Source organism: Streptomyces sp. NPDC002004 (assembly GCF_053593975.1).
This window is the reverse complement of sequence record NZ_JBSFDP010000005.1, coordinates 109,847-167,517: the sequence shown is the minus strand read 5'-3', so window position 1 is coordinate 167,517 and position 57,671 is coordinate 109,847. Positions and strand designations below refer to the sequence as shown.

Annotated in this window: 51 protein-coding genes and 1 pseudogene (1 of these 52 cut by a window edge); 47 read left to right on the top strand and 5 right to left on the bottom strand. The window is 71.1% G+C overall.

Annotated elements, in window-relative coordinates; all coding sequences use genetic code 11:
• Window positions 1-371, top strand: partial view of an HIT family protein gene (locus tag ACWCP6_RS11050; protein ID WP_450932087.1) — the 3' portion only. 193 nt of this gene lie to the left of the window's left edge; only the last 371 of its 564 coding nucleotides appear in the window; the start codon falls outside the window, past its left edge; its stop codon occupies window positions 369-371.
• 61 nt (window positions 372-432) lie between these two features.
• Here ACWCP6_RS11050 and ACWCP6_RS11045 read toward each other — a convergent pair whose 3' ends face one another.
• Window positions 433-2,100, bottom strand: a complete 1,668-nt coding sequence (locus tag ACWCP6_RS11045; protein ID WP_450932086.1) for a hypothetical protein — start codon at window positions 2,098-2,100, stop codon at window positions 433-435.
• 179 nt (window positions 2,101-2,279) lie between these two features.
• A complete protein-coding gene (locus ACWCP6_RS11040) occupies window positions 2,280-4,478 on the bottom strand; it encodes an elongation factor G-like protein EF-G2 (protein ID WP_450932085.1) in 2,199 nt (732 codons plus the stop codon).
• 221 nt (window positions 4,479-4,699) lie between these two features.
• On the opposite strand from ACWCP6_RS11040, the pseudogene pgsA reads away from it, so the two are divergent.
• From pgsA to ACWCP6_RS10965, 15 genes and pseudogenes are all read left to right on the top strand, one after another.
• A pseudogene (gene pgsA, locus ACWCP6_RS11035) lies at window positions 4,700-5,445 on the top strand (phosphatidylinositol phosphate synthase).
• Entirely contained in the window at window positions 5,442-6,368 is a 927-nt protein-coding gene (locus ACWCP6_RS11030; RefSeq protein ID WP_450932084.1) for a phosphatidylinositol mannoside acyltransferase, read from the top strand. Before pgsA ends, ACWCP6_RS11030 begins: the two are co-directional and overlap by 4 nt.
• Window positions 6,365-7,525 (top strand): glycosyltransferase family 4 protein, encoded by a 1,161-nt coding sequence (locus tag ACWCP6_RS11025; RefSeq protein ID WP_450932083.1) that lies wholly within the window; start codon window positions 6,365-6,367, stop codon window positions 7,523-7,525. Before ACWCP6_RS11030 ends, ACWCP6_RS11025 begins: the two co-directional genes overlap by 4 nt.
• Window positions 7,526-7,663: 138 nt before the next feature.
• A complete protein-coding gene (locus tag ACWCP6_RS11020; protein ID WP_450932082.1) occupies window positions 7,664-8,209 on the top strand; it encodes a hypothetical protein in 546 nt (181 codons plus the stop codon).
• Window positions 8,210-8,438: 229 nt separating this feature from the next.
• A complete protein-coding gene (gene pdxS / locus ACWCP6_RS11015) occupies window positions 8,439-9,359 on the top strand; it encodes a pyridoxal 5'-phosphate synthase lyase subunit PdxS (protein WP_450932081.1) in 921 nt (306 codons plus the stop codon).
• 14 nt (window positions 9,360-9,373) lie between these two features.
• A complete protein-coding gene (gene pdxT / locus ACWCP6_RS11010) occupies window positions 9,374-9,967 on the top strand; it encodes a pyridoxal 5'-phosphate synthase glutaminase subunit PdxT (protein WP_450932080.1) in 594 nt (197 codons plus the stop codon).
• Window positions 9,968-10,025: 58 nt separating this feature from the next.
• The gene (locus ACWCP6_RS11005; RefSeq protein ID WP_450932079.1) at window positions 10,026-10,778 is read left to right on the top strand and encodes a YebC/PmpR family DNA-binding transcriptional regulator; all 753 of its coding nucleotides are present in this window, start codon (window positions 10,026-10,028) and stop codon (window positions 10,776-10,778) included.
• A gap of 145 nt (window positions 10,779-10,923) precedes the next feature.
• Window positions 10,924-11,469, top strand: a complete 546-nt coding sequence (ruvC, locus tag ACWCP6_RS11000; RefSeq protein ID WP_450932078.1) for a crossover junction endodeoxyribonuclease RuvC — start codon at window positions 10,924-10,926, stop codon at window positions 11,467-11,469.
• Window positions 11,466-12,074: a Holliday junction branch migration protein RuvA gene (gene ruvA / locus ACWCP6_RS10995; RefSeq protein WP_450932077.1), complete on the top strand. Its 609-nt coding sequence runs from the start codon at window positions 11,466-11,468 to the stop codon at window positions 12,072-12,074. The genes ruvC and ruvA overlap by 4 nt, the downstream gene beginning before the upstream one ends.
• 102 nt (window positions 12,075-12,176) lie before the next feature.
• The gene (gene ruvB / locus ACWCP6_RS10990) at window positions 12,177-13,268 is read left to right on the top strand and encodes a Holliday junction branch migration DNA helicase RuvB (RefSeq protein ID WP_450932076.1); all 1,092 of its coding nucleotides are present in this window, start codon (window positions 12,177-12,179) and stop codon (window positions 13,266-13,268) included.
• Window positions 13,269-13,457: 189 nt separating this feature from the next.
• Complete coding sequence (gene yajC / locus ACWCP6_RS10985; protein WP_450932075.1) at window positions 13,458-13,976, top strand: preprotein translocase subunit YajC; 519 nt, start codon at window positions 13,458-13,460, stop codon at window positions 13,974-13,976.
• A 138-nt stretch (window positions 13,977-14,114) separates the two neighbouring features.
• Window positions 14,115-15,875: a protein translocase subunit SecD gene (gene secD, locus ACWCP6_RS10980; RefSeq protein ID WP_450932074.1), complete on the top strand. Its 1,761-nt coding sequence runs from the start codon at window positions 14,115-14,117 to the stop codon at window positions 15,873-15,875.
• 1 nt (window position 15,876) lies between these two features.
• Complete coding sequence (gene secF / locus ACWCP6_RS10975; RefSeq protein WP_450932073.1) at window positions 15,877-16,995, top strand: protein translocase subunit SecF; 1,119 nt, start codon at window positions 15,877-15,879, stop codon at window positions 16,993-16,995.
• The gene (locus ACWCP6_RS10970) at window positions 16,992-17,537 is read left to right on the top strand and encodes an adenine phosphoribosyltransferase (protein WP_450932072.1); all 546 of its coding nucleotides are present in this window, start codon (window positions 16,992-16,994) and stop codon (window positions 17,535-17,537) included. Before secF ends, ACWCP6_RS10970 begins: the two co-directional genes overlap by 4 nt.
• Window positions 17,538-17,697: 160 nt before the next feature.
• The gene (locus ACWCP6_RS10965) at window positions 17,698-20,217 is read left to right on the top strand and encodes a RelA/SpoT family protein (protein WP_450932071.1); all 2,520 of its coding nucleotides are present in this window, start codon (window positions 17,698-17,700) and stop codon (window positions 20,215-20,217) included.
• 244 nt (window positions 20,218-20,461) lie between these two features.
• On the opposite strand, the gene ACWCP6_RS10960 is transcribed toward ACWCP6_RS10965, so the two are convergent.
• Entirely contained in the window at window positions 20,462-21,691 is a 1,230-nt protein-coding gene (locus ACWCP6_RS10960; protein ID WP_450932070.1) for a DUF349 domain-containing protein, read from the bottom strand.
• 135 nt (window positions 21,692-21,826) lie between these two features.
• Complete coding sequence (locus ACWCP6_RS10955; RefSeq protein WP_450932069.1) at window positions 21,827-22,660, bottom strand: peptidylprolyl isomerase; 834 nt, start codon at window positions 22,658-22,660, stop codon at window positions 21,827-21,829.
• Between the two features lie 243 nt (window positions 22,661-22,903).
• On the opposite strand from ACWCP6_RS10955, the gene ACWCP6_RS10950 reads away from it, so the two are divergent.
• The 18 genes from ACWCP6_RS10950 (at window position 22,904) to nusB (ending at window position 41,733) form a co-directional block, all read left to right on the top strand.
• On the top strand, window positions 22,904-23,617 hold the full coding sequence (locus ACWCP6_RS10950) for an MBL fold metallo-hydrolase (protein ID WP_450932068.1): 714 nt from the start codon (window positions 22,904-22,906) through the stop codon (window positions 23,615-23,617).
• 13 nt (window positions 23,618-23,630) lie between these two features.
• On the top strand, window positions 23,631-24,893 hold the full coding sequence (gene hisS / locus ACWCP6_RS10945) for a histidine--tRNA ligase (RefSeq protein ID WP_450932067.1): 1,263 nt from the start codon (window positions 23,631-23,633) through the stop codon (window positions 24,891-24,893).
• 404 nt (window positions 24,894-25,297) lie between these two features.
• On the top strand, window positions 25,298-25,948 hold the full coding sequence (locus ACWCP6_RS10940) for a vitamin K epoxide reductase family protein (protein ID WP_450932066.1): 651 nt from the start codon (window positions 25,298-25,300) through the stop codon (window positions 25,946-25,948).
• Between the two features lie 44 nt (window positions 25,949-25,992).
• The gene (locus ACWCP6_RS10935; protein ID WP_450932065.1) at window positions 25,993-27,384 is read left to right on the top strand and encodes a replication-associated recombination protein A; all 1,392 of its coding nucleotides are present in this window, start codon (window positions 25,993-25,995) and stop codon (window positions 27,382-27,384) included.
• A gap of 332 nt (window positions 27,385-27,716) precedes the next feature.
• Window positions 27,717-28,331, top strand: coding sequence for a 30S ribosomal protein S4 (gene rpsD, locus ACWCP6_RS10930; RefSeq protein WP_450932064.1), 615 nt, complete (start codon window positions 27,717-27,719; stop codon window positions 28,329-28,331).
• 247 nt (window positions 28,332-28,578) lie between these two features.
• Entirely contained in the window at window positions 28,579-29,022 is a 444-nt protein-coding gene (locus ACWCP6_RS10925; RefSeq protein ID WP_450932063.1) for a DUF948 domain-containing protein, read from the top strand.
• Window positions 29,023-29,029: 7 nt separating this feature from the next.
• On the top strand, window positions 29,030-29,413 hold the full coding sequence (locus ACWCP6_RS10920) for a DUF6167 family protein (protein ID WP_450932062.1): 384 nt from the start codon (window positions 29,030-29,032) through the stop codon (window positions 29,411-29,413).
• The gene (gene alaS, locus ACWCP6_RS10915; protein WP_450932061.1) at window positions 29,413-32,085 is read left to right on the top strand and encodes an alanine--tRNA ligase; all 2,673 of its coding nucleotides are present in this window, start codon (window positions 29,413-29,415) and stop codon (window positions 32,083-32,085) included. Before ACWCP6_RS10920 ends, alaS begins: the two co-directional genes overlap by 1 nt.
• 16 nt (window positions 32,086-32,101) lie before the next feature.
• Window positions 32,102-32,566, top strand: a complete 465-nt coding sequence (ruvX, locus tag ACWCP6_RS10910; RefSeq protein WP_450932060.1) for a Holliday junction resolvase RuvX — start codon at window positions 32,102-32,104, stop codon at window positions 32,564-32,566.
• 128 nt (window positions 32,567-32,694) lie between these two features.
• Window positions 32,695-34,359: an endolytic transglycosylase MltG gene (gene mltG / locus ACWCP6_RS10905; RefSeq protein ID WP_450932059.1), complete on the top strand. Its 1,665-nt coding sequence runs from the start codon at window positions 32,695-32,697 to the stop codon at window positions 34,357-34,359.
• The gene (locus tag ACWCP6_RS10900) at window positions 34,356-35,210 is read left to right on the top strand and encodes a shikimate dehydrogenase (protein WP_450932058.1); all 855 of its coding nucleotides are present in this window, start codon (window positions 34,356-34,358) and stop codon (window positions 35,208-35,210) included. The genes mltG and ACWCP6_RS10900 overlap by 4 nt, the downstream gene beginning before the upstream one ends.
• Window positions 35,211-35,378: 168 nt before the next feature.
• Window positions 35,379-36,563: a chorismate synthase gene (gene aroC / locus ACWCP6_RS10895; RefSeq protein WP_450932057.1), complete on the top strand. Its 1,185-nt coding sequence runs from the start codon at window positions 35,379-35,381 to the stop codon at window positions 36,561-36,563.
• A 29-nt stretch (window positions 36,564-36,592) separates the two neighbouring features.
• Entirely contained in the window at window positions 36,593-37,114 is a 522-nt protein-coding gene (locus ACWCP6_RS10890) for a shikimate kinase (RefSeq protein ID WP_450932286.1), read from the top strand.
• On the top strand, window positions 37,111-38,205 hold the full coding sequence (gene aroB / locus ACWCP6_RS10885) for a 3-dehydroquinate synthase (RefSeq protein WP_450932056.1): 1,095 nt from the start codon (window positions 37,111-37,113) through the stop codon (window positions 38,203-38,205). Before ACWCP6_RS10890 ends, aroB begins: the two co-directional genes overlap by 4 nt.
• Window positions 38,206-38,462: 257 nt before the next feature.
• On the top strand, window positions 38,463-39,434 hold the full coding sequence (locus tag ACWCP6_RS10880; protein WP_450932055.1) for an AAA family ATPase: 972 nt from the start codon (window positions 38,463-38,465) through the stop codon (window positions 39,432-39,434).
• 129 nt (window positions 39,435-39,563) lie between these two features.
• Window positions 39,564-40,670 (top strand): aminopeptidase P family protein, encoded by a 1,107-nt coding sequence (locus ACWCP6_RS10875; RefSeq protein WP_450932054.1) that lies wholly within the window; start codon window positions 39,564-39,566, stop codon window positions 40,668-40,670.
• A 59-nt stretch (window positions 40,671-40,729) separates the two neighbouring features.
• Window positions 40,730-41,296 carry an elongation factor P gene (gene efp, locus ACWCP6_RS10870; protein ID WP_450932053.1) on the top strand — a complete coding sequence of 189 codons (567 nt, stop codon included), beginning with the start codon at window positions 40,730-40,732 and terminating at the stop codon, window positions 41,294-41,296.
• Window positions 41,297-41,298: 2 nt separating this feature from the next.
• The gene (nusB, locus tag ACWCP6_RS10865) at window positions 41,299-41,733 is read left to right on the top strand and encodes a transcription antitermination factor NusB (RefSeq protein WP_450932052.1); all 435 of its coding nucleotides are present in this window, start codon (window positions 41,299-41,301) and stop codon (window positions 41,731-41,733) included.
• Window positions 41,734-42,330: 597 nt separating this feature from the next.
• Here the strand turns inward: nusB and bldD are convergent.
• Window positions 42,331-42,831, bottom strand: coding sequence for a transcriptional regulator BldD (bldD, locus tag ACWCP6_RS10860; RefSeq protein WP_064068023.1), 501 nt, complete (start codon window positions 42,829-42,831; stop codon window positions 42,331-42,333).
• Window positions 42,832-43,073: 242 nt separating this feature from the next.
• Between bldD and pyrR the strand changes: the two genes are divergently transcribed.
• The 13 genes from pyrR (at window position 43,074) to metK (ending at window position 57,572) form a co-directional block, all read left to right on the top strand.
• The gene (gene pyrR, locus ACWCP6_RS10855) at window positions 43,074-43,664 is read left to right on the top strand and encodes a bifunctional pyr operon transcriptional regulator/uracil phosphoribosyltransferase PyrR (RefSeq protein WP_450932051.1); all 591 of its coding nucleotides are present in this window, start codon (window positions 43,074-43,076) and stop codon (window positions 43,662-43,664) included.
• 159 nt (window positions 43,665-43,823) lie between these two features.
• A complete protein-coding gene (locus tag ACWCP6_RS10850) occupies window positions 43,824-44,801 on the top strand; it encodes an aspartate carbamoyltransferase catalytic subunit (RefSeq protein ID WP_450932050.1) in 978 nt (325 codons plus the stop codon).
• A gap of 5 nt (window positions 44,802-44,806) precedes the next feature.
• Window positions 44,807-46,093 (top strand): dihydroorotase, encoded by a 1,287-nt coding sequence (locus ACWCP6_RS10845; protein ID WP_450932049.1) that lies wholly within the window; start codon window positions 44,807-44,809, stop codon window positions 46,091-46,093.
• Between the two features lie 14 nt (window positions 46,094-46,107).
• On the top strand, window positions 46,108-46,686 hold the full coding sequence (locus ACWCP6_RS10840) for a PH-like domain-containing protein (RefSeq protein WP_450932285.1): 579 nt from the start codon (window positions 46,108-46,110) through the stop codon (window positions 46,684-46,686).
• On the top strand, window positions 46,683-47,825 hold the full coding sequence (gene carA / locus ACWCP6_RS10835; RefSeq protein ID WP_450932048.1) for a glutamine-hydrolyzing carbamoyl-phosphate synthase small subunit: 1,143 nt from the start codon (window positions 46,683-46,685) through the stop codon (window positions 47,823-47,825). The genes ACWCP6_RS10840 and carA overlap by 4 nt, the downstream gene beginning before the upstream one ends.
• Window positions 47,818-51,126 (top strand): carbamoyl-phosphate synthase large subunit, encoded by a 3,309-nt coding sequence (carB, locus tag ACWCP6_RS10830; protein ID WP_450932047.1) that lies wholly within the window; start codon window positions 47,818-47,820, stop codon window positions 51,124-51,126. Before carA ends, carB begins: the two co-directional genes overlap by 8 nt.
• 63 nt (window positions 51,127-51,189) lie before the next feature.
• Window positions 51,190-52,296 carry a quinone-dependent dihydroorotate dehydrogenase gene (locus tag ACWCP6_RS10825; protein ID WP_450932046.1) on the top strand — a complete coding sequence of 369 codons (1,107 nt, stop codon included), beginning with the start codon at window positions 51,190-51,192 and terminating at the stop codon, window positions 52,294-52,296.
• The gene (pyrF, locus tag ACWCP6_RS10820; RefSeq protein WP_450932045.1) at window positions 52,293-53,135 is read left to right on the top strand and encodes an orotidine-5'-phosphate decarboxylase; all 843 of its coding nucleotides are present in this window, start codon (window positions 52,293-52,295) and stop codon (window positions 53,133-53,135) included. The genes ACWCP6_RS10825 and pyrF overlap by 4 nt, the downstream gene beginning before the upstream one ends.
• Window positions 53,136-53,457: 322 nt before the next feature.
• Window positions 53,458-53,781 carry an integration host factor gene (locus ACWCP6_RS10815; RefSeq protein WP_026246651.1) on the top strand — a complete coding sequence of 108 codons (324 nt, stop codon included), beginning with the start codon at window positions 53,458-53,460 and terminating at the stop codon, window positions 53,779-53,781.
• Between the two features lie 84 nt (window positions 53,782-53,865).
• The gene (gene gmk, locus ACWCP6_RS10810) at window positions 53,866-54,459 is read left to right on the top strand and encodes a guanylate kinase (protein ID WP_450932044.1); all 594 of its coding nucleotides are present in this window, start codon (window positions 53,866-53,868) and stop codon (window positions 54,457-54,459) included.
• 48 nt (window positions 54,460-54,507) lie between these two features.
• On the top strand, window positions 54,508-54,780 hold the full coding sequence (gene rpoZ / locus ACWCP6_RS10805; protein WP_450932043.1) for a DNA-directed RNA polymerase subunit omega: 273 nt from the start codon (window positions 54,508-54,510) through the stop codon (window positions 54,778-54,780).
• A 107-nt stretch (window positions 54,781-54,887) separates the two neighbouring features.
• Window positions 54,888-56,123, top strand: a complete 1,236-nt coding sequence (coaBC, locus tag ACWCP6_RS10800) for a bifunctional phosphopantothenoylcysteine decarboxylase/phosphopantothenate--cysteine ligase CoaBC (protein WP_450932042.1) — start codon at window positions 54,888-54,890, stop codon at window positions 56,121-56,123.
• 240 nt (window positions 56,124-56,363) lie between these two features.
• On the top strand, window positions 56,364-57,572 hold the full coding sequence (metK, locus tag ACWCP6_RS10795) for a methionine adenosyltransferase (RefSeq protein WP_450932041.1): 1,209 nt from the start codon (window positions 56,364-56,366) through the stop codon (window positions 57,570-57,572).
• Window positions 57,573-57,671 lie beyond the last annotated feature (99 nt).

Here is a 57,671-nt window from a genome sequence, read left to right as displayed (position 1 = left end):
AGCGTGGCGAGCAGGTGTACGCGGTGCTCAACCTGTACCCGTACAACGGCGGCCATCTGATGGTGGTGCCCTACCGCCATGTCGCCGACTACACCGAGCTGACCCTGCCCGAGACGGCGGAGCTGGCCGAGCTGACCAAGCAGGCGATGGCGGCCCTGCGCACCGCTTCGGGCGCCCACGGTTTCAACATCGGTATGAACCAGGGCGGTGTCGCGGGCGCGGGCATCGCCGCGCATCTGCACCAGCACGTCGTGCCCCGCTGGGGCGGCGACACGAACTTCATGCCGGTCGTCGGCCACACCAAGGTGCTGCCGCAGCTGCTGGCCGACACCCGCAAGATGCTGGCCGACGCCTGGCCGACGGTGCAGTGAAAGGGGCCGGGGGCGCGGCCCCCGGCATCCCCCCGGCTGCGTGCGGCCGGGCCCCGGAGCCCTACGCGTCGTAGGTGTCGGCCTTCCTGGGCGTCGGGTCCTGCACCAGACCGCTGAGCACCATCGAGCGTGCGCCGAACTTCTCCGTGTCGACGCCGTTCTCCTCCAGCACCTTGAGCGCCGCCGCGTGCACCACGCGCAGTACCGGCGTGGCGGCGCGCAGCGCGTCGTCGGCCATGAACCGGTGCCGCCACGGCTGGTCCGCCCAGGCGTGCCGCAGCCCGAACGGCTCGGGCAGGGCGATCTTGCCGCCGAGGAAGTCGAGGAGCGGCGGGTACCAGGTGAAGGGGGCGCGCACGGCGAGCCGGACCACCTCGTCGGTGTCGACGAGCGGCAGCGTCACCTCGCGCGTCTCCCAGAACCTGACCGTCTTGGCGACCTCCCTGGTCTTCGGCGCCGGCTTCGTCGTGAACAGCGAGTGCACGGGGCCCAGGGCATGCCCGGTCACCTCGATGCGCAGCGTCTCGTGCAGCACGGTCACGGTGATCAGCATCGTGATGACCAGCTGACCGTCCCAGAGGGTGAACTGCACGCCCAGGTAGTGACGGTCGCCGCTGCCGAACTGCTGCTCGTTGCAGATCCGCTGTATCTCGTGCTGCTTGACCTGGTACGCCTCCACGTCCGTGCCCTCCGGACGGGCCACCTCCTTGGCGCCCTCACCGATCGGCGTGACGATCCAGTGCTGTATCGAGGACTTCGGGAAGCCACCGGTGTGCAGTGGACCGCGCTCCAGCATCCGCAGCTGGTCGTGGACCGAACGGATCACGTCCCAGCTGCGGAACGGATGGATCTCGGAACCCGGCTCGCGCGGCACCAGGTCCTCGGCGAGCTGCCAGCTGCCCCAGCGGGTGCCCATGCCGAGAATGCCCTTGGGGCCTGCGTAGAAGACCGAGTTGGAGCGTTGCTCGGCGCTGAGCCGGGCGAGCCCCTGGCGCAGCCGCTCGGCCGCGGTCTCGTTCGGATGGGTGGGCACCGCCTCCGGGACCTTCGCGCCGAGGCCGCCGCCGGCCAGCAGACTGTCCCAGCGCTCCCGCAGGTCCTTGGCGGTGCGCTCGCAGATCCGCTTGGCCCACACCCAGCCGATGACGGGCGCGACCACCGCGCCGCGCGTGTACCAGGCCCAGAAGCCTGAGAACGGAATCCTGATCAGGAAGATCACGGCCAGCACGCCGACGCCGACCAGGAGGGCGGTGGCCAGCGCCGATGTGCGCTTGTCCTCGGTCTTGCCGATCATCCGCCGGATCTGGAAGACGAGCAGCCAGCCGATCAGGCCCGGCAGGAAGATCAGGCCGCACAGCACCATCACCGCGGTGAGCCAGCTGTCGCGCTCCTTGCGGATGCGGTTCGCGGCGAGGCAGTGCTCGACGACGACCTGCGGCTCCGTGCCGAACGACTGGATCAGCGGCTTGCGCGCGCCGCCGAGCATCCGCAGCTGTACCGCCCGCGCGAAGGCCTCGCCCAGATTGGGCTTGAACAGCGACAGCTTGCCCGGCTTGACGACCGACTCGTGCCATTCGTTGTTGGTCTTGAGTATCTCCTCGACGTCACCGTCCCGGTACGCCGCCGAAGCGAGCGCGTTCGTGGCCGCCGTCTGACCCGCGGAACCCGTGAGCGGCACCTGCGCCCCGGGCCTGAAATCGAATGCGTCGTCCGCCACTGCCGCCCCCATCGCCGCCGCGCTCCTCGCTGCTGCGGCATTCCCGACTTCCCTGCCCCGCACACCTGTTGATCAGGTCGAAGACGTGATCGCTCATCAGCGTATCGGCGCGCGCCGACATCCGGCAGGGGACCTGGCAAGGCCGCCCGCCGGAACCGGTCCCGGCGGGCGGCCTGTGCGGCGCCTTCCAACTAGTGGTTGTCCTGGGCCTGTTCGCGCAGTCGCTCGGCGATCTGCGCCGGCATGGGCTCGTGCCGTGCGTAGGACCGGCTGAATCGTGCCGTCCCGTGCGACAGCGACCGCAGGTCCACGGCGTACCGGCCGATCTCGATCTCCGGCACCTCCGCCCGTACGAGTGTCCGCCCGCCCGGCGCCTGTTCGGTTCCCACGACGCGGCCGCGGCGGCTCGACAGGTCGCTCATCACGGCGCCCACGTAGTCGTCGCCGACGAGGACCTGCACCTCGGCCACCGGCTCCAGCAGATGGATCTTCACCTCGACCGCCGCCTCCCGGAGCGCGAGCGCACCCGCCGTCTGGAACGCGGCGTCCGAGGAGTCCACCGAGTGCGCCTTGCCGTCGAGCAGCGTGATCCGCACGTCGATCAGCGGATAGCCCGCCGCGACGCCCTTCGCCGCCTGGGCGCGCACGCCCTTCTCGACGGACGGGATGAACTGCCGCGGCACCGCGCCGCCCACGACCTTGTCCACGAACTCGATGCCGGACCCGCCGGGCAGCGGCTCGACCTCGATCTCGCAGATGGCGTACTGGCCGTGACCGCCCGACTGCTTCACATGCCGGCCGCGCCCGGCGGCCCGGCTCGCGAAGGTCTCCCGCAGCGAGACCTTGTGCGGTACCACGTCGACCTGGACGCCGTAGCGGCTGCGCAGCCGCTCCAGCGCCACATCCGCGTGGGCCTCGCCGAGGCACCACAGGACGACCTGGTGGGTGTCCTGATTCTGTTCGAGCCGCATCGTCGGGTCCTCGGCGACCAGCCGGGACAGGCCCTGCGAGAGCTTGTCCTCGTCGGCCTTGCTGTGCGCCTGGATGGCGAGCGGCAGCAGCGGGTCCGGCATGTCCCACGGCTCCATCAGGAGCGGATCGCCCTTCGCCGACAGGGTGTCGCCGGTCTCCGCCCGGTTCAGCTTGGCCACACAGGCGAGGTCGCCGGCGATGGCCTGGGGCAGGCTGCGCTGCTGTTTGCCGAACGGCGCCGACAGCGCCCCGATGCGCTCGTCGACGTCGTGGTCCTCGTGACCCCGGTCCTCCAGACCGTGCCCCGAGACGTGCACGGTCTCATCGGGGCGCAGCGTGCCGGAGAACACCCGTACGAGCGAGATGCGGCCCACGTACGGATCGGAGGCCGTTTTCACGACCTCCGCGGCCAGCGGCCCCTCCGGGTCGCAGGCGAGGGCCGGGCGGGACGCGCCCTGCGGCGTCGTGACCGCCGGAACCTCACGTTCCAGCGGGGACGGGAAGCCGCGCGTGATCAGCTCGAGGAGCTCGACCGTGCCCAGCCCCTGGCGGGCGCCCTCGGCGGCGGGAGCGGCGGCCAGCACGGGGTGGAAGGCGCCCCGGGCCACGGCCCGCTCCAGGTCCTGCACCAGGGTCTTGAAGTCGACCTGCTCACCGCCGAGGTAGCGGTCCATGAGGGTCTCGTCCTCGCTCTCCGCGATGATCCCCTCGATCAGGCGGTTGCGGGCGTCCTCGATCAGCGGCAGCTGGTCCGGCGCGGGCTCCGCCTCCTTGCGCTCCCCGGAGGCGTAGTCGAACAGCTTCTGGGACAGCAGTCCGATCAGCCCGGTCACCGGCGCGTGCCCGTCCGGGCCGGCCGCGCCGTGCAGCGGCAGGTACAGCGGCAGAACGGCGTCGGGGTCGTCCCCGCCGAAGGCCTCCGCGCAGATTCCGGTCATCTCGTCGAAGTCGGCACGCGCCGCCTCCAAATGGGTGACCACGATGGCGCGCGGCATGCCCACGGCCGCGCACTCCTCCCACAGCATCCGCGTCGTGCCGTCCACGCCGTCCGCCGCCGAGACGACGAAAAGGGCCGCGTCCGCGGCGCGCAGACCGGCCCTGAGCTCCCCGACGAAGTCGGCGTATCCGGGTGTGTCCAGAAGGTTGATCTTGAAGCCGTCCCACTCGACGGGCACCAGTGACAGCTGTACGGAACGCTGCTGTCGGTGCTCGATCTCGTCGTAGTCCGAGACGGTGGCGCCGTCCTCGACACGGCCTGCCCTGTTCACCGCCCCCGCGGTCAGTGCGAGGGCCTCCACGAGAGTCGTCTTGCCCGATCCGCTGTGGCCGACCAGCACCACATTCCGTACGGACGCGGGGTGGTCGGCCGTCGGCGCCCTGCCGGCGGCTCCGGGGTGTTCCTTCGTCCTGTCGCCCATGACTTGCCTCCCGATCGCTTCCACGGTGAGGTCCCTGAAGGGCATCGCCTGCACGGTGTGGTCCCTGGAGGGGCGCGGACACGCAAGACCGCGTGCCGGGCGGCTCCGGCGACGCCCGCGGTGCCTTCGAGCTTTGCACTCCGTCCATGGTGCGTCCATACGTCGTACGCGGCGCGGGGGTGCGGGTGCCCGGGGGTCGCGCCCGCGTGGGCGTGGCTACGATGGGCCAGCCGGTGGTCAGCAGGGGCCGCGCGGCGCACCGACCCTCGGGAAGGCCATGCTGAACAAGTACGCGCGTGCGTTTTTCACGCGTGTTCTCACACCGTTCGCCGCGTTTCTCATCCGCCGTGGGGTCAGCCCCGACATGGTCACGCTGATCGGCACGGCCGGTGTGGTGGCGGGAGCGCTGGTCTTCTACCCCCGGGGCGAGTTCTTCTGGGGCACGGTCGTGATCACACTGTTCGTGTTCTCGGACCTCGTCGACGGCAACATGGCTCGCCAGCTGGGCCGCTCCAGCCGCTGGGGCGCCTTCTTGGACTCCACCCTCGACCGGGTCGCCGACGGAGCCATCTTCGGCGGCTTCGCCCTGTGGTACGCGGGCAACGGCGACGACAATGTGCTGTGTGCCGTCTCCATCTTCTGCCTGGCCAGCGGCCAGGTGGTCTCCTACACCAAGGCCCGCGGCGAGTCGATCGGGCTGCCCGTCGCCGTCAACGGACTGGTGGAGCGCGCGGAGCGGCTGGTGATCTCGCTGGTCGCCGCGGGTCTCGCGGGCCTGCACGGGTTCGGCGTCCCGGGCGTCCAGTGGCTGCTGCCCGTCGCGCTGTGGATCGTGGCCGTGGGCAGCCTCGTCACGCTGATCCAGCGGGTCGTGACCGTCCGCAGGGAGTCCGCCGAGGCCGATGCCGCGACAGCCGCCGGCGGCGGCCCCCAGGGCTCGGCACGCAGCACGGGAGCCACCTCGTGAGCAGGGCACAGGAACGCGCCGCGGACGCGCTGTACGGGCTCGCCTGGAGCACCGTCAAGAGGCTCCCCGAGCCGGCCGCGGTACGCCTCGGCCGGACCATCGCCGATTCCGCCTGGAAGAAGCGCGGCAAGGGCGTGCGGCAGCTGGAGGCGAATCTCGCGCGCGTGCTGCCCGAGGCCGGCCCCGAGCGGCTCGCCGAGCTCTCCCGCGCGGGCATGCACTCGTACATGCGCTACTGGATGGAGTCCTTCCGGCTGCCGGCCTGGAGCGAGGACCGCATCAAGAACGGCTTCGACCCCAAGGGCCTCCACCACCTGACCGACGGGCTCGCCTCCGGGCGGGGCGTCGTCCTCGCCCTGCCGCACATGGCCAACTGGGACCTCGCCGGCGCCTGGGTGACCACCGGGCTGGGCGTGCCCTTCACCACCGTCATGCAGCGCCTCAAGCCGGAGTCGCTGTACGACCGGTTCGTCGCCTACCGCGCCGGCCTCGGCATGGAGGTGCTGCCGCACACCGGTGGCTCCGCCTTCGGGACGCTCGCGCGGCGGCTGCGCGCAGGCGGCCTGGTCTGCCTCGTCGCCGACCGGGACCTGTCCGCCACCGGTGTCGAGGTGAGCTTCTTCGGAGAGACCACCCGCATGCCCGCCGGGCCCGCGACGCTCGCCCAGCAGACCGGTGCCCTGCTGCTGCCCGTCACCCTCTGGTACGACGAGTCACCCGTCCTCAAGGGCCACATCCACGCTCCCATAGAGGTCCCCGAGACCGGCGACCGCACGGAGCGGACGGCCGTCATGACCCAGGCGATGGCGGACGCCTTCGCGGCCGGGATCGCCGAGCACCCGGAGGACTGGCACATGCTCCAGCGCCTGTGGCTCGCCGACCTGGAGCCCCGTCCGGAGCCGGATGGGGAGCCGCCGGCATGAGGATCGGCATCGTCTGCCCGTACTCCTGGGACGTGCCGGGCGGCGTCCAGTTCCACATCCGCGACCTCGCGGAGCATCTGATCCGCCTCGGACACGCGGTCTCCGTGCTCGCGCCCGCGGACGACGAGACCCCGCTGCCGCCGTACGTCGTCTCCGCGGGCCGGGCCGTCCCCGTCCCGTACAACGGCTCCGTCGCCCGCCTGAACTTCGGCTTCCTGTCCGCCGCGCGTGTCCGGCGCTGGCTGCACGACGGCACGTTCGACGTGATCCACATCCACGAGCCGACCTCGCCGTCGCTGGGCCTGCTGAGCTGCTGGGCCGCGCAGGGCCCCATCGTGGCGACCTTCCACACCTCGAACCCACGGTCCCGGGCGATGATCGCCGCGTATCCGATCCTCCAGCCCGCGCTGGAGAAGATCAGCGCGCGGATCGCGGTCAGCGAGTACGCACGCCGCACCCTGGTGGAGCACCTGGGCGGGGACGCCGTGGTCATCCCCAACGGCGTCGACGTCGACTTCTTCGCCGACGCCGAACCGCGCCCCGAGTGGCAGGGCGGGACGATCGGCTTCATCGGCCGCATCGACGAGCCCCGCAAGGGCCTGCCCGTACTGATGCGCGCGCTGCCGAAGATCTTCGCCGAGTACCCCCGGGCGAGGCTGCTGGTCGCCGGGCGGGGCGACGAGGAGGAAGCGGTCGCGACCCTCCCCGAGGAGATGCGCTCCCGCGTCGAGTTCCTCGGCATGGTCAGTGACGAGGACAAGGCGCGGCTGCTGCGCAGCGTCGACCTGTACGTGGCGCCCAACACCGGCGGCGAGAGCTTCGGCATCATCCTCGTCGAGGCGATGTCCGCGGGGGCTCCGGTGCTCGCCTCCGACCTCGACGCCTTCGCCCAGGTCCTCGACCAGGGCGCGGCGGGCGAGCTCTTCACCAACGAGGACGCCGACGACCTCGCCGCCGCGGCGGTACGGCTGCTCGGGGACCCCGAGCGCCGGGAGGAGCTGCGGCTGCGCGGCAGCAAGCACGTGCGCCGATTCGACTGGTCCACCGTCGGTGCGGACATCCTGTCGGTGTACGAGACGGTCACGGACGGCGCGGCCGCCGTGGCCGAGGACGACCGCACGGGGCTGCGCGCACGGTTCGGACTGGCCCGGGAGTAGACCGGGAGTGGACACCGCCACCACGGAGTCCACCCGTCCGGTGCCGAGCCCGGCGGTCGGGGCGCGGTGGGGCGGGCCGGGGGAGGGCCCGCCGCGGGCGCCCCGTACCGGGCCGTCGTGCCGGTAGCCTGTGCGCCCGTGACCTCCACCTTCATCTGGATCGCGGTAGCGCTTGTCGTGATCGGCCTGTACCTGAGCTGGACCGCGGGCCGCCTGGACAGGCTCCACGCGAGGATCGACGCCGCGAGGGCCGCCCTGGACGCCCAGCTCCTGCGCCGCGCGTCGGTCGCCCAGGAGCTCGCCACCGCCGGCGTCCTCGATCCGGCCGCCTCGATCGTGCTCTACGAGGCCGCGCACGCCGCGCGCCAGGCGGAGGAGGAACAGCGGGAGGTGGCCGAGAGCGAGCTGAGCCAGGCGCTGCGCGCGGTCTTCGCGGAGACCCCGCAGGTCGACGCGGTGCGCGAGGCGCCGGGCGGCGAGGAGGCCGCGGGGGAGCTCGCCCAGGCCGTGCGCCGCGTCCCCATGGCGCGTCGCTTCCACAACGACGCCGTGCGCGCCGCCCGGGCACTGCGCCGGCACCGCAAGGTCCGCTGGTTCCGCCTCGCCGGACACGCGCCCTTCCCGATGGCCTTCGAGATGGACGACGAGCCGCCCGCGGCCCTCGCCGACCGCGCGACGGGCTGACGCCGGCGCGTGCGCCGCCCCCCGGCGGCCGCCCGGGGCGAAGCCCGACGGCTCCCTCCTGCCGGTCCCCGCATGCCCCGAAAATCGCCTGCCCGGCCTTCGAAACGCAGGGGCACGCGCGCGTGGCCGATGAAAACGAGCCACCGGCTGTTCATTGGCCCTTGTTGCGGTCCACACCCGCCGGGTTTCCTCGGTGCAGCAAACTCGTCTTCACCCTGTGAGGTCACCCGTGTCCAGCACGCTCTCCAGCAACACCCCGGCCGACGCACCCGCCACCGGCACCGCGCGCGTGAAGCGCGGCATGGCCGAGCAGCTCAAGGGCGGCGTCATCATGGACGTCGTCACGCCGGAGCAGGCGAAGATCGCCGAGGACGCGGGCGCCGTGGCCGTCATGGCCCTGGAGCGGGTGCCCGCCGACATCCGCAAGGACGGCGGCGTGGCGCGCATGTCGGACCCCGACATGATCGAGGGCATCATCAGCGCCGTCTCCATCCCGGTGATGGCCAAGTCCCGCATCGGCCACTTCGTCGAGGCCCAGGTCCTGCAGTCCCTCGGCGTCGACTACATCGACGAGTCCGAGGTGCTGACCCCGGCCGACGAGGTCAACCACTCCGACAAGTGGGCCTTCACCACCCCCTTCGTGTGCGGTGCCACCAACCTGGGTGAGGCCCTGCGCCGTATCGCCGAGGGCGCGGCCATGATCCGCTCCAAGGGCGAGGCCGGCACCGGCAACGTCGTCGAGGCCGTCCGCCACCTGCGCCAGATCAAGAACGAGATCGCCCGCCTGCGCGGCTTCGACAACCACGAGCTGTACGCCGCCGCCAAGGAGCTGCGCGCCCCGTACGAGCTCGTCAAGGAGGTCGCCGAGCTCGGCAAGCTGCCGGTCGTGCTGTTCTCCGCCGGTGGTGTCGCCACCCCGGCCGACGCCGCCCTGATGCGTCAGCTCGGCGCCGAGGGCGTCTTCGTCGGCTCCGGCATCTTCAAGTCGGGCGACCCGGCCAAGCGCGCCGCCGCCATCGTGAAGGCCACCACCTTCTACGACGACCCGAAGATCATCGCGGACGCGTCCCGCAACCTCGGCGAGGCCATGGTCGGCATCAACTGCGACACCCTGCCCGAGACCGAGCGCTACGCCAACCGCGGCTGGTAAGCGGGTACGTCCTGATGAGCACACCCGTCATCGGTGTCCTGGCCCTCCAGGGCGACGTACGGGAGCACCTGATCGCCCTGGCCGCGGCGGACGCCGTGGCCAGGCCGGTGAGGCGCCCCGAGGAGCTCGCCGAGGTCGATGGACTGGTCATCCCCGGTGGTGAGTCCACCACCATCTCCAAGCTGGCCGTCCTGTTCGGCCTCATGGAGCCCCTCCGCGCGCGCGTGCGCGACGGCATGCCGGTCTACGGCACCTGCGCGGGCATGATCATGCTCGCCGACAAGATCCTCGACCCGCGCTCGGGCCAGGAGACCATCGGCGGCATCGACATGATCGTGCGCCGTAACGCCTTCGGGCGGCAGAACGAGTCCTTCGAGGCCGCGGTCCAGGTCGCGGGCGTCGAGGGCGCCCCCGTCGAGGGCGTCTTCATCCGTGCCCCCTGGGTCGAGTCCGTGGGCGCGGCGGCCGAGGTGCTCGCCGAGCACGAGGGCCATATCGTCGCCGTCCGCCAGGGCCACGCCCTCGCCACGTCGTTCCACCCTGAACTGACCGGCGATCACCGGCTGCACGCACTCTTCGTCGACATGGTGCGCGAAGTCCGGGGGTGAGATCCCGGTAGGATCGAGGAGTTCGTACAGAGATTGGTTACGCGAAGGAGACAGGCAGATGTCCGGCCACTCTAAATGGGCCACGACTAAGCACAAGAAGGCCGTGATCGACGCCAAGCGCGGCAAGCTCTTCGCGAAGCTGATCAAGAACATCGAGGTCGCTGCGCGCATGGGCGGCGTCGACCTCGACGGCAACCCGACGCTCTACGACGCCGTCCAGAAGGCCAAGAAGCAGTCGGTCCCGAACAAGAACATCGACTCCGCGATCAAGCGGGGCGGCGGTCTCGAGGCCGGCGGCGCCGACTACGAGACGATCATGTACGAGGGCTACGGACCGAACGGCGTCGCGGTGCTCATCGAGTGCCTCACCGACAACCGCAACCGCGCCGCGTCCGACGTCCGCGTCGCCATGACCCGCAACGGCGGCTCCATGGCCGACCCGGGCTCCGTCTCGTACCTCTTCAACCGCAAGGGCGTCGTGATCGTCCCCAAGGGCGAGCTGGCCGAGGACGACGTCCTGGGCGCGGTCCTCGAGGCCGGCGCCGAGGAGGTCAACGACCTGGGCGAGTCCTTCGAGGTGCTCAGCGAGGCCACCGACCTCGTCGCGGTCCGCACCGCGCTCCAGGAAGCCGGGATCGACTACGACTCGGCCGAGGCCAACTTCGTCCCGACCATGCAGGTCGAGCTGGACGAGGAGGGCGCGAAGAAGATCTTCAAGCTCATCGACGCGCTCGAGGACAGCGACGACGTGCAGAACGTCTTCGCCAACTTCGACGTCTCCGACGACATCATGGAGAAGGTCGACGCCTGAGCCGCGCACCAGGGCATCGCACGACGGGCCGACGGGACACACCCCGTCGGCCCGTCGCGTTGTCGGTGCCACCCGATAGCCTGCACAGGCAGCTGAACACACGGCCGAAAACACCGTCGGCCGATGTCAGGGGAGGGGGTGCGCGGTGCGCGTACTCGGCGTGGACCCGGGACTGACCCGGTGCGGTATCGGCGTCGTCGAAGGCGTCGCCGGACGGCCGCTCACCATGCTCGGCGTCGGCGTGGTCCGCACCCCGCCGGACGCCGACATCGGTCACCGCCTGGTCGCCATCGAGCAGGGCATCGAGCAGTGGCTCGACGAGCACCGGCCGGAGTACGTGGCCGTGGAGCGCGTCTTCAGCCAGCACAACGTCCGCACGGTCATGGGCACCGCCCAGGCCAGCGCCGTCGCCATGCTCTGCGCGACCCGCCGCGGCCTCCCCGTGGCCCTGCACACCCCCAGCGAGGTCAAGGCCGCGGTCACCGGAAACGGCCGCGCAGACAAGGCCCAGGTCGGCGCCATGGTGACACGGCTGCTGCGACTCGCCGCCCCGCCGAAGCCCGCCGACGCCGCCGACGCCCTGGCCCTCGCCATCTGCCACATCTGGCGCGCCCCCGCGGTCAACCGCCTCCAGCAGGCACACGCAGCCGCGCGTGCCGCCGCCCGCAACTCCCGAGAGGTCACCCGATGATCGCCTTCGTCAGCGGCCCCGTCGCCGCGCTCGCCCCGGACGCCGCCGTGGTCGAGGTCGGCGGCATCGGCTTCGCCGTCCAGTGCTCTCCCCACACGCTCTCCGGACTCCGGGCGGGGCAGCAGGCCAAGCTCGCCACCTCACTCGTCGTGCGCGAGGACTCGCTGACCCTGTACGGCTTCCTGGAGGACGACGAGAAGCAGGTCTTCGAACTGCTCCAGACCGCGAGCGGCGTGGGACCGCGCCTCGCCCAGGCGATGCTCGCCGTGCACCGCCCCGACGACCTGCGCCGGGCGGTCGCCACCGGCGACGAGAAGGCCCTCACCGCCGTCCCGGGCATCGGCAAGAAGGGCGCCCAGAAGCTGCTCCTCGAACTGAAGGACCGCCTCGGCGAGCCCCTCGGCACCGGCCCCGCCGTCGGCACCCCGGTCACCCCCGGCTGGCGCGACCAGCTCCACGCCGCCCTCATCGGCCTCGGCTACGCCACCCGGGAGGCCGACGAGGCGGTCACCGCGGTCACCCCCCGGGCGGAGGCCACCGAGGGCACGCCCCAGGTCGGACAGCTGCTGAAGGCGGCCCTGCAGACGCTGAACCGCACCCGGTGAGCCGCGCCCCGCGGCCCACCGCAGGCACCGGCCCGCCGGGGCGCGCGGCCGCGGCCCCGGCGTGACACCGACCGACATCCACGACCCGCGAGGCACCCACCCGTGAACCCGTACGACCCCGAACCCGCCGCCGACGACATCCCGGGCCCCCGGCTCGTCGGCGCCGCAGCCGACGGCGACGACCAGGCCGTCGAAGCGGCGCTGCGCCCGAAGTCGCTGGACGAATTCGTCGGCCAGGAACGGGTCCGCGAGCAGCTCGACCTCGTCCTCAGGGCGGCCCGCCAGCGCGGTGCCACGGCCGACCACGTCCTGCTCTCCGGCGCCCCCGGCCTCGGCAAGACCACCCTTTCGATGATCATCGCCGCGGAGATGGGCGCCCCCATCCGCATCACCAGCGGCCCGGCCATCCAGCACGCCGGCGACCTGGCCGCGATCCTCTCCTCGCTCCAGGAGGGCGAGGTCCTCTTCCTCGACGAGATCCACCGCATGTCCCGTCCCGCCGAAGAGATGCTCTACATGGCGATGGAGGACTTCCGCGTCGACGTGATCGTCGGCAAGGGGCCCGGCGCCACCGCCATCCCGCTCGACCTGCCGCCCTTCACCCTGGTCGGCGCCACGACACGGGCGGGCCTGCTGCCCCCGCCCCTGCGTGACCGTTTCGGGTTCACCGCGCACATGGAGTTCTACGAGCCCGCCGAGCTGGAGCGCGTCGTCCACCGCTCCGCACATCTCCTGGACGTCACCATCGATGCCGACGGCGCCGCCGAGATCGCCGGTCGTTCCCGCGGCACGCCGCGTATCGCCAACCGTCTGTTGCGCCGCGTACGCGACTATGCGCAGGTCAAGGCCGACGGAGTGATCACCCGCGAGATCGCGGCGGCGGCCCTGGGCGTCTACGAGGTCGACGCCCGCGGCCTGGACCGCCTCGACCGGGCCGTCCTGCAGGCCCTGCTCAAGCTCTTCGGCGGGGGCCCCGTCGGGCTGTCGACCCTCTCGGTCGCGGTGGGGGAGGAGCGCGAGACCGTCGAGGAGGTGGCGGAGCCCTTCCTGGTCAGGGAGGGACTGCTGGCCCGCACCCCGCGGGGCCGTGTGGCCACCCCGGCGGCCTGGGAGCACCTGGGCCTGACACCGCCGCGCCAGGCCCCCGGGGGTCCCGCCGCGGCCAGGGGACAGGGCGACCTGTTCGGGGCGTGACGGCGCGGGCAGTCGCGGGGGCAGGAACTGCGGTGCCATGCTGAGCGTTGTTCCATCAGTGCGGACTCGCTTAGACTCCGCCGATGCCGCCTTTGCAGGCGGCGAGCCCCCGCCGCCCCCGGGCGGCGCGTCCACCCCCATCGACAGGCCGCTCCCCGTGGCGGTCGCCTTTGAAGGAAGTTCCCACCCGTGAGTCTCGTGACCCTCCTCCCGTTCATCGTGCTCATCGGGGCCATGTTCCTGATGACCCGGTCTGCCAAGAAGAAGCAGCAGCAGGCCGTGGCGATGCGGGACCATCTGCAGCCCGGCACCGGCGTCCGTACGATCGGAGGCTTGTACGCCACGGTCAAGGAGGTCAACGACGAGACGGTGCTGCTCGACGCCGCGCCCGGCGTCCACCTGATCTTCGCCAAGAACGCGATCGGTGCGGTGCTCGACGACGCCGAGTACAACCGCATCGTCCACGGCATCGAGGGTGACCTGGACACCGACACCCCGGTCGTCCCCGACGACGTCTCCTCCCTCACCGGGGCCGACGAGCCCGCCGAGGCCACCGACGACTCGCGCATCGACCTCGGCAAGAAGGACGCCGCGGCCGAGAAGACCGAGGCCGAAGGCACCGAGGCCGCCGACGACACCAAGGCGGCCGACGCCGAGACCGAGGCAGCCGAGCCGAAGAAGACCGACGGCGAGTCCGACGCGAAGTAGTCACGACCAGGGACCGCGGCGAGCCCACCGGCAGGCCGCGGTCCCCGGAGCGTGCGGCTTTCGCATGGAATCCCCACACCATGTCATGGCCGCCCGAGCACACCCGACCACGGGCGGTTGGAGAGGGAGATCGAGAAGGTGGCAGCACCGAAGAAGGGCCGGAGTCGAGGCGCCCAGGGACATCCTGGCCGCACCTTGGCCCTGATGCTGATCGTCATGGCAGCGCTGACCGGGGGCATGTTCCTGTCAGGTCACCCCACGCCGCGACTCGGCATCGACCTCGCCGGCGGCACCAGCATCACGCTCGAGGCGAAGAGCGAGCCCGGCCAGGAATCCGCGATCAACAAGACCAACATGGACACCGCGGTCGACATCATGAACCGCCGTGTCAATGGCCTGGGCGTCTCCGAGGCGGAGGTGCAGACCCAGGGCGGTCGCAACATCATCGTCAACATCCCCAAGGGCACCAATTCCGAGCAGGCCCGGCAGCAGGTCGGCACCACCGCCAAGCTGTACTTCCGTCCGGTGCTCGTGGTCGCCCCCGGCACGCCCACGCCCGAGCCCTCCGGCACCCCGTCGGCCAGCCCCTCCCCGGCCGGCGACAAGAACAAGGGCCAGTCCGGTGAGAAGGCGACCTCCTCCACGCCGACCGCGACCCCCACACCCAGCGCCACCCCGCAGGGCCGCGCCGTCACCGACGGGCTGAAGGCCGCCGCCGCGGCGTCGCCGTCGCCCAGCGCGAGCACCTCGGCCAAGCCCTCGGCCACCCCCTCGCCCCAGCCGTCCGCCAACGCCATCGCGAAGCTCCAGGAGCAGTTCAAGACGCTGAACTGCAAGGACCGCGCGGCCCGCGTCAAGGCCACGCAGGGCGTGAAGCCGTCCGACCCGCTGGTCGCGTGCGGCAAGAACTCCCAGAACCAGTGGGAGAAGTACATCCTCGACAAGGCCGAGGTCGACGGGACCGACATCTCCAAGTCGCGCGCCATGCTGGACCCGCAGCGCGGCATCTGGAAGGTCACGATGGACTTCACGAGCAAGGGCTCGAAGAAGTTCGCGGCGACCACCAGCAAGCTTTCGCAGCAGCAGCCCCCGATGAACCAGTTCGCCATCGTGCTCGACGGCGACGTGGTGTCCGCCCCCAGCGTCGGCGAGACCCTGAGCGGCAGCGCCGAGATCACCGGCAGCTTCACCCAGGAGTCCGCCCAGAGCCTCGCCAACATGCTGTCGTACGGTGCGCTGCCGCTGTCCTTCCGTGAGGCGAGCGTCACCACCGTCACCGCCGCGCTCGGCGGCGAGCAGCTGCACGCCGGTCTGATCGCCGGTGCCATCGGCCTCGCGCTGGTCGTGATCTACCTGGTGGTCTACTACCGGGGCCTGTCCCTGATCGCCGTCGCCTCGCTGCTCACGTCCGCGATCCTCACGTACGTGATCATGTCGCTGCTCGGCCCGACCATCCATTTCGCGCTGAACCTGCCCGCGGTCTGCGGTGCGATCGTGGCCATCGGTATCACCGCCGACTCGTTCATCGTGTTCTTCGAGCGCATCCGTGACGAGGTCCGTGAGGGCCGTACGCTGCGGCCCGCCGTCGAACGGGCCTGGCCGCGCGCCCGGCGCACCATCCTGGTCTCCGACTTCGTGTCGTTCCTGGCCGCTGCCGTGCTCTTCATCGTCACGGTCGGCAAGGTCCAGGGCTTCGCGTTCACGCTGGGTCTGACCACCCTGCTCGACGTGGTCGTCGTCTTCTTCTTCACCAAGCCGCTGATGACGATCCTCGCCCGCAGGAAGTTCTTCGCGGAGGGCCACCCGTGGTCCGGCCTCGATCCCAAGCGTCTCGGTGCCAAGCCTCCGCTGCGTCGCACCCGCCGTCCGTCCGCCCCCGTCGACCCGAAGGAGGCGTGAGATGTCGAAGCTCGGCAGCCTCGGCGCCCGGCTCTACCGCGGCGAGGTCGGATACGACTTCGTCGGCAAGCGCAAGATCTGGTACGGCGTCTCCATCCTGATCACCATCACGGCCATCGTCGGCCTGGCGGTGCGGGGCCTGAACATGGGCATCGAGTTCCAGGGCGGCGCCGTCTTCACGACCCCGAGGACCAGCATCTCCGCCGCCGAGGCCGAGAAGTCCGCGGAAACGGTCGCGGGCCACGACGCGATCGTGCAGAAGCTCGGCACCGGTGGCCTGCGCATCCAGATCGCCGGTGTGGACACCAACAAGTCCGACCCGATCAAGGCGGCCCTGGCCAAGGACCTGAACGTCAACCCGGAGAAGATCAACGCGGACCTGGTCGGTCCCAGCTGGGGTGAGCAGATCGCCAACAAGGCCTGGGAGGGCCTGGCGATCTTCATGGTGCTCGTCGTGATCTACCTGGCGATCGCCTTCGAATGGCGCATGGCACTCGCCGCGCTCGTCGCCCTGATCCACGACATCACCATCACCACCGGGATCTACGCCCTCGTCGGCTTCGAGGTCACCCCGGGCACCGTGATCGGTCTGCTGACCATCCTCGGTTACTCGCTCTACGACACGGTCGTCGTCTTCGACTCGCTCAAGGAGCAGACGAAGGACATCACCAAGCAGACCCGCTTCACCTACAGCGATATCGCCAACCGCTCGATCAACGGCACACTGGTGCGTTCGATCAACACCACGGTCGTGGCGCTGCTGCCGGTCGCCGGCCTGCTCTTCATCGGCGGCGGCGTCCTGGGCGCGGGCATGCTCAACGACATCTCGCTGTCGCTGTTCGTCGGCCTCGCGGCCGGTGCGTACTCCTCGATCTTCATCGCCACGCCGCTCGTCGCCGACCTCAAGGAGCGCGAGCCGCAGATGAAGAACCTCAGGAAGCGCGTGCTCGCCAAGCGCGCCGCCGCCGGCGCCCAGGGCGACTCGGCCGAGGGCCAGGCGGCCGGCGGTGAGGGCCCGGAGGACGCGGAGCACGACGGCGCCGCCCCGGCAGTGGTCGGCCCGCGCAGCCAGCCCGCCCGCAACCGCGGCCGCGGCCGCCCCTCGGGGAAGCGCCGATGACCGAGTCGCCCATCTCCGCGCTGCTGCTCAGCCGCATCAGGGACGTTCCGGACTACCCGGAGCCGGGCGTGATGTTCAAGGACATCACCCCCCTCCTCGCGGACCCGCCGGCGTTCACCGCGCTGACCGAGGCCCTCGCCGACGTGTGTGCCCGCCACGGAGCGACGAAGATCGTCGGCCTGGAGGCGCGCGGGTTCATCCTGGGCGCGCCGGTCGCCGTCCGCGCGGGTCTGGGCTTCATCCCCGTGCGCAAGGCGGGCAAGCTCCCCGGGGCGACGCTCAGCCAGGCGTACGACCTGGAGTACGGCTCCGCCGAGATCGAGGTGCACGCCGAGGACCTGCTCCCGGGCGACCGGGTCATGGTCATCGACGACGTCCTCGCCACCGGCGGCACCGCCGGGGCCACGCTGGAGCTGATCCGGCGGGCGGGCGCCGAGGTCGCGGGCATCGCGGTCCTGATGGAGCTGGGCTTCCTCGGAGGCCGCGGCCGTCTGGAGCCGGCCCTGGCGGGCGCCCCGCTGGAGGCGCTGCTCACGGTCTGAGCCGTCGTACGACGTCGAGGCGGGCCCGGGAGGAATCCCGGGCCCGCCTCGCACGTTTCAGGAGCAGAGAATCGGCCCGGGACGAACCCGAGGCCGAGGATCGATACCATGGGCTTCCGGGGCCTGACCGGGGGACCCGGATCGCACGAGGAGCGTGCTCTTGCCAGACGAGGCCCAGCCACTCGCCGCCAAGCCCGATCAGCAGGCCGCGGCACCCACCGCCGCCCCCGTGAAGCGCGCGGACAACGCGAAGAGCGGGTCCGCGCAGCGCGCCCAGGGGGCGCCCCGGGAGTCGGCGGCCGATCAGACGCGCCCGAAGCCGCCCGTGGACCGCCCGGCCGGCGCCGCGCCCGTCCGGCCCGTGGCGGGCCCGCCCGCGCGTTCGGCCTCGTCCAACCGTGTACGCGCCCGTCTCGCGCGCCTCGGCGTCCAGCGCTCCAACCCGTACAACCCGGTCCTGGAGCCCCTGCTGCGGATAGTGCGCAGCAACGACCCCAAGATCGAGAACTCCACGCTCCGCCAGATCGAGCGGGCCTACCAGGTCGCCGAGCGCTGGCACCGCGGCCAGAAGCGCAAGAGCGGCGACCCGTACATCACGCACCCGCTCGCCGTGACGACCATCCTCGCCGAGCTCGGCATGGACCCGGCCACGCTGATGGCGGGCCTGCTGCACGACACCGTCGAGGACACCGAGTACGGCCTGGAGCAGCTGCGCCGCGACTTCGGCGACACCGTCGCCCTTCTCGTCGACGGCGTCACCAAGCTGGACAAGGTCAAGTTCGGCGAGGCCGCTCAGGCCGAGACCGTGCGCAAGATGGTCGTTGCCATGGCCAAGGACCCGCGCGTCCTGGTCATCAAGCTCGCCGACCGCCTGCACAACATGCGCACCATGCGCTACCTCAAGCGGGAGAAGCAGGAGAAGAAGGCCCGCGAGACCCTGGAGATCTACGCCCCGCTGGCGCACCGGCTGGGCATGAACACGATCAAGTGGGAGCTGGAGGACCTCGCCTTCGCGATCCTCTATCCCAAGATGTACGACGAAATCGTGCGTCTGGTCGCGGAGCGCGCCCCCAAGCGGGACGAGTACCTGGCCATAGTGACCGACGAGGTCCAGGCCGACCTGCGCGCCGCCCGTATCAAGGCCACCGTCACCGGCCGGCCGAAGCACTACTACAGCGTCTACCAGAAGATGATCGTCCGCGGCCGTGACTTCGCGGAGATCTACGACCTGGTGGGCATCCGCGTCCTCGTCGACACGGTCCGCGACTGCTACGCGGCACTGGGCACCGTCCACGCGCGCTGGAACCCGGTTCCGGGGCGCTTCAAGGACTACATCGCGATGCCCAAGTTCAACATGTACCAGTCGTTGCACACGACGGTCATCGGGCCCAACGGCAAGCCGGTCGAGCTGCAGATCCGCACGTTCGACATGCACCGCCGCGCCGAGTACGGCATCGCCGCGCACTGGAAGTACAAGCAGGAGGCCGTCGCGGGCGCCTCCAAGGTGCGCACGGACGCGCCGAGGAGCGCGGGCAAGGACAAGGACGCCGTCAACGACATGGCGTGGCTGCGCCAGTTGCTCGACTGGCAGAAGGAGACCGAGGACCCCTCGGAGTTCCTGGAGTCCCTGCGCTTCGACCTGTCCCGCAACGAGGTGTTCGTCTTCACGCCGAAGGGCGACGTCATAGCGCTGCCGGCCGGCGCGACACCGGTGGACTTCGCGTACGCGGTCCACACCGAGGTCGGCCACCGCACCATAGGGGCGCGGGTCAACGGACGTCTCGTCCCCCTCGAATCGACCCTGGACAACGGCGACTTGGTGGAGGTCTTCACCTCCAAGGCACCCGGCGCGGGGCCGTCCCGCGACTGGCTCGGATTCGTCAAGTCGCCGCGTGCCCGCAACAAGATCCGTGCCTGGTTCTCCAAGGAGCGCCGCGACGAGGCGATCGAGCAGGGCAAGGACGCCATCGCGCGGGCGATGCGCAAGCAGAACCTGCCGATCCAGCGGATCCTCACCGGCGACTCCCTCGTCACGCTCGCGCACGAGATGCGCTACCCCGACATCTCGTCCCTGTACGCGGCGATCGGCGAGGGCCATGTGGCCGCGCAGAACGTCGTGCAGAAGCTGGTGCACGCGCTCGGCGGCGAGGAGGCCGCGAGCGAGGACATCGCCGAGAGCGCGCCGCCCGCGCGCGGACGCCGCAAGCGCCGTTCCAGCGCCGACCCGGGTGTCGTCGTCAAGGGCGTCGACGACGTGTGGGTCAAACTGGCCCGCTGCTGCACGCCCGTGCCCGGCGACCCCATCATCGGCTTCGTCACCCGTGGCAGCGGAGTCTCCGTGCACCGCAGCGACTGCGTCAACATCGAGTCGCTGTCCAGGGAGCCCGAGCGCATCCTCGACGTCGAATGGGCGCCGACCCAGTCGTCGGTCTTCCTGGTCGCCATCCAGGTCGAGGCGCTGGACCGCTCGCGTCTTCTGTCGGACGTCACCAGGGTCCTGTCCGACCAGCACGTCAACATCCTGTCGGCGGCGGTCCAGACCTCGCGCGACCGCGTCGCCACGTCCCGCTTCACCTTCGAGATGGGCGACCCCAAGCACCTCGGGCACGTCCTGAAGGCGGTCAGGGGCGTGGAAGGCGTCTACGACGTGTACCGCGTGACATCGGCACGCAGGCAGTAGCCGGTACGAGCGTGAGGCGACGGCCGGCGCGGCCGTGACGCGGAGGCTCGTACGACCTCGGCTGTGACGCGTCGGCCCGAGCGGCCCGCACGGCCCAGGCGGTCGGCGCGGCCGTGACGCGGAGGCCGACACCGCTCCGACGTGCGCGCACCCGCCATGCCGCCGACGCGCGGACGGCGACCGACATGACGAAGGGGCTCCCGTACGCACCGTACGGGAGCCCCCTTCGCGCAGCCGGGGTATGTCAGCCGCCGAACTCCTCCAGGCCCTTCAGCGCCTGGTCGAGCAGCGCCTGACGGCCGTCGAGCTCCTTCTGGAGCTTGTCGGCCTTCGCGGTGTTGCCCGCAGCGCGCGCCGCCTCGATCTGCTCACGCAGCTTGTCGACGGCCGCCTGCAGCTGGCCGGTCAGGCCCTCCGCACGCGCACGCGCCTCCGGGTTGGTACGCCGCCACTCGGCCTCCTCGGAGTCCTGGAGAGCCCGCTCGACGGCGTGCATCCGGCCCTCGACCTTCGGCCGGGCGTCCCGCGGCACATGGCCGATGGCCTCCCAGCGCTCGTTGATCGAGCGGAACGCGGCGCGCGCCGTCTTGAGGTCCGCGATCGGCAGGAGCTTCTCGGCCTCCTCGGCCAGCTCCTCCTTCAGCTTGAGGTTCTCGGCCTGCTCGGCGTCGCGCTCCGCGAAGACCGAACTGCGCGCCGCGAAGAACACGTCCTGGGCGCCGCGGAAGCGGTTCCACAGGTCGTCCTCGTGCTCGCGCTGCGCCCTGCCCGCGGCCTTCCAGTCGGCCATCAGCTCGCGGTAGCGGGCCGCGGTCGGACCCCAGTCCGTCGAGTCGGACAGCGCCTCGGCCTCGGCGACCAGCCTCTCCTTGGCCTTGCGGGCCTCCTCGCGCTGCGCGTCCAGCGAGGCGAAGTGCGCCTTGCGGCGCTTGGAGAACGCCGACCGGGCGTGCGAGAAGCGGTGCCACAGCTCGTCGTCCGACTTGCGGTCGAGTCGCGGCAGCCCCTTCCACGTGTCCACCAGCGCCCGCAGCCGCTCACCGGCCGCCCGCCACTGCTCGCTCTGCGCCAGCTCCTCCGCCTCGACGACCAGCGCCTCCTTGGCGTGCCGCGCTTCGTCGGACTGCTTGGCCTTCTGGGCCTTGCGCTCCTCGCGGCGGGCCTCGACCGCCTCCACGAGCTTGTCCAGGCGGGCGCGGAGCGCGTCCAGGTCACCCACGGCGTGGTGCGAGACCACCTGCTCGCGCAGGTGCTCGATCGCCGTCATGGCGTCCTTGGCGGACAGGTCGGTGGTCTTCACCCGGCGCTCGAGGAGGCCGATCTCCACGACAAGGCCCTCGTACTTGCGCTCGAAGTAGGCCAGGGCCTCATCGGGAGAACCGGCCTGCCAGGAACCGACGACCTGCTCTCCGTCGGCCGTACGCACGTACACGGTCCCCGTCTCGTCGACGCGGCCCCACGGGTCGCTGCTCACAGCGCCTCCTCCACATGATGCCCGCGGTGGCCTGCTGGGCCCCCGGGCATCGTCCACAGTTTCGTCACCGCCAACATAGGCGAACGGCGGGCGGCCTGTCCGCATCCAGCGCGACCGAAATTTCGCAGTTGGGGATCAGGATTTCGTCACGATGGCCTGGTTGATGACGACGGTGGCGTTGGGGGCGCCGTCGCCCTGCCCGGTGCTCTCACCCGCGTCCGCGATCTTCTTCAGAACCTTCAGCCCCGATTCGGAAATGGTCCCGAACGGTGTGTAGTCGGGCGGGAGCTGACTGTCCTGGTAGACGAGGAAGAACTGACTGCCGCCGGTGTTCCGGCCCTTCTTCGTCTGGGGGTTGTACTGGTTGGCCATCGCCACCGTCCCCGCCGGATACACATTCCCCTTCAGGCGCGTGTCCTTGAGGTTCTCGTCGGGAAGCGTGTAGCCGGGCCCGCCCATGCCGTTGCCCTTGGGGTCGCCGCACTGCAGCACGTAGATACCCCTGGTGGTCAACCGGTGGCACTTCGTGTGGTCCAGATACCCCTTGCCGGCCAGGAAGTCGAACGAGTTCACCGTGTGCGGCGCCTTGGCGGCATCCAGACTCAGCGGAATGTCACCGCACGTCGTGCTCAGCTTCATCGTGTACGAAGCCGACTTGTCGATCGTGAGCGCCGGCTCCTTCTTGAAGGTCAGGTCCTTGACCTTGCCCGGCGCGGGCTTGGCGCACGGGTCCGGCGCCTTGCTGGTGGGCGCGCTGCTGGGCTCGCTGCCCGCGGTGTTCTTCTTGCCGTCGCCGCTGAACGCGCCGGCCGCGTAGGCCACCGCGCCGCCGGCGACGACGACGGCGAGCGTCGACACGATCACCGTGTTGCGGATCCGCGCACGACGGTACGCGGTCTGCCGCCGCTCCTGCTGTCGCGCGAACTTCTCCCGGGCGAGCTGCCGCCGCCGCTGATCCTGGCTGACCACCGGGTTCTCTCCTCGTACGTCTCGAGTGCTCGTGCAGTGCGACTTGTGGTGTTCACGGGGCGCATGGGTCGTGTGAGCCGAGCGTCCGCTGTGCCCCGTACCGTATATGGGTTCGCTGTGGAATCGGCAGCGCCGGTAGGCTCGGACCTGCCACATTCGCGGAACGACGTCCCGGACGACGCCGACCGAGTCGATCAGGACGGCGCCGATCCGCCGGAGACACCGAGAGGACGTAGGACGATCGTGCTGATTGCCGGATTCCCCGCGGGGGCCTGGGGCACCAACTGCTACCTGGTCGCTCCCGCCGCGGGTGAGGAGTGCGTGATCATCGACCCGGGCCACCAGGCCGCCGAGGGAGTCGAGGACGCGCTCAAGAAGCATCGGCTCAAGCCCGTCGCGGTCGTTCTCACCCACGGTCACATCGACCATGTCGCCTCGGTGGTCCCGGTCTGCGGGGCGCACGACGTCCCGGCGTGGATCCACCCCGACGACCGGTTCATGATGAGCGACCCGGAGAAGGCGCTCGGGCGGTCCATCGGTATGCCGCTCATGGGTGAACTGACCGTGGGGGAGCCCGACGATCTGCGGGAGCTGGCGGACGGCGCCCAGCTGAAGCTGGCGGGCCTCGACCTCACCGTCGCGCACGCGCCCGGCCATACCAAGGGGTCGGTGACCTTCCGGATGCCCGAGACCCAGGAGATCCCCTCGGTCTTCTTCTCGGGCGATCTGCTCTTCGCCGGCTCCATCGGACGCACCGATCTGCCCGGCGGCTCCATGGACGAGATGCTCGGCTCGCTGGCCCGCGTGTGCCTGCCGCTCGACGACTCGACCGTGGTGCTGTCCGGCCACGGCCCCCAGACGACCATCGGCCAGGAGCGCGCCACCAACCCGTATCTGCGGCAGGTGGCCGCCGGCCTGGGAGCGGAGACGACCTCCGCGCCCCGACGAGGAATGTGACGAGAGACTTTCCGTGAGCACCTTCAAGGCCCCCAAGGGCACGTACGACCTGATCCCGCCGCGTTCGGCGAAGTTCCTTGCCGTGCGCGAGGCCATCACCACTCCGCTGCGCAACTCCGGCTACGGCTACATCGAGACGCCCGGCTTCGAGACCGTCGAGCTGTTCGCGCGCGGCGTCGGTGAGTCCACCGACATCGTGACCAAGGAGATGTACGCCTTCGAGACCAAGGGCGGCGACCGGCTGGCCCTGCGCCCCGAGGGCACCGCCTCCGTGCTGAGGGCCGCGCTGGAGGCCAACCTGCACAAGGCCGGCAACCTCCCGGTCAAGCTCTGGTACTCGGGCTCCTACTACCGCTACGAGCGCCCGCAGGCGGGTCGTTACCGCCACTTCTCGCAGGTCGGTGCCGAGGCGATCGGTGCCGAGGACCCGGCGCTCGACGCCGAGCTGATCGTCCTCGCCGACCAGGCGTACCGCTCGCTGGGGCTGCGCAACTTCCGCATCCTGCTGAACTCGCTCGGCGACAAGGAGTGCCGCCCCGTGTACCGGGCCGCGCTCCAGGACTTCCTGCGCGGGCTCGACCTCGACGAGGACACCCGCCGCCGCGTCGACATCAACCCGCTGCGCGTCCTCGACGACAAGCGCGAGTCGGTGCAGCAGCAGCTCGGAGGCGCCCCCCTGCTGCGCGACTTCCTGTGCGACGCCTGCAAGGCGTACCACGAGCAGGTGCGCGAGCTGATCACGGCCGCCGGTGTCGCCTACGAGGACGACCCGAAGCTGGTGCGCGGCCTCGACTACTACACCCGCACCACCTTCGAGTTCGTGCACGACGGGCTCGGTTCGCAGTCCGCGGTGGGCGGCGGCGGGCGCTACGACGGCCTGTCCGAAATGATCGGCGGCCCGTCGCTGCCGTCCGTCGGATGGGCGCTCGGCGTCGACCGCACGGTGCTGGCCCTGGAGGCCGAGGGCATCGAACTTGCCCTGCCCGCCGCCACCAGCGTGTTCGCGGTGCCGCTCGGCGACGAGGCACGCCGTGTCCTCTTCGACGTGGTCACCCGGCTGCGACGGGCCGGGATCGCCGCCGACTTCGCGTACGGCGGCAAGGGGCTCAAGGGCGCAATGAAGAACGCCAACCGCAGTGGTGCGCGGTACGCCGTCGTCGCCGGTGAGCGCGACCTTGCCGACGGTGTCGTCCAGCTCAAGGACATGGAGTCCGGGGAGCAGGTCGCGGTTCCCGTGGACACGGTGATCGCGGAGCTCCAGCAGCGCCTGGGCTGACCGGGACCGCCGGTCCCCGAACGCCGGACGGGCTGACCTTTCAGCCCGTCCGGCGACCGAGGGCGAGGAGCCGTCCGGCCGAGGACGGCAGCCCCCAGGGGCGGGACGGGTGCGGCGAAAGGCGCCGTACGGCTCCGCGTCCCGTCAACTCGGCGGGAGCCGCGTCAACTTGACGGGTCGGCATTCGTCCCGTCGGACGATCCCGGCGCGCGGGGCGCCGTCCGCGCCGAGGGCCTGGGCGTTCCGCGCCGAGCCGGTGATCCGGCACCGCCGCATCGAACGCCCCGCACCCCCCGCGCGTATCTCCTTATGTCCATCGAACGGTGGACGACCGCGCGGGTACGGCACAATGAGCCTGCCCGCAGGCCCCTGCGGGTCCACGACTCGACTGACGGATCGGCGTGATGAGCAAGACGACGACAGCCATGGAAAGCGTCTCCGCACCGGGCCCGGCCCAGGTTCCGCGCAGCGTCGGCGGCAGCCGCGCCTTCGCGCTGCTCCTGGTGATCACGGGAGCGGCGGGGCTGCTGGCGGCCTGGGTCATCACGCTCGACAAGTTCAAGATCCTCGAGGCCAAGGCCGCGGGGAAGTCCTTCACGCCGTCGTGCAGCCTCAACCCCGTCGTCTCCTGCGGCAGCGTCATGGAGAGCAAGCAGGCCGCGGCCTTCGGCTTCCCGAACCCCATGCTGGGCCTGGTCGCCTACGGCATCGTGATCTGCGTCGCCATGAGCCTGCTGGCCGGCGCCCGCTTCCCGCGCTGGTACTGGCTGACCTTCAACGCCGGCACGCTGTTCGGCGTCGGCTTCTGCACCTGGCTGCAGTTCCAGTCGCTGTACCGCATCGGCGCACTGTGCCTGTGGTGCAGCCTGGCGTGGGTCGCCACCATCCTGATGTTCTGGTACGTCACCTCCTTCAACGTCCGCAGCGGCTTCCTGCCCGCGCCTGGCTGGCTCAAGAGCTTCTTCGGCGAGTTCACCTGGGTGCTCCCGGTCGTGCACGTCGGGATCATCGGCATGCTGGTCCTGACGCGCTGGTGGGACTTCTGGACCTCCTGACCGGCGCCCGGGCGTTGTCGGTGCGGTGACATAGGGTCGTACGCGTGGAGCCCGATCTGTTCACCGCCGCCGCCGAGGAACGCCAGGAGAAGGACCCGGCCGGCAGCCCGCTGGCCGTCCGGATGCGCCCGCGCACGCTCGACGAGGTCGTCGGCCAGCAGCACCTGCTGAAGCCCGGCTCGCCGCTGCGCAGGCTCGTCGGCGAGGGGAACGGCGGCCCCGCGGGACCCTCCTCGGTGATCCTCTGGGGCCCGCCCGGCACCGGCAAGACGACCCTGGCGTACGTCGTCTCCAAGGCCACCAACAAGCGCTTCGTGGAGCTCTCCGCGATCACCGCGGGGGTGAAGGAGGTGCGCGCCGTCATCGACGGCGCCCGCCGCGCCACCGGCGGCTTCGGCAAGGAGACCGTCCTCTTCCTCGACGAGATCCACCGCTTCAGCAAGGCCCAGCAGGACTCCTTGCTGCCCGCCGTGGAGAACCGCTGGGTCACCCTCATCGCGGCCACCACGGAGAACCCGTACTTCTCCGTGATCTCCCCCCTGCTGTCCCGCTCCCTGCTGCTCACGCTCGAACCGCTCACCGACGACGACGTACGCGGACTGCTGCACCGCGCCATCGCCGACGAGCGGGGCCTGGGCGGCGCCGTCACGCTGCCCGGGGACGCCGAGGAGCACCTGCTGCGGATCGCCGGCGGTGACGCCCGGCGCGCGCTGACCGCGCTGGAGGCGGGCGCCGGCTCCGCGCTCGCCAAGAGCGAGGACGAGATCACCCTCCGGACCCTGGAGGAGTCCGTCGACCGGGCGGCGGTGAAGTACGACCGGGACGGCGACCAGCACTACGACGTCGCCAGCGCCCTCATCAAGTCCATCCGCGGCTCCGACGTGGACGCGGCGCTGCACTACCTCGCCCGGATGATCGAGGCGGGCGAGGACCCGAGGTTCATCGCCCGGCGGCTGATGATCTCCGCCAGCGAGGACATCGGCCTCGCCGACCCGACGGCGCTGCCCACCGCCGTGGCGGCCGCTCAGGCCGTCGCCATGATCGGCTTCCCCGAGGCCGCGCTCACCCTCAGCCACGCCACGATCGCCCTGGCCCTCGCCCCCAAGTCGAACGCGGCGACCACCGCGATAGGCGCAGCACTCGAGGACGTCCGCAAGGGCCTCGCGGGCCCCGTGCCCCCGCACCTGCGCGACGGCCACTACAAGGGCGCCGCCAAGCTGGGCCACGCCCAGGGCTACGTCTATCCGCACGACGTGCCGGGCGGGATCGCGGCCCAGCAGTACGCGCCGGACGCCCTTGCGGGCCGCCGGTACTACCAGCCCACGCGGTACGGCGCCGAGGCGCGGTACGCGGACGTGGTCGAACGGGTCAGGGAGCGGCTCAAGGGCGGGGACAGGGGCGGCGAACGAGGCGGCGAAAAGGGCGGCGACGCCTGAGGTAGACTTGCGCGAAGCGCTGCGTCCCGTGTCCGGCTTCGGCCGGCACCACCAGAGCGGGACAGGCAGCCGGAAAACCCGGGCCCTTGTGGCACGGGGATTCCAGGAGCGTCGCGCACCGTCGAACGGTGTCGCGGGCAGCCCACCACTCACGGTCCTCGCGAGAGAACCCTGCGGTCGGTGGGCCACTCGCGTGCTGCACGTATGTGCCCAGAGCAGGGGAGCGGCTGCCCGAAGGGTCCACTCGGATCCGAAGGGTTTCCCCGTCTGCGGATGCGACCTCCCCTAACCCTGGTGAAGCCGATTTCACAGAGAACAGAGAGGTTTGGTTCGTGGCGAACCAGTCCCGTCCCAAGGTCAAGAAGTCGCGTGCGCTCGGTATCGCGCTGACCCCGAAGGCCGTCAAGTACTTCGAGGCCCGCCCCTACCCGCCGGGTGAGCACGGCCGTGGCCGCAAGCAGAACTCGGACTACAAGGTCCGTCTGCTCGAGAAGCAGCGTCTGCGCGCGCAGTACGACGTTTCCGAGCGTCAGCTGGTCCGTGCCTACGAGCGCGCCAGCAAGGTCCAGGGCAAGACCGGTGAGGCGCTGATCATCGAGCTCGAGCGCCGTCTCGACGCGCTGGTCCTGCGCTCCGGCATCGCCCGCACCATCTACCAGGCCCGTCAGATGGTCGTCCACGGCCACATCGAGGTCAACGGCAAGAAGGTCGACAAGCCGTCCTTCCGCGTCCGTCCGGACGACGTCGTGATGGTGCGCGAGCGCTCCCGCGAGAAGACGCTGTTCCAGGTCTCCCGCGAGGGTGGCTTCGCCCCCGAGGGTGAGACCCCCCGCTACCTGCAGGTCAACCTGAAGGCCCTGGCGTTCCGCCTGGACCGTGACCCGCAGCGCAAGGAGATCCCGGTGATCTGCGACGAGCAGCTCGTCGTCGAGTACTACGCCCGCTGATCCGGACGTAGCGCTCCACAGCGAACCGAGCGTTCCGGCCCGTCGTCCCCCCGCCCTTCGTGGCGGGGAGGCGGCGGGCCTCCGCTTTTTCGTCGCTTCGACAGGACCCCCGCAAGTCCCCCGGATTCCCGCCACGACGCCCGCGATCCGGCACCTAATCCGGTACGGACCGACGGCGGCGGCGCGATAGGCTCGGGGGACGACTTTTCGATGTTCGTGACGCGATGTTCACAGGGAGCGGTGCGCAGTGACCGGTGGAGAGGTGGCCGGGATTCTGGTGGCCGTCTTCTGGGCGATCCTGGTCTCGTTCCTCGCCGTGGCGCTGGCGAGGCTCTCCCAGACGCTCAGGGCGACCACCAAGCTCGTGGCGGACGTGACCGACCAGGCGGTTCCGCTGCTCGCCGACGCATCCGCCGCGGTGCGTTCCGCGCAGACCCAGATCGACCGGGTCGACGCCATCGCGTCGGACGTCCAGGAGGTCACGTCGAACGCGTCGGCGCTCTCCACGACCGTCGCCTCCACCTTCGGCGGCCCCCTGGTCAAGGTCGCCGCGTTCGGGTACGGCGTGCGCCGGGCCCTCGGCCGCAAGGGCGCCCCCACCACGAACGTGACCACCGAGCCGTCCCGGCGTACCGTGATCGTGGGCCGCACCGTGCCGTCCGCGCGACGGGGCAAGCGGAAGAAGGACTGACGCAGCGATGTTCCGCCGTACCTTCTGGTTCACCGCCGGCGCCGCAGCGGGCGTGTGGGCCACCACCAAGGTCAACCGCAAGCTCAGGCAGCTGACCCCGGAGAGCCTTGCGGCGCAGGCCGCCAACAAGGCCGTCGAAGCCGGTCACCGGCTCAAGGACTTCGCGCTCGACGTCCGCGACGGCATGGCCCAGCGCGAGGCCGAACTGACCGATGCGCTCGGTCTCGACGCCTCCGCCGACCGCGAGCTCCCGGCCCAGCGGCGCACCGCTGCGCTGGAGAACCGCCCGGGCCGCAAGGGCGGACCGGACACCAAGCACATCAAGCAGATCAAGCACATCGAGTACCTGGAGAACCCCTCGTACTCGTCCAACCGGAATGAGGACCACTGATGGAGTCGGCTGAAATCCGCCGCCGCTGGTTGCGCTTCTTCGAAGAGCGCGGGCACACCGTCGTGCCGTCGGCGTCGCTGATCGCGGACGACCCGACCCTGCTCCTGGTCCCCGCGGGCATGGTGCCCTTCAAGCCGTACTTCCTCGGCGAGGTCAAGCCGCCCTATCCGCGTGCCACCAGCGTCCAGAAGTGCGTCCGCACGCCGGACATCGAAGAGGTCGGCAAGACCACCCGGCACGGCACCTTCTTCCAGATGTGCGGCAACTTCTCCTTCGGCGACTACTTCAAGGAAGGCGCCATCAAGTACGCCTGGGAGCTGCTCACCGCGTCCCAGGACCAGGGTGGCTACGGCCTGGAGCCGGAGAAGCTCTGGATCACCGTCTACGAGGAGGACGACGAGGCCGAGCGCATCTGGCGCGACGTGATCGGCGTCCCCGCCGAGCGCATCCAGCGTCTCGGCATGGGCCCCAACTTCTGGTCCATGGGCGTCCCCGGCCCCTGCGGCCCGTGCTCCGAGATCAACTACGACCGCGGCCCCGAGTTCGGCGTCGAGGGCGGCCCGGCCGTCAACGACGAGCGCTACGTGGAGATCTGGAACCTGGTCTTCATGCAGTACGAGCGCGGCCAGGGCATCGGCAAGGAGAACTTCGAGATCCTCGGAGACCTGCCGAACAAGAACATCGACACCGGTCTCGGCCTCGAACGCCTCGCCATGATCCTGCAGGGCGTGCAGAACATGTACGAGATCGACACCTCGCGTGCCGTGATCGACAAGGCCACCGAGCTGACCGGCGTCCGCTACGGCGAGGCCCACGACAGCGACGTCTCCCTGCGCGTGGTCTCCGACCACATGCGCACCTCCGTCATGCTGATCGGCGACGGCGTGACCCCCGGCAACGAGGGCCGCGGCTACGTCCTGCGCCGCATCATGCGCCGGGCCATCCGCAACATGCGCCTGCTCGGCGCCACCGGCCCGGTCGTCGGCGAGCTCGTCGACACCGTCATCAAGACGATGGGCGAGCAGTACCCGGAGCTGGAGACGGAGCGCAAGCGCATCGAGACCGTCGCCCTCGCCGAGGAGGCGGCCTTCCTCAAGACGCTGAAGGCCGGCACCAACATCCTCGACACCGCCGTCACCGAGACCAAGGCCGCGGGCGGCACGATCCTCGGCGGCGACAAGGCGTTCCTGCTCCACGACACCTGGGGCTTCCCGATCGACCTCACCCTCGAGATGGCCGCCGAGCAGGGCCTGAGCGTGGACGAGGACGGCTTCCGCCGCCTGATGAAGGAGCAGCGGGAGCGCGCCAAGGCCGACGCCCTGGCCAAGAAGACCGGCCACGCCGACCTCGGCGCCTACCGCGAGATCGCCGACGCCTCCGGCGAGACCGACTTCGTCGGCTACGCCCAGACGGAGGGCGAGTCCCGCATCGTCGGCATCCTCGTCGACGGCGTGCCGTCGCCCGCCGCCACCGAGGGCGACGAGGTCGAGATCGTGCTCGACCGCACCCCGTTCTACGCCGAGGGCGGCGGCCAGATCGGCGACACCGGCCGCATCAAGCTGGACACCGGTGCCGTGGTCGAGGTCCGCGACACCCAGAAGCCGGTCCCGGGCGTGTACGTCCACAAGGGCGTCGTCCAGGTCGGCGAGGTCACCGTCGGCGCCGCCGCGCAGGCCTCGATCGACGTGCGCCGCCGCAAGGCCATCGCCCGCGCCCACTCGGCCACCCACCTGACGCACCAGGCGCTGCGGGACGCCCTCGGCCCGACGGCCGCCCAGGCCGGTTCCGAGAACCAGCCCGGCCGGTTCCGCTTCGACTTCGGCTCCCCGTCCGCCGTGCCCACCACGGTGATGACGGACGTAGAGCAGAAGATCAACGAGGTGCTCGCCCACGACCTGGACGTACAGGCCGAGGTCATGAGCCTCGACGAGGCCAAGAAGCAGGGCGCCATCGCCGAGTTCGGCGAGAAGTACGGAGAGCGCGTCCGCGTCGTCACCATCGGTGACTTCTCCAAGGAGCTGTGCGGCGGCACGCACGTCCACAACACCAGCCAGCTGGGTCTGGTGAAGCTGCTCGGCGAGTCGTCGATCGGTTCCGGCGTACGCCGTATCGAGGCCCTGGTCGGCGTCGACGCGTACAACTTCCTCGCCAAGGAGCACACCGTCGTCGCCCAGCTCCAGGAGCTGGTGAAGGGCCGTCCCGAGGAACTGCCGGAGAAGATCTCCGCGATGCTCGGCAAGCTGAAGGACGCCGAGAAGGAGATCGAGAAGTTCCGCGCGGAGAAGGTCCTCCAGGCCGCCGCCGGCCTCGCCCAGGGCGCCAAGGACGTCCGCGGCGTCGCCCTGGTCACCGGCCAGGTTCCGGACGGCACCACCGCCGACGACCTGCGCAAGCTGGTGCTCGACGTGCGCGGCCGCATCCAGGGCGACCGCCCGGCCGTCGTGGCCCTCTTCACCACGGCGAACGGCCGTCCGCTGACGGTCATCGCCACGAACGAGGCCGCCCGCGAGCGTGGCCTCAAGGCCGGTGACCTGGTCCGTACGGCCGCCAAGACCCTCGGTGGCGGTGGCGGCGGCAAGCCGGACGTCGCCCAGGGCGGCGGCCAGAACCCGGCCGCCGTCGGCGAGGCGATCGACGCCGTCGAGCGCCTGGTCGCCGAGTCGGCCCGCTAGGCCGGCGGACGTCGTGATGCGAAGAGGACGTCGCCTCGCGGTCGACGTCGGGGACGCCCGTATCGGGGTCGCCTCGTGCGACCCCGACGGGATCCTCGCGACCCCCGTGGAGACCGTGCCGGGACGTGATGTCCCGGCCGCCCAGCGGCGGCTGAAGCAGCTCGTCGAGGAGTACGAACCGATCGAGGTCGTCGTCGGTCTCCCTCGCTCCCTCAAGGGGGGCGAGGGCCCGGCCGCGGCGAAGGTCCGCGGGTTCGCCCAGGACCTCGCCCGCGCAATCGCACCCGTTCCGGTACGACTGCTGGACGAGAGGATGACCACAGTGACGGCCAGTCAGGGGCTGCGCGCCTCGGGCGTGAAGTCCAAAAAGGGCAGGTCCGTCATCGATCAGGCAGCCGCTGTGATCATCCTCCAGCAGGCCCTGGAGTCCGAACGGGCGTCAGGTAAAGCTCCGGGCGAGGGCGTCGAAGTGGTCATCTGATCGCGATACGGTAACGTTCCGCGCGATGCGGCGGTGTTCGAACAGCCGCCGCACAGCAAAAGAGGCGGATGCGATGCCGTGCCACGAGCGCCCAGCAGCAGCCGCCGCCTCGCGGCTCTAGGGGATCGATGACTGAGTATGGCCGGGGCCCTGGCTCCGAACCGTGGCATCCGGAGGACCCGTTGTACGGGGACGTCGGATGGGGAGGACAGCAGGCCCAGGGCGGGTCGTCCCCCCACGGCGGCCAGCCGCAGTACCACCCGCAGCAGCCGCAGCACGCACAGCACGTCCAGCAGACACAGCACGCCCAGCAGTACGGCCAGTGGGACACGGGACAGCAGCAGGGCTACGGCCCGCAGGACGCGTACGGCCAGCAGCAGTACCCCGGCGGAGGCTGGGACACCACCACGCACGGCCAGATCCCGTACCCCGCCGACCCGGCCGATCCCTACGGCGCCCAGCAGCCCCAGACGTACGGCGGCGAGCAGCCCGACTTCTACGGGACGCCCGAGGCCTTCCCGCCGCCCGAGCCGCCGGGCCGTCGGCGTGCGCCCGAGGCGGAGCCCGTACCCGAGACCGACTGGGACCCGGGTCCGGACCAGGGGGAGCACGCGTTCTTCGCCGAGGGCGACGACGATGACGACGACACCCCGCGCGGGCGCGGCAACCGGCGCGGTGGACGCTCCGACAAGGAGAAGGGCCGAAAACGCCGTAGTGGCTGCGCCTGCCTCGTGGTCACGCTGGTCTTCGGCGGCGGCCTCGGCGGTGTCGGATATTTCGGCTACCAGTTCTACCAGAACCGTTTCGGCGCGGCGCCCGACTTCGCCGGCGAGGGCAACGGCGACACGGTGGTCGTCGACATCCCCAAGGGTGCGGTCGGCCTCGAGATCGGGCGGCTCCTGAAGGAGAAGGGCGTCGTCAAGAGCGTCGACGCGTTCGTCTCGGCCCAGTCCGAGAACCCGAAGGGGCAGACGATCCAGGAGGGCGTCTACACCCTCCAGAAGCACATGTCGGGCGCCAGCGCCGTCGCGCTGATGCTCAGCCCGAAGAGCCGCGACAACCTGATCATCCCCGAGGGCAAGCGCAACGCCTGGGTCTACGCCGAGATCGACAAACGGCTGGGCAAGCCGAAGGGCACCACACAGGCCGTCGCCAAGAAGGACCTGAAGTCCCTCGGCCTGCCGGACTGGGCCGACACCAACACGAAGATCAAGGACCCGCTGGAGGGCTTCCTCTACCCGTCCAGCTATCCGGTCGCCAAGGGCATGAAGCCCGAGGACGTCCTCAAGAAGATGGTCGACCGGGCCAAGGGCAAGTACGACGACATCGATCTGGCGGACCAGGCGCGCAGGCTGCACCTGAAGGACCCGCTCCAGGTCCTCACGGTGGCGAGCCTCGTCCAGGCCGAGGGCAAGTACAAGCACGACTTCGACAAGGTCGCGACGGTCGTCTACAACCGCCTCAAGCCGGACAACACCGAGACCTACGGCCTGCTCGACTTCGACTCGACGGTGAACTACGCCAAGGCCTCCAGCACCCTGGACACCGGCTCCGTCGACAAGCTGCGGCAGTTCAAGGACCCGTACAACACCTATGCCGTCAAGGGCCTGCCGCCCGGACCGATCGGCAACCCGGGCGACGTCGCCCTCAACTCCGCCCTCCACCCGGCCAAGGGCAACTGGTACTACTTCGTCTCGATCAACGAGGACAAGACCCTCTTCGCCGAGACGAACGAGGAGCAGAACCGCAACCGCCAGATCTACGAACAGGAACGGCAGAAGTCGAAGCAATGAGCAGCAAGCGCCGAGCCGCCGTTCTCGGCTCCCCGATCGCCCACTCGCTCTCCCCGGTGCTGCACCGCGCCGCGTACGACGAACTGGGCCTGACGGGATGGACGTACGACCGTTTCGAGGTGGACGAGGCGGGGCTGCCCGGTTTCCTCGACGGCCTCGGCCCCGAGTGGGCCGGGCTGTCGCTGACCATGCCGCTGAAGCGGGCCGTGATCCCGCTGCTCGACGAGATCAGCGACACCGCGTCCTCCGTCGAGGCCGTCAACACGGTCGTCCTCGCCGAGGACGGCCGCCGGGTCGGCGACAACACCGACATCCCGGGCATGGTCGCGGCCCTGCGCGAGCGCGGTATCGACAAGGTCGACTCGGCCGCGATCCTCGGCGCGGGCGCCACCGCCTCCTCCGCCCTGGCGGCGCTCTCCCGGGTCTGCGCCGGCGAGGTCGTGGCGTACGTGCGCAGCGAGGCGCGCGCCGCCGAGATGCGGCAGTGGGGCGAGCGTCTGGACGTCGAGGTCCGCATCGCCGACTGGGCCGAGGCCGACCGCGCGCTGCGCGCCCCGTTGGTGATCGCCACCACCCCGGCGGGCACCACGGACGCCCTCGCGTCCGCCGTCCCCGAGCGGCCCGCGACGCTGTTCGACGTGCTGTACGACCCCTGGCCGACCTCACTCGCGGCGCGCTGGTCGGCGTACGGAGGAGCCGTCGTGAGCGGGCTGGACCTCTTGGTGCACCAGGCGGTCCTTCAGGTGGAGCAGATGACCGGGCACGCCCCGGCGCCCCTCGACGCCATGCGCAGGGCCGGTGAGCACGCCCTCGCCGCACGCGGGGACACCCCGGAGCAGCCGGGCGGCTGACCGCCCGCGGCGGACCCGCGGCGGACGGGCGGCGGGGGAGGGGTTCGTCCGGCAGATGGACCGGCGGCCGGTCCATGCGCCGGGACGTGGGAGGATCGGAGGTGGCGGGCCGGGGCCGCGCACCCGGTCGCGCCGCCGCAGGTCCAGGCGCGAACATGAGGAGCATCGTTGAGCAGGCTGCGTTGGCTGACCGCGGGAGAGTCCCACGGACCCGCACTTGTCGCAACGCTGGAGGGACTTCCCGCCAGCGTGCCGATCACGACGGAGATGGTGGCCGACCACCTCGCCCGCCGGCGCCTCGGCTATGGACGCGGCGCGCGCATGAAGTTCGAGCGCGACGAGGTCACCTTCCTGGGCGGCGTGCGCCACGGCCTGACCCTCGGCTCCCCGGTCGCGATCATGGTCGGTAACACCGAGTGGCCCAAGTGGGAGCAGGTCATGGCGGCCGACCCGGTGGACCCGGCCGTCCTCGCGGACCTCGCCCGCAACGCCCCGCTGACCCGTCCGCGCCCCGGCCACGCGGACCTCGCGGGCATGCAGAAGTACGGCTTCGACGAAGCCCGGCCGATCCTGGAGCGGGCCTCGGCCCGGGAGACCGCCGCGCGCGTGGCGCTCGGCGCGGTCGCCCGGTCGTACCTCAGGGAGACCGCCGGCATCGAGATCGTCAGCCACGTCGTGGAGCTGGCCTCCGCCAGGGCGCCCTACGGCGTGTACCCGACGCCGGCCGACGTCGAGAAGCTGGACGCCGACCCGGTGCGCTGCCTGGACGCGGACGCGTCGAAGGCGATGGTCGCCGAGATCGACCAGGCCCACAAGGACGGCGACACCCTCGGCGGCGTCGTCGAGGTGCTGGCCTACGGCGTCCCGGTGGGCCTGGGCTCGCACGTGCACTGGGACCGGCGTCTGGACGCCCGGCTGGCCGCCGCCCTCATGGGCATCCAGGCGATCAAGGGCGTCGAGGTCGGCGACGGCTTCGAGCTGGCGCGGGTCCCCGGATCCAAGGCGCACGACGAGATCGTCGCCACGGACGACGGCATCAAGCGCTCGACCGGCCGCTCCGGCGGGACCGAGGGCGGCCTCAGCACCGGTGAGCTGCTGCGGGTGCGTGCCGCGATGAAGCCCATCGCGACCGTGCCGAAGGCCCTGGCCACCATCGACGTGTCCACCGGCGAGGCCGCCAAGGCGCACCACCAGCGCTCCGACGTGTGCGCGGTCCCGGCCGCCGGCATCGTCGCCGAGGCCATGGTCGCGCTCGTCCTCGCCGACGCCGTCGGCGAGAAGTTCGGCGGCGACAGCGTCGCCGAGACCCGCCGCAACGTGCAGTCCTACCTCGAGAACCTGGCCATCCGGTGAGCGCCCCGCAGGTCGTCCTCGTCGGGCCGATGGGCGTGGGCAAGTCCACGGTGGGCGCACTGCTCGCCGAGCGGCTGGGCTGCGCCTACCGCGACACCGACGCCGACATCGTCGCCGCCGAGGGCCGGCCGGTGTCGGACATCTTCGTGGACGAGGGGGAGCCGTACTTCCGGGCCGTCGAGAAGGAGGCCGTGCGCACGGCGGTCGCCGAGCACGACGGCGTGCTCGCGCTCGGCGGCGGCGCGATCCTCGACGAGGACACCCGCGCCCTGCTCGGCCCGCTTCCCGTCGTCTATCTGTCGATGGACGTCGACGAGGCCGTCAAGCGCACCGGCCTGGGCGTCGCCCGGCCGCTGCTCGCCGTCAACCCGCGCCGCCAGTGGCGCGAGCTGATGGAGGCGCGCCGCCATCTGTACACCGAGGTCGCGCGGGTCGTCGTCGCCACCGACGGGCGCACCCCCGAAGAGGTCGCCCAGTCGGTGCTCGACGCCCTGGAGCTGAAGACCGGATCGACCGGGGAACAGGCCCCGGGGCAGGAGAGGACGACGTGACGGACCAGGCAGTGACCCGCATCCAGGTCGGTGGCTCGGCGGGCACCGAGCCCTACGAGGTGCTGGTCGGCCGTCAGCTCCTCGGTGAGCTCCCCGGACTGATCGGCGACCGGGCCAGGCGCGTCGCCGTCATCCACCCGGAGGCGCTGGCCGAGACCGGCGACGCACTCCGTGCCGACCTCGCCGACCAGGGGTACGAGGCCGTCGCGATCCAGGTGCCCAACGCTGAGGAGGCCAAGACCGCAGAGGTCGCCGCCTACTGCTGGAAGGCGCTCGGCCAGTCCGGCTTCACCCGCACGGACGTCGTGGTGGGCGTCGGCGGCGGTGCCACGACCGACCTCGCGGGCTTCGTCGCCGCGACCTGGCTGCGCGGGGTGCGCTGGGTCGCCGTCCCGACGACCGTGCTCGGCATGGTCGACGCGGCCGTCGGCGGCAAGACCGGCATCAACACCTCCGAGGGCAAGAACCTGGTGGGCGCCTTCCATCCGCCGGCCGGTGTGCTGTGCGATCTGGCCGCGCTGGACTCGCTGCCCGTCAACGACTACGTGTCCGGGCTCGCCGAGATCATCAAGGCCGGCTTCATCGCCGACCCGGTGATCCTCGATCTGATCGAGTCGGACCCGCAGGCCGCGCGCAGCCCGCAGGGCCCGCACACGGCCGAACTGATCGAGCGCTCCATCAAGGTCAAGGCCGAGGTCGTCTCCGGCGATCTCAAGGAGTCCGGTCTGCGCGAGATCCTCAACTACGGGCACACCCTCGCGCACGCCATCGAGAAGAACGAGCGCTACAAGTGGCGGCACGGCGCCGCCGTCTCCGTCGGCATGCACTTCGCCGCCGAACTGGGCCGCCTCGCCGGGCGGTTGGACGACGCCACCGCCGACCGGCACCGCACCGTCCTTCAGTCCGTCGGACTGCCGCTCAGCTACCGCTACGACCAGTGGCCCAAGCTGCTGGAGACGATGAAGGTCGACAAGAAGTCCCGCGGCGACCTGCTGCGCTTCATCGTGCTCGACGGGCTCGCCAAGCCGACCGTCCTGGAGGGCCCCGACCCGGCGGTGCTGCTCGCCGCGTACGGCGAAGTGGCCGAGTAACACCCGCAGGTGAGGCCCGGATCACCCTCCCCTCCCCGGCCCGCGCCGGGCCGGGGAGGGGCCGGGCACTTCGCGGCCTCCCCGGCCGTTCACACAACGACGGCCGGGGAAGGTACCGTTCGGATGGTCGGCGGGGTCGGCGACATCCCGTTCGTCCGGTGAACGGAACGGCTGGACCATTCGTCCTTACTGAGGGGGGCGTCGACCGCACCCCGTTCGCCGCCGCCAATTGCCTGTACGAGACGGAGTGGCACCGGATGCAGCACGCAGTGGGCAACCCGCTGCCGCCGCCCCACCACCAGGGGCACGGACCCGTCGCCGGCTGGTCGCCGGCCGCACACCAGCAGGGACCGCACCCGGGTCCGCCCGCCGGTCCGCCGGTCCCCGCGGCCCCGGGCTTCACCGCCCCCGCGCCGGGCCCCGGGGGCCCCGCCCGGGCCGGGCAGCACCCCATGGCCCCGGCACCGCAGGGGGGCCCGCACCCTCCGGCGCACGCGCCGGCGCCGCAGCCGGTTCCCCATGCCCCGGCCCCGCACGTACCCGGCGCCCCCGCACCGCATCACGCCTCCGCGCCGCCCGCCCCGGACGTCACGGGTCATGTGCAGCTCCCGCCCGGCGGCCCGGTCGGCGTGCCGAGCCCGCCGCCGGCCGCCGGTGCCGCCGACCCGCAGTCCACCACGCTCGCCGTCCTGCTCATCGGCCCCGCGGGCGCGGGCAAGACCAGCGTCGCCAAGTACTGGGCGGACCACCGCCGCGTTCCCACGGCCCACATCAGCCTCGACGACGTGCGCGAGTGGGTCCGCTCCGGCTTCGCCGACCCGCAGTCGGGGTGGAACGACCATTCGGAGGCGCAGTACCGCCTGGCCCGCCGCACCTGCGGCTTCGCCGCCCGCAACTTCCTCGCCAACGGCATCTCGTGCGTCCTCGACGACGCCGTCTTCCCCGACCGGCCCGTCGTCGGCCTCGGCGGCTGGAAGCGGCACGTGGGCCCCGGGCTGCTGCCCGTCGTACTCCTTCCGGGCCTGGAGATCGTCCTCGAGCGCAACGCCGAGCGCAGCGGCAACCGCCGCCTCACCGACGAGGAGGTCGCGCGCATCCACGGCCGGATGGCCGGCTGGTACGGCTCCGGGCTGCCGATCATCGACAACTCCCACCTCGACGTACCGTCCACCGCGCGCGTCCTCGACGAGGTGCTGGCCCGCGCGATAGCGAGCCCTCCCACGTGGTGACACGACCGGGCGGCGCCGCGCGGTGACGACGCTGGGCGGCCCGCCACCCCGGTGACCCTGCGGGGGCGCACCGCCCGGTCGGACGCGCTGAAACAGGCGAGGCCCCGCCACCGCTCGTACGCTCGGTTCATGTCCGAGGTCTACGCGGCCCGCCGGGACCGGCTCCGGGAGCACAGTACGACGGGTGGCAGCGCGGCGGCGCTGGTGTCCCGCCCCGCCAACGTCCGCTATCTCACGGGCGCGGCGCCCCTTGGCGCCGTCCTCCTGCTCGGCGCCAAGGAAGACCTCCTGGTCTGTACGGAGCCGCCGAGCGGGCAGCCCGACGAGGGGCGCCCCGACGACGCGCTGCGCACCCAGGTGCTGCCAGTCCGCGGCGGTGACCCGGCCGTCGCCGCCGCCGACCTCGCGGCCGCGCAGGGCAGCGACTCGCTCGCCGTCGAGGAGCACCATCTGACCGTGGCGCGCCACCGTGCGCTCTGCTCGGTCGCCCCGCGGCTGCGGCTCAGCGATCTGGCGGGCGCCGTCGAGCAGCTGCGTCTGGTCAAGGACGAGGAGGAGATCTCCTGTCTGCGCATCGCCGCGGAGATCGCCGACCAGGCCCTGAGCGAGCTCCTCGAATCCATTCTCGTGGGCCGCACCGAACGTCATCTCGCGCTCGAACTGGAGCGGCGCCTCGTCGACCACGGTGCCGACGGCCCGGCCTTCGCCACCTCCGTCGGCACCGGCCCCGACGCCGGCAAGCGCGGTCACCGGCCCACAGACCGCCGGGTCGAGGAAGGGGACTTCCTCTCCGTCTGCCTCGGCGCGACCTACCGCGGCTACCGCTGCGAGATCGGACGGACCTTCGTCATCGGCACGTCGCCCGCGGACTGGCAGATCGAGTTGTACGACGTGGTCTTCGCAGCGCAGCGGGCCGGGCGCGAGGCACTCGCCCCCGGCGCCGCCTGCCGCGACGTCGACCGTGCGACCCGGCAGGTGCTCGACTCCGCGGGGTACGGAGCGGGCCTCGAACCATTGACCGGGCACGGCGTGGGGCTCGAAATCGACGAGGACCCGCAGCTGGCCCCCGCGGCCATGGGTAAACTGGACGCTTGTGTGCCGGTCACCGTCGAACCGGGGGTTCACCTCCCGGGCCGGGGCGGGGTCCGGATCGATGACACGCTCGTCGTGCGCCCCGAGGCGGACGGCGGACCCGAGCTACTCACCATCACGACCAAGGAGCTGCTCGCGCTCTAGCTTCGAGCTGTGCGTGTGCCCCCGGGGTCGTCCACGTCAGTCCAGGAGATTCCGCAACCGTGGCTTCCACGAACGACCTCAAGAACGGCCTGGTGCTCAAGCTCGAAGGCGGCCAGCTCTGGTCCGTCGTCGAGTTCCAGCACGTCAAGCCCGGCAAGGGCCCGGCATTCGTGCGCACCAAGCTCAAGAACGTGCTCTCCGGCAAGGTGGTCGACAAGACCTTCAACGCCGGCGTCAAGGTCGAGACGGCCACCGTCGACAAGCGCGACATGCAGTTCTCGTACAAGGACGGCGAGTACTTCGTCTTCATGGACATGGAGACGTACGACCAGCTGCACATCGACCCCAAGGCCGTCGGTGACGCCGCCAACTTCCTGATCGAGGGCTTCACGGCCGTCGTCGCCCAGCACGAGGGCGAGGTGCTCTTCGTCGAGCTGCCGGCCGCCGTCGAGCTGGTCATCGCCGAGACCGAGCCGGGCGTCCAGGGCGACCGCTCCACCGGCGGTACCAAGCCCGCCACGCTGGAGACCGGCCACCAGATCCAGGTCCCGCTCTTCATCACCACCGGTGAGAAGATCAAGGTCGACACCCGTACGAGCGACTACCTCGGCCGGGTGAACAGCTAACCGTGGCCGCCCGTAACACGGCTCGCAAGCGCGCCTTCCAGATCCTCTTCGAGGGCGACCAGCGCGGCGCCGACGTCCTGACGGTCCTCGCCGACTGGATCCGCCACTCGCGGACCGACACCCGGCAGCCGCCGGTGAGCGAGTACACGATGCAGCTGGTCGAGGGGTACGCCAAGAAGGCGGACCGCATCGACGAGCTGATCGCGCAGTACGCGGTCGGCTGGACGCTCGACAGGATGCCGGTGGTCGACCGCAACATCCTGCGGCTGGGCGCCTATGAGCTGATCTGGGTCGACGAGACCCCGGACGCGGTGGTCCTCGACGAGGCCGTGCAGCTCGCCAAGGAGTTCTCCACGGACGAGTCCCCGGCCTTCGTCAACGGCCTGCTCGGCCGGTTGAAGGAGCTCAAGCCGACGCTGCGTCGGGGCGAGGCGTAGGCCTGAGGCCGGCCCTGGCGAACAGCAGATGCAACCCCCGAGGGCCCCAACCGTGTGGTTGGGGCCCTCGGGGGTTTGTCGCTGCTTGTGGGGGCCGTGAGACGGGCGTGAGGCGTGAGACGGGCTTTGTGGGTCCGTGAGGCGGGCGTAAGGCGTGGGACGAGCCTTGTGGGGCCCGTGAGCCTTGTGGGGCCAGTGAGGACGGGTTCCGGGCCCGCTGGGTGCCTGTGGGGGCCGTGGGGCCTCCTTGGGGCCTCTTGGGGCCGTGCGGGGCTCGTCCGCGGCTGGTTCGGGGCTGGTTCGGCGGGGTGCGGCGGGGGCGAGGTGTGCGCGGTGTTCGGGCGCGGCGCCTTGTTCGTCGTGGGGCGGGGCCGCGCCGGGACCTCCGTCCTCGGACCGGCGCGCTCCCGTCGCCCGTCCAGCCACCCGGCACGTGCGCGCCGGCCGCGGCGGGCGGAGGTCCCGCCACGTCCCCTCCCGCCGCAGCGCGTCCGCGGCGGGCGGCCGGTGCCGCTACCGGTGCGAAAAAGCCGCCCGGCCCCGGGGAACCGTGAGGTTCCCGAGGGCCGGGCGGCACGTTTCTGCAGGCTTGGGCGATCAGGCCTCTTCGTGGGCCACCGCGCGCCGCGCGTCCGCGTCCAGAACGCCCCAGCTGATGAGCTGCTCGGTGAGGACCGAGGGCGACTGGTCGTAGATCACGGCCAGAGTGCGCAGGTCGTCCTGGCGGATGGACAGCACCTTGCCGTTGTAGTCGCCGCGCTGCGACTGGATCGTGGCGGCGTACCGCTGCAGCGGGCCCGCCTTCTCGGCCGGCACATGGGCCAGCCGCTCCAGGTCCAGCACGAGCTTCGGCGGCGGCTCGGCGGCTCCGCCCGGCGTGGTGCCCGGCAGCAGCTCCTGCACCGGGACGCCGTAGAAGTCCGCCAGCTCGGCGAGGCGCTGCACGGTCACGGCACGGTCGCCGCGCTCGTAGGACCCGACCACGACCGCCTTCCAGCGTCCCTGGGACTTCTCCTCGACGCCGTGGAGGGAAAGGCCCTGCTGGGTGCGGATGGCCCGGAGCTTGGCCCCGAGCTGTTTGGCGTATTCGCTGGACATATAGCTCCCCGGACACTGTGTCAACGTGCGGCTGCGCCGCGCGGCTGGTGACTCACTGTGAGGTTACGCAGCGTTACTCTCCCCCGTCAAGCCGAACGGTTCCGCCCGCCTCCTGCCACGGGCGGGAGCGTGCGGTCCCAGGGGGGTGACGGGCGCCGGAACCCGGCCTGCTACCGTTGATGACGCAAATCCGACGTCCTTTAAGGTCCGTCCCGTGAGGCGGAGAAGGAGGTCCGTTTCGTATGGACGCAAAAAGTTCCGCTGACGGCAGCGCAGCCATGGCCAGGCCTGTTCTCGAGGGCCCGGACATCGCGCGGGTGCTGACCCGTATCGCCCACGAGATCGTCGAGCGCGCCAAGGGCGCCGACGACGTGGTGCTCCTCGGCATCCCGACCCGTGGCGTCTTCCTCGCCAGGCGGCTCGCCGGCAAGCTCCAGGAGATCACCGGCCGCACGGTCCCGGTCGGCTCCCTCGACATCACCATGTATCGCGACGACCTGCGCATGCACCCGCCGCGTGCGCTGGCCCGCACCGACATCCCCGGTGACGGCATCGACGGCCGACTGGTCGTCCTCGTCGACGACGTGCTGTTCTCCGGCCGCACCATCCGCGCCGCGCTCGACGCGCTGAACGACATCGGCCGTCCGCGCGCCGTCCAGCTCGCGGTCCTCGTCGACCGCGGTCACCGCGAGCTGCCCATCCGCGCCGACTACGTCGGCAAGAACCTCCCCACGTCGCTGCGGGAGGCGGTCAAGGTCCAGCTCGCCGAGGAGGACGGCCGCGACGCCGTGCTGCTCGGCGTCAAGCGGACCACCCCGGCCGGCGAGCAGTAGCCCCGGCGGGCCGTACGCCCCCGCGCGTACGTCCCGCAACGCCGTACGCCGCCGGGTGCGCCACGGCGCGCCCGTATGCCCGCGTGCCGCCCGGGGAGCCACCCGCAGACCCGGGAATCCGGCCCACGACCTCCTGAACTTCCTTACGGAGCCTTCCAGATGAAGCGACACCTCATCTCGGCCGCCGACCTCACACGCGACGACGCCGTACTCATCCTCGACACCGCCGAGGAGATGGCCCGCGTCGCCGACCGGCCGATCAAGAAGCTGCCGACCCTGCGCGGCCGCACGGTCTGCAACCTCTTCTTCGAGGACTCGACCCGGACCCGGATCTCGTTCGAGGCAGCCGAGAAGCGCCTCTCAGCCGACGTCATCAACTTCGCCGCCAAGGGGTCCAGCGTCTCCAAGGGCGAGTCCCTGAAGGACACCGCCCAGACTCTGGAGGCGATGGGCGTCGACGCCGTCGTCATCCGCCACAGCGCCTCCGGAGCCCCCTACCGGCTCGCCACCTCCGGCTGGATCGACGCGCCCGTCATCAACGCCGGCGACGGCACCCACCAGCACCCCACGCAGGCCCTGCTCGACGCGTTCACCATGCGGCGCAGGCTCGTCGGACCCGACGCCGGCCTCGGTAAGGACCTCGCCGGCAGGCGCATCACGATCGTCGGCGACGTGCTGCACAGCCGGGTGGCCCGTTCGAACGTCGACCTGCTGCACACCCTGGGCGCCGAGGTCACCCTCGTCGCCCCGCCGACCCTGGTCCCGGTCGGGGTCGAGCACTGGCCCTGCGAGGTCGACTACGACCTGGACCGCACCCTGCCGAAGTCCGACGCCGTGATGATGCTGCGCGTGCAGCGCGAGCGCATGAATGCGGCGTTCTTCCCCACCGAGCGCGAGTACTCGCGCCGCTACGGGCTCGACGGCGACCGCATGGCGCGGATGCCGGAGCACGCCATCGTCATGCACCCCGGCCCGATGGTCCGCGGCATGGAGATCACCGCCGAGGTCGCCGACTCCGACCGCTGCACCGTCGTCGAGCAGGTGGCCAACGGCGTCTCCATCCGCATGGCGGTGCTGTACCTGCTGCTGGGCGGCAACGAGCCGGCCGTCACCCACTCCCGTACCGAGGAGAAGTAACAGACATGAGCAAGACCCTGATCCGTGGTGCGAAGGTGCTCGGCGGCGAGCCGCAGGACGTGCTGATCGACGGCGGGATCATCGCCGAGACCGGCACCGGCCTCGAGGCCGGCGACGCCACCGTCGTCGAGGCGGCGGGCAAGATCCTGCTGCCGGGCCTCGTCGACCTGCACACCCATCTGCGCGAGCCCGGCCGCGAGGACTCCGAGACCGTCCTGACCGGCACCCGGGCCGCCGCGAGCGGCGGCTACACGGCCGTGTTCGCCATGGCCAACACCTTCCCGGTCGCCGACACCGCCGGTGTCGTCGAGCAGGTGTACCGGCTGGGCCGGGAGCACGGCTACTGCGACGTCCAGCCCATCGGCGCCGTCACGGTCGGCCTGGAGGGCAAGAAGCTCGCCGAGCTGGGCGCCATGCACGAGTCGGCCGCCGGTGTCACCGTCTTCTCCGACGACGGCAAGTGCGTCGACGACGCGGTGATCATGCGGCGCGCCCTGGAGTACGTGAAGGCGTTCGGCGGCGTCGTCGCCCAGCACGCACAGGAGCCGCGGCTCACCGAGGGCGCCCAGATGAACGAGGGCGTCGTCTCCGCGGAGCTCGGCCTGGGCGGCTGGCCGGCCGTCGCCGAGGAGTCGATCATCGCCCGTGACGTCCTCCTCGCCGAGCACGTCGGCTCGCGCGTCCACATCTGCCATCTGTCGACCGCCGGGTCCGTCGAGATCGTCCGCTGGGCCAAGTCCCGCGGCATCGACGTCACCGCCGAGGTCACCCCGCACCACCTCCTCCTCACGGACGAGCTCGTGCGCACGTACAACCCGGTCTACAAGGTCAACCCGCCGCTGCGCACCGAGCGTGACGTGATGGCGCTGCGCGAGGCACTGGCCGACGGCACGATCGACATCGTCGCCACCGACCACGCCCCGCACCCGCACGAGGACAAGGACTGCGAGTGGGCCGCCGCCGCCATGGGCATGGTCGGCCTGGAGACCGCCCTCTCCGTCGTCCAGCAGACGATGGTCGAGACGGGCCTGCTCGACTGGGCCGGCGTCGCCGACCGTATGTCCGCCGCACCCGCCCGCATCGGCCGGACCGAGGGCCACGGCCGTCCCGTCTCGGCTGGTGAGCCCGCCAACCTCACGCTCGTCGATCCGGAATACCGTGGTGCCGTGGACCCCGCGGGCTTCGCGTCCCGCAGCCGCAACACCCCGTACGAGGGCCGTGAGCTGCCGGGACGCGTCACGCACACCTGGCTGCGGGGCCGCGCCACGCTCGTAGACGGGAAGCTCGCGTGACACATCTGATCCTGATGGCCGCCGAGCGCAGGTCGGCGGAAGTGACGAACTGGCCGGGGCGCATCGGCTGGCTCGTCGGACTGGCCCTCTTCGTGGCCCTCGTCTACTGGCTGATGCGCGAGGGCTGGAAGTGGCGCGCCACCCTTCAGGGCGACCTGCCCGAGCTCCCCGGCGCGCCGACCGACCCCGGCCCGGCGAAACTGAGCATGAGCGGCCGGTACCACGGCTCCACGACCGCAGGGCAGTGGCTCGACCGCATCGTCGCCCACGGCCTGGGCACCCGCAGCAGGGCCGAGCTGACCCTGACGGACGCGGGGCTGGAGGTCGTACGCCCCGGGGCCGCCGACTTCTTCGTCCCGGCCGCACAGCTGCGCGAGGCGCGGCTCGACAAGGGCATCGCGGGCAAGGTCCTCGCCGAGGGCGGACTGCTCGTCGTCACCTGGGCCCACGGCGACAAGCTGATCGACTCCGGATTCCGGTCCGACCGGTCCGCCGAGCACCCGGACTGGGTCGAGGCCATCAACTCCATGACCGCTGCAGGGAACACCACCGCTGCAGAGAACACCACCACGACGGAAGGCGCCGAACGATGACGACCTCCACCAGGGGAGCCTCCAGGGTTCCCGCCGTACTCGTCCTGGAGGACGGGCGGATCTTCCGCGGCCGTGCCTACGGGGCCGTGGGGGAGACCTTCGGCGAGGCGGTGTTCTCCACCGGCATGACCGGCTACCAGGAGACCCTGACCGACCCCTCGTACCACCGCCAGGTGGTCGTCATGACCGCCCCGCACGTCGGCAACACCGGTGTCAACGACGAGGACCCCGAGTCGCAGCGGATCTGGGTCGCCGGCTATGTCGTGCGCGACCCCGCGCGCGTGCCCTCCAACTGGCGCTCCGCGCGCTCGCTGGACGAGGAACTGCGCCACCAGGGCGTCGTCGGCATCAGCGGCATCGACACCCGCGCCCTCACCCGCCACCTGCGCGAGCGCGGCGCGATGCGCGTCGGCATCTTCTCCGGCAACGCGCTGCCCGACGAGGGCACCATGCTCGCCGAGGTCCGCCAGGCCCCCGAGATGGCGGGCGCCGACCTCTCCGCCGAGGTCGCCACCAAGGAGCCCTACGTCGTCCCGGCGCTCGGCGAGAAGAAGTTCACCGTCGCCGCCGTCGACCTCGGCATCAAGGGCATGACCCCGCACCGCATGGCCGAGCGCGGCATCGAGGTGCACGTGCTGCCCGCCACGGCGACCGTCGACGACGTGTACGCCGTGAACCCGGACGGTGTGTTCTTCTCCAACGGCCCGGGCGACCCGGCCACCGCCGACCACCCGGTCTCCGTGATGCAGGCCGTCCTGGAGCGCAGCACACCGCTCTTCGGCATCTGCTTCGGCAACCAGATCCTCGGCCGCGCGCTGGGCTTCGGCACCTACAAGCTGAAGTACGGCCACCGCGGCATCAACCAGCCCGTGCAGGACCGCACGACCGGCAAGGTCGAGGTCACCGCGCACAACCACGGCTTCGCCGTCGACGCACCGCTCGACAAGGTCAGCGACACGCCGTACGGCCGCGCCGAGGTCTCGCACGTCTGTCTGAACGACCAGGTCGTCGAGGGCCTCCAGCTCCTCGACCGGCCGGCCTTCAGCGTCCAGTACCACCCCGAGGCGGCAGCCGGCCCGCACGACGCCGCGTACCTGTTCGACCGCTTCGTTTCCCTGATGGAGGGCCAGCGTGCCTAAGCGCACCGATATCCAGTCCGTCCTGGTCATCGGCTCCGGCCCGATCGTCATCGGCCAGGCCGCCGAGTTCGACTACTCCGGCACCCAGGCGTGCCGCGTCCTCAAGGCCGAGGGCCTGCGGGTCGTCCTGGTGAACTCCAACCCCGCGACGATCATGACCGACCCGGAGATCGCCGACGCCACGTACGTCGAGCCGATCACCCCGGAGTACGTCGAGAAGATCATCGCCAAGGAGCGCCCGGACGCGCTCCTGCCCACCCTCGGCGGCCAGACGGCCCTGAACGCGGCCATCGCGCTGCACGAAGCCGGCACCCTCGAGAAGTACGGCGTCGAGCTGATCGGCGCCAACGTCGAGGCGATCAACAAGGGTGAGGACCGCGACCTCTTCAAGGAGGTCGTCGAGGCCGTCCGCCGGAAGATCGGACACGGCGAGTCCGCCCGCTCCGTCATCTGCCACAGCATGGACGACGTCATCGCGGGCGTCGACACGCTCGGCGGCTACCCGGTCGTCGTGCGCCCCTCCTTCACCATGGGCGGCGCCGGCTCCGGCTTCGCGCACGACGAGGAGGAACTGCGCCGCATCGCGGGCCAGGGCCTCACGCTCTCCCCGACCACCGAGGTGCTCCTGGAGGAGTCCATCCTCGGCTGGAAGGAGTACGAGCTGGAGCTGATGCGCGACAAGCACGACAACGTCGTGGTCGTCTGCTCCATCGAGAACTTCGACCCGATGGGCGTCCACACCGGTGACTCGATCACCGTCGCCCCGGCGATGACGCTCACCGACCGCGAGTACCAGATCCTGCGGGACATCGGCATCGCCGTCATCCGCGAGGTCGGCGTCGACACCGGCGGCTGCAACATCCAGTTCGCGGTGAACCCCGAGGACGGCCGGGTGATCGTCATCGAGATGAACCCGCGCGTGTCCCGGTCCTCGGCACTCGCCTCCAAGGCGACGGGCTTCCCCATCGCCAAGATCGCCGCGAAGCTCGCCGTCGGCTACACGCTCGACGAGATCCCGAACGACATCACCGAGCAGACCCCGGCCTCCTTCGAGCCGACGCTCGACTACGTCGTCGTCAAGGCCCCGCGCTTCGCCTTCGAGAAGTTCCCGCAGGCCGACTCCACCCTCACCACCACCATGAAGTCGGTCGGTGAGGCCATGGCGATCGGCCGCAACTTCACCGAGGCGCTCCAGAAGGCGCTGCGCTCGCTGGAGAAGAAGGGCAGCCAGTTCACCTTCGTCGGCGAGCCCGGCGACAAGGCCGCCCTGCTGGCCGAGTCCCGGCGGCCCACCGACGGGCGCATCAACCTCGTCATGCAGGCCATCCGCGCCGGGGCGAGCCCCGAGGAGGTCTTCGACGCGACGAAGATCGACCCGTGGTTCGTCGACCAGCTCTTCCTGATCAAGGAGATCGCCGACGAGCTGGCCGCCGTCGACAAGCTCGCCCCCGAGCTGCTCGCCGAGGCCAAGCGGCACGGATTCTCCGACGCCCAGATCGGCGAGATCCGCGGTGTGCGCGAGGACGTCGTCCGCGAGGTCCGGCACGCTCTCGGCATCCGCCCGGTCTACAAGACGGTCGACACCTGCGCCGCCGAGTTCGCCGCGAAGACCCCGTACTTCTACTCCTCGTACGACGAGGAGAGCGAGGTCGCGCCGCGCGAGAAGCCCGCGGTGATCATCCTCGGCTCCGGCCCGAACCGCATCGGCCAGGGCATCGAGTTCGACTACTCGTGCGTCCACGCCAGCTTCGCGCTGAGCGACGCGGGCTTCGAGACCGTGATGGTCAACTGCAACCCGGAGACCGTCTCCACCGACTACGACACCTCCGACCGCCTCTACTTCGAGCCGCTGACGCTCGAGGACGTGCTGGAGATCGTCCGCGCCGAGCAGGAGGCCGGCCCGGTCGCGGGCGTCGTCGTCCAGCTCGGCGGCCAGACCCCGCTGGGCCTGTCGCAGGCGCTGAAGGACAACGGCGTGCCGGTCGTCGGTACGTCCCCGGAGGCCATCCATGCCGCCGAGGACCGCGGCGCCTTCGGCCGCGTGCTCGCCGAGGCCGGCCTCCCCGCGCCCAAGCACGGCACCGCCACCACCTTCGCCGAGGCCAAGGCCATCGCCGACGAGATCGGCTACCCCGTCCTCGTACGCCCGTCGTACGTGCTCGGCGGCCGCGGCATGGAGATCGTGTACGACGAGACGCGCCTGGAGACGTACATCGCGGAGTCGACGGAGATCTCCCCGACCCGCCCGGTCCTCGTCGACCGCTTCCTGGACGACGCGATCGAGATCGACGTCGACGCGCTGTACGACGGCACCGAGCTCTACCTCGGCGGCGTCATGGAGCACATCGAGGAGGCCGGCATCCACTCCGGCGACTCGGCGTGCGCCCTGCCGCCGATCACGCTCGGCGGCTTCGACATCAAGCGGCTGCGGGCCTCCACCGAGGCCATCGCCAAGGGTGTCGGCGTGCGCGGACTGATCAACATCCAGTTCGCGATGGCCGGGGACATCCTGTACGTCCTCGAGGCCAACCCGCGCGCCTCGCGCACCGTCCCCTTCACCTCGAAGGCGACCGCGGTGCCGCTCGCGAAGGCCGCCGCCAGGATCTCGCTGGGCGCGACCATCGCCGAGCTGCGCGCCGAGGGCCTGCTGCCGAAGAGCGGCGACGGCGGCACCCTGCCGCTCGACGCGCCGATCTCCGTCAAGGAGGCCGTGATGCCGTGGAGCCGCTTCCGGGACACCTCGGGACGCGGCGTGGACACCGTCCTCGGCCCCGAGATGCGCTCCACCGGCGAGGTCATGGGCATCGACACGGTCTTCGGCACGGCCTACGCCAAGTCGCAGGCCGGTGCCTACGGCGCGCTGCCCACCAAGGGCCGCGCCTTCATCTCGGTCGCCAACCGCGACAAGCGCTCCATGATCTTCCCGGCGCGCGAGCTGGTCGCCCACGGCTTCGAGCTGCTGGCCACCTCGGGCACCGCGGAGGTGCTCAAGCGCAACGGCATCAACGCCACGATCGTGCGCAAGCAGTCCGAGGGCGAGGGTCCGAACGGCGAGAAGACCATCGTCCAGCTCATCCACGACGGCCAGGTCGACCTGATCGTCAACACCCCGTACGGCACCGGCGGCCGCCTCGACGGCTACGAGATCCGTACGGCGGCCGTGGCGCGCTCCGTGCCGTGCCTGACGACGGTCCAGGCGCTCGCCGCCGCCGTCCAGGGCATCGACGCGCTCAACCACGGCGACGTGGGCGTCCGTTCACTCCAGGAACACGCGCGGCATCTGACCGCGGCCCGCGACTAGCAGCCCATGAGGGGGACACCGGAAACGGTGTCCCCCTCCGTGTGAGGACCCAGGACACCCACGATGTACAAACTGTTCTTCAATCTCGTCTTCAAGCGCATGGACCCGGAGCAGGCCCACCACCTGGCCTTCCGCTGGATCCGGCTCACCGCCCGCATCCCGGTCTTCCGCACCTTCGTCGCCGCCGCGCTCGCACCCCGCCACCGCGAGCTGCGCACCGAGGCCTTCGGGCTGCGCATGCACGGCCCCTTCGGGCTCGCCGCGGGCTTCGACAAGAACGCCGTCGCGATCGACGGCATGTCGATGCTCGGTTTCGACCACATCGAGATCGGCACGGTCACCGGGGAGCCCCAGCCGGGCAACCCCAAAAAGCGCCTGTTCCGCCTCGTCGCCGACCGCGCGCTGATCAACCGCATGGGCTTCAACAACGAGGGCTCGGCGGCCGTCGCCGCGCGGCTGGCCGCCCGCAGGGCCGTTTTCAGGACGACCGTCGGCGTGAACATCGGCAAGACCAAGGTGGTCCCCGAGGAGGAGGCGGCCGGCGACTACGTGAAGTCCACCGAGCGACTCGCCCGGCACGCCGACTACCTCGTGGTCAACGTGAGCTCCCCGAACACGCCGGGGCTGCGCAACCTCCAGGCCACCGAGGCGCTGCGCCCGCTGCTGACCGCCGTCCGCGAAGCCGCCGACCGCACCGTCACCGGCCGCCGCGTCCCGCTCCTGGTGAAGATCGCGCCCGACCTGGCCGACGAGGACGTCGACGCCGTCGCCGACCTCGCCGTCGAGCTGGGCCTGGACGGCATCATCGCCACCAACACCACCATCGCGCGCGACGGCCTCGGTCTGAGGTCGGACCCGGGCCTGGTCGCGGAGGCCGGCGGACTGTCCGGCGCGCCCCTGAAGGAGCGTTCCCTGGAGGTGCTGCGCCGCCTCCACGCCCGTGTGGGCGACCGCATCACGCTCGTGGGCGTCGGCGGCATCGAGAACGCCGAGGACGCCTGGCAGCGCATCCTGGCCGGCGCGACGCTGGTCCAGGGCTACAGCGCCTTCATCTACGAGGGCCCCTTCTGGGCGCGCTCGATCCACAAGGGCCTCGCCGCCCGTCTGAACGCCTCCCCGTACGCCACGCTCGCCGACGCGGTCGGCGCCGACACAAGGACGTCCGCATGACCCTGGAACCCTTCGGCACCCGTCTGCGCCGCGCCATGGACACGCGCGGCCCGCTCTGCGTCGGCATCGACCCGCACAGCTCGCTGCTGCACGCCTGGGGCTACGGCGACGACGTCGCGGGCCTGGAGCGGTTCAGCCGCACCGTGGTCGAGGCGCTGGCCGACCGGGTGGCCGTGCTGAAGCCGCAGAGCGCGTTCTTCGAGCGGTTCGGCTCGAAGGGCGTCGCGGTCCTGGAGAAGTCCGTCGAGGAGGCGCGGGCCGCCGGCGCGCTGGTCGTCATGGACGCCAAGCGCGGCGACATCGGCTCCACCATGGCCGCGTACGCGGAGACCTTCCTCAGCAAGGACGCCCCGCTGTTCTCCGACGCCCTGACCGTCTCGCCCTACCTCGGCTACGGCTCCCTGCGGCCCGCCGTCGAGCTGGCCCGGGAGAGCGGCGCCGGGCTCTTCGTGCTCGCCCTGACCTCCAACCCGGAGGGTGCCGAGGTGCAGCACGCCCTGCGCGAGGACGGCCGGAGCGTCGGCGCCACGATGCTCGCGCACCTCGCCGACGAGAACGCCGACGCCGCCCCCCTCGGCTCCTTCGGCGCGGTCGTCGGCGCCACGCTGGGTGATCTCTCCTCGTACGACCTGGACATCAACGGGCCCCTCCTCGCCCCCGGCATCGGCGCCCAGGGGGCCACCCCCGCCGATCTCGCCGGGGTCTTCGGGCCCGCCGTGCGCAATGTCGTGCCGAACGTCAGCCGGGGTGTGCTGCGCCACGGCCCCGACCCGGCGGCGCTGCGGGAGTCGGCGGAGCGTTTCGCCGACGAGGTGCGGGCGGCCGTGTCGGCCGCCTGAGGCCCCGGGAGGGGTGCCCGATGGCCTGCCGGAAGTCGCCCGGAGGGCGCTTCGGAGGGCTCGCGGCACCCCTCGCGGATCCCGAAGTTGTGTCCGAAAGTCTCCGCACACTCTAAAATCCGCGTCGTTTTGTCTGTAATGTCTGGCTCAACAGAGGCTGACCAGGACTTTTCCGCTGTTCTCGCTGACTCCGGCGGACTTGCCCGCTAGTCTCCGTCGAGAGTCAACGGGCAAGCGTGTTGCTCGTGGCTCCCCAGGTGTGGGGCGACTAGGTTCCTCACCGGTCCGTATCCGACAGTTCGACATCCGAGGTGACGTAGGCGTGGCTCTTCCGCCCCTTACCCCTGAACAGCGCGCAGCCGCGCTCGAAAAGGCCGCCGCGGCTCGCCGGGAGCGGGCCGAGGTCAAGAATCGACTCAAGCACTCCGGCGCCTCCCTTCACGAGGTCATCAAGCAGGGCCAGGAGAACGACGTCATCGGAAAGATGAAGGTCTCCGCCCTCCTCGAGTCCCTGCCGGGCGTGGGCAAGGTCCGCGCCAAGCAGATCATGGAGCGGCTCGGCATCTCCGAGAGCCGACGTGTGCGCGGCCTCGGTTCCAACCAGATCGCTTCGCTCGAGCGTGAGTTCGGGAGCACCGGAGCCTGAGTCCCGGGCGATTCCGGCCGGCTGCCCCGGGGTGATCCGGGGCAGCTGGTCCGGGCACTCCGGGACACCTGGAATAATCGCCCCATGGCTGCAACATCCCGGGGGACGACCCCCGAGCCCCCGGACGTACGTCCGCGGCTGACCGTGCTCTCCGGCCCCTCGGGGGTCGGCAAGAGCACGGTCGTCGCCCATATGCGCAAGGAACACCCCGAGGTCTGGCTCTCGGTCTCGGCCACCACCCGCAAGCCGCGCCCCGGTGAGCGGGACGGCGTCCACTACTTCTTCGTCACCGACGAGGAGTTCGACAAGCTGATCGCCAACGGCGAGCTGCTGGAGTGGGCCGAGTTCGCGGGCAATCGCTACGGGACGCCGCGCACCGCCGTCGTGGAGCGGCTGGAGCGGGGCGAGCCGGTGCTGCTGGAGATCGACCTCCAGGGCGCGCGGCTGGTCCGCGAGTCCATGCCGGAGGCCCAGCTCGTCTTCCTCGCTCCGCCCTCCTGGGAGGAGCTGGTGCGCAGGCTCACCGGTCGTGGGACGGAGCCGCCGGAGGTGATCGAGCGGCGCCTGGAGGCAGCCAAGGTCGAGCTCGCGGCCGAATCCGAGTTCGACGTCACCCTGGTCAACACCTCCGTCGAGGACGTGGCCCGTGAGCTGCTAGCCTTGATGGACGTAGTTTGATCCATGTGTGATCTTTCTAGTTCTTTCCCATCTTTCGGAAGGTAGAGCGTGTCCTCTTCCATCACCGCGCCCGAGGGCATCATCAACCCGCCGATCGACGAGCTCCTCGAGGCCACCGACTCGAAGTACAGCCTCGTGATCTACGCGGCCAAGCGTGCTCGCCAGATCAACGCGTACTACTCGCAGCTCGGTGAGGGCCTCCTCGAGTACGTCGGTCCGCTCGTGGACACCCACGTCCACGAGAAGCCGCTCTCGATCTCCCTCCGTGAGATCAACGCGGGTCTGCTGACCGCCGAGGCCATCGAGGGTCCGGCGCAGTAAGTCACAGCCTTTGTCACCACGGGCCCGGCGGAGCGACCGCCGGGCCCGTGGTGTGTCATGAGTACGTGCACACTGCACGGCACTGCGATACCTCATGGGGAGTGACGGTGGAGAAGCCGAAGGTCGTTCTGGGTGTCAGCGGCGGCATCGCCGCCTACAAGGCCTGCGAGCTGCTGCGCCGGCTGACCGAGTCGGGCCACGACGTACGGGTCGTGCCCACGGCGTCCGCGCTCCACTTCGTCGGCGAGGCGACCTGGTCCGCGCTCTCCGGCCACCCCGCGGCGACGGAGGTCTGGTCCGACGTCCACGAGGTCCCGCACGTCCGGATCGGCCAGAGCGCCGACCTGGTGATCGTCGCCCCCGCGACCGCCGACGTTCTCGCGAAGGCCGCCCACGGCCTGGCCGACGACCTCCTCACGAACACACTGCTCACCGCCCGCTGTCCGGTGGTCTTCGCCCCCGCGATGCACACCGAGATGTGGGAGCACCCCGCCACGCAGGAGAACGTCGCGACCCTGCGGCGGCGCGGTGCCGTCGTCATCGAGCCCGCCGTCGGCCGGCTGACCGGCGTCGACACCGGCAAGGGACGCTTCCCGGACCCGGCCGCCCTCTTCGAGGCCTGCCGCCGCGTCCTGGCCCGCGGGACGCGGGAGCCCGATCTCGCGGGCCGCCATGTGGTCATCAGCGCCGGCGGCACCCGGGAACCCCTCGACCCGGTCCGCTTCATCGGCAACCGTTCCTCCGGCAAGCAGGGCTACGCCCTCGCCCGCACGGCGGCGGCGCGCGGCGCCCGGGTCACCCTCGTCGCCGCCAACACCGGGCTGCCGGATCCCGCCGGGGTCGACGTGATCCCGGTCGGCACTGCCGTCCAGCTCCGCGAGGCGGTGCTCAAGGCCGCCGCGGACGCGGACGCGGTGGTCATGGCCGCCGCAGTGGCCGACTTCCGCCCGGCGACGTACGCCACCGGCAAGATCAAGAAGCAGGAGGGCCGCGAGCCCGAGCCGATCACGCTGGTCCGCAACCCGGACGTCCTCGCCGAGATCTCCGCCGAGCGCGCGCTGCCCGGCCAGGTCGTCGTCGGCTTCGCCGCCGAGACGGACGACGTCCTCGCGAACGGCCGCGCGAAGCTCGCCCGCAAGCGCTGCGACCTGCTCGTGGTCAACGAGGTGGGGGAGCGCAAGACCTTCGGCTCGGAGGAGAACGAGGCCGTGGTGCTCGGCGCCGACGGCAGCGAGACGCCCGTGCCGCACGGCCCCAAGGAGGTCCTCGCGGACACCGTCTGGGACCTGGTCGCCGAACGCCTGCACGGCGAGTCCCGCGGCACAACCGAAGGGAATAAGTAAGAATCACACTTGCCCCGCCAAAACCGTCCGGGGCCCGGGAAACCGGGCCACGGGCCCCTGGTGGGCGCGTCCGCCGTACCGCAGAATGCCAGTGCCGCAGGTCACACGGCTCCCACAAGTCGAGACAGCTGGCCTGCCGGTGGACGAAGACCGATAAACTGTTCACGGACGACGCCGGGCGCAGCCTCCGGCCGGTCCACAAATGATCAGCCAGCAGCCGCTGCAACCACAGGGAGCGATGTGTCCCGCCGTCTCTTCACTTCGGAGTCCGTGACCGAAGGTCACCCCGACAAGATCGCCGACCAGATCAGCGACACCATTCTCGACGCGCTTCTGCGGGAGGACCCGACGTCCCGGGTCGCCGTGGAGACGCTGATCACCACCGGTCTGGTGCACGTGGCCGGTGAGGTCACCACGAAGGCGTACGCGCCGATCGCACAGCTGGTGCGCGACAAGATCCTCGAGATCGGCTACGACTCCTCGAAGAAGGGCTTCGACGGCGCCTCCTGCGGCGTGTCCGTGTCCATCGGCTCGCAGTCCCCGGACATCGCGCAGGGCGTCGACACGGCCTACGAGCACCGCGTCGACGGCGACGACGACGAGCTGGACCGGCAGGGCGCCGGCGACCAGGGCCTGATGTTCGGCTACGCGTGCGACGAGACGCCGAACCTGATGCCGCTGCCGATCGAGCTGGCCCACCGGCTGTCGCGCCGCCTGTCCGAGGTCCGCAAGAACGGGACCATCCCGTACCTGCGACCCGACGGCAAGACCCAGGTCACCATCGAGTACGACGGCGACAAGGCGGTCCGCCTGGACACGGTCGTGGTGTCCTCGCAGCACGCGTCCGACATCGACCTGGAGTCGCTGCTCGCCCCCGACATCCGCGAGTTCGTCGTCGAGCACGTGATCAAGCAGCTCGTCGACGACGGCATCAAGATCGACACCGACGGCTACCGCCTGCTGGTGAACCCGACCGGGCGTTTCGAGATCGGCGGCCCCATGGGCGACGCCGGCCTCACCGGCCGCAAGATCATCATCGACACCTACGGCGGCATGGCCCGGCACGGCGGCGGCGCCTTCTCGGGCAAGGACCCGTCCAAGGTGGACCGCTCCGCCGCGTACGCGATGCGCTGGGTGGCCAAGAACGTCGTGGCGGCCGGCCTCGCGGCCCGCTGCGAGGTGCAGGTCGCGTACGCGATCGGCAAGGCCGAGCCGGTCGGTCTCTTCGTGGAGACCTTCGGCACCCACACGGTCGACACCGACAAGATCGAGGCCGCCATCGCCGAGGTCTTCGACCTCCGCCCGGCCGCGATCATCCGCGACCTGGACCTGCTCCGCCCGATCTACGCCCGGACCGCGGCCTACGGCCACTTCGGCCGTGAGCTCCCCGACTTCACCTGGGAGCGCACCGACCGCGTCGACGCCCTCCGCAAGGCGGCGGGTCTGTAACCCGCACCCGGCGACACAAGAACAAGGACGGTGTCACCGGCACCCCGTCCTTCGTCATGAACGGCAAGAAGCTGACCGGCCCCGACGGCAAGAACGCGC

Bases quoted from the DNA above. Each gene is read 5' to 3' on its own strand.
- ACWCP6_RS11045 (WP_450932086.1), bottom strand. From the start codon at position 2,100: ATGGGGGCGGCAGTGGCGGACGACGCATTCGATTTCAGGCCCGGGGCG.
- ACWCP6_RS11040 (WP_450932085.1), bottom strand. From the start codon at position 4,478: ATGGGCGACAGGACGAAGGAACACCCCGGAGCCGCCGGCAGGGCGCCG.
- ACWCP6_RS11025 (WP_450932083.1), top strand. From the start codon at position 6,365: ATGAGGATCGGCATCGTCTGCCCGTACTCCTGGGACGTGCCGGGCGGC.
- pdxT (WP_450932080.1), top strand. From the start codon at position 9,374: ATGAGCACACCCGTCATCGGTGTCCTGGCCCTCCAGGGCGACGTACGG.
- ACWCP6_RS11005 (WP_450932079.1), top strand. From the start codon at position 10,026: ATGTCCGGCCACTCTAAATGGGCCACGACTAAGCACAAGAAGGCCGTG.
- ruvA (WP_450932077.1), top strand. From the start codon at position 11,466: ATGATCGCCTTCGTCAGCGGCCCCGTCGCCGCGCTCGCCCCGGACGCC.
- secF (WP_450932073.1), top strand. From the start codon at position 15,877: ATGTCGAAGCTCGGCAGCCTCGGCGCCCGGCTCTACCGCGGCGAGGTC.
- ACWCP6_RS10970 (WP_450932072.1), top strand. From the start codon at position 16,992: ATGACCGAGTCGCCCATCTCCGCGCTGCTGCTCAGCCGCATCAGGGAC.
- ACWCP6_RS10940 (WP_450932066.1), top strand. From the start codon at position 25,298: ATGAGCAAGACGACGACAGCCATGGAAAGCGTCTCCGCACCGGGCCCG.
- ACWCP6_RS10920 (WP_450932062.1), top strand. From the start codon at position 29,030: ATGTTCCGCCGTACCTTCTGGTTCACCGCCGGCGCCGCAGCGGGCGTG.
- alaS (WP_450932061.1), top strand. From the start codon at position 29,413: ATGGAGTCGGCTGAAATCCGCCGCCGCTGGTTGCGCTTCTTCGAAGAG.
- ruvX (WP_450932060.1), top strand. From the start codon at position 32,102: ATGCGAAGAGGACGTCGCCTCGCGGTCGACGTCGGGGACGCCCGTATC.
- mltG (WP_450932059.1), top strand. From the start codon at position 32,695: ATGACTGAGTATGGCCGGGGCCCTGGCTCCGAACCGTGGCATCCGGAG.
- ACWCP6_RS10900 (WP_450932058.1), top strand. From the start codon at position 34,356: ATGAGCAGCAAGCGCCGAGCCGCCGTTCTCGGCTCCCCGATCGCCCAC.
- ACWCP6_RS10890 (WP_450932286.1), top strand. From the start codon at position 36,593: ATGGGCGTGGGCAAGTCCACGGTGGGCGCACTGCTCGCCGAGCGGCTG.
- ACWCP6_RS10880 (WP_450932055.1), top strand. From the start codon at position 38,463: ATGCAGCACGCAGTGGGCAACCCGCTGCCGCCGCCCCACCACCAGGGG.
- ACWCP6_RS10875 (WP_450932054.1), top strand. From the start codon at position 39,564: ATGTCCGAGGTCTACGCGGCCCGCCGGGACCGGCTCCGGGAGCACAGT.
- bldD (WP_064068023.1), bottom strand. From the start codon at position 42,831: ATGTCCAGCGAATACGCCAAACAGCTCGGGGCCAAGCTCCGGGCCATC.
- pyrR (WP_450932051.1), top strand. From the start codon at position 43,074: ATGGACGCAAAAAGTTCCGCTGACGGCAGCGCAGCCATGGCCAGGCCT.
- ACWCP6_RS10850 (WP_450932050.1), top strand. From the start codon at position 43,824: ATGAAGCGACACCTCATCTCGGCCGCCGACCTCACACGCGACGACGCC.
- ACWCP6_RS10845 (WP_450932049.1), top strand. From the start codon at position 44,807: ATGAGCAAGACCCTGATCCGTGGTGCGAAGGTGCTCGGCGGCGAGCCG.
- ACWCP6_RS10840 (WP_450932285.1), top strand. From the start codon at position 46,108: ATGGCCGCCGAGCGCAGGTCGGCGGAAGTGACGAACTGGCCGGGGCGC.
- carA (WP_450932048.1), top strand. From the start codon at position 46,683: ATGACGACCTCCACCAGGGGAGCCTCCAGGGTTCCCGCCGTACTCGTC.
- ACWCP6_RS10825 (WP_450932046.1), top strand. From the start codon at position 51,190: ATGTACAAACTGTTCTTCAATCTCGTCTTCAAGCGCATGGACCCGGAG.
- pyrF (WP_450932045.1), top strand. From the start codon at position 52,293: ATGACCCTGGAACCCTTCGGCACCCGTCTGCGCCGCGCCATGGACACG.
- gmk (WP_450932044.1), top strand. From the start codon at position 53,866: ATGGCTGCAACATCCCGGGGGACGACCCCCGAGCCCCCGGACGTACGT.